Here is a 56,987-nt window from a genome sequence, read left to right as displayed (position 1 = left end):
CGAGCAGGGCTTCATCGACATCGAAACGCCGATGCTCACGAAGAGCACGCCGGAAGGCGCGCGCGACTACCTCGTGCCGTCGCGCACGAACCCGGGCCAGTTCTTCGCGCTGCCGCAGTCGCCGCAGTTGTTCAAGCAGCTGCTGATGGTCGCGAACTTCGACCGTTACTACCAGATCACCAAGTGCTTCCGCGACGAAGACCTGCGCGCCGACCGTCAGCCGGAATTCACGCAGATCGACTGCGAAACCTCGTTCCTGTCGGAACAGGAAATCCGCGATCTGTTCGAGGCGATGATCCGTCACGTGTTCAAGACGACGATCGGCGTCGAGCTCGACGAGAAATTCCCGGTCATGGAATACGCGGAAGCGATGCGCCGCTTCGGTTCGGACAAGCCGGACCTGCGCGTGACGCTCGAGTTCACCGAGTTGACCGATGCGATGCGCGGCGTCGACTTCAAGGTGTTCAGCACCCCGGCCAACACGAAGGACGGCCGTGTCGCGGCGCTGCGCGTGCCGAAGGGCAGCGAGCTGTCGCGTGGCGACATCGACAGCTACACGGAATTCGTGCGCATCTACGGCGCGAAGGGCCTCGCGTGGATCAAGGTCAATGAAGCGGCTAAGGGCCGTGACGGTCTGCAAAGCCCGATCGTCAAGAACCTGCACGACGAAGCGCTGAAGGCGATCATCGAGCGCACCGGCGCACAAGACGGCGACATCATCTTCTTCGCGGCGGATCGCGCGAAGGTCGTCAACGACAGCCTCGGCGCGCTGCGTCTGAAGATCGGTCATTCGGAATTCGGCAAGGCCAACGGTCTGGTCGAGTCCGGCTGGAAACCGCTATGGGTCGTCGACTTTCCGATGTTCGAATACGACGAGGAAGACAACCGCTACGTCGCCGCGCATCACCCGTTCACGAGCCCGAAGGACGAGCACCTCGAGTACCTCGAAACGGACCCCGCGCGCTGCCTCGCGAAGGCCTACGACATGGTGCTGAACGGCTGGGAAATCGGCGGCGGCTCGGTGCGTATCTACCGTGAGGAAGTGCAGAGCAAGGTGTTCCGCGCGCTGAAGATCAACGCGGAAGAAGCGCAGGCGAAGTTCGGCTTCCTGCTCGACGCGCTGCAATACGGCGCGCCGCCGCACGGCGGTATCGCGTTCGGTCTGGACCGCATCGTCACGATGATGGCCGGCGCCGACTCGATCCGCGACGTGATCGCGTTCCCAAAGACGCAACGCGCGCAGGATCTGCTCACGCAGGCGCCGAGCGAAGTCGACGAGCGTCAGCTGCGCGAGCTGCACATCCGTCTGCGTACGCCGGAACCGAAGGCATAAAACCGCGGCCGCTGCGCGCGGCGGGCAAGCGGTCTTGCGTGTGCCGGCCATCGGGCCGGCGGCCGCAAAAAAACCACACGAGCGAAACGAAAAGGCGCTGAGGTGATCTTCACCTCAGCGCCTTTTTCAATTTTTGCGTTACAGTGAAGCCACCGCTTTCCAGACCCTTTCGACCGTCATCCGACATGTACCGCGCGTATCGTCGCGCCCAGTTTGAGCCATGCCGAAACCGCCGAAAATTCCGCAGTCCGTCCTCGTCATCATTCATACGCCTGCGCTCGACGTGCTGCTGCTCGAGCGCGCCGATCATGCGGCGTTCTGGCAGTCGGTGACGGGTTCGAAAGACCGGCTCGACGAACCGCTCGCCGACACGGCGGTGCGCGAAGTCGGCGAGGAAACCGGCATCATGATCGGCGGCGCACTGGTGCCGCGCAGTGGGTTGTTCGACTGGCACTACTCGATCGACTACGAGATCTACCCGGAATTTCGTTACCGCTACGAAGCGGGCGTGCTCTACAACACCGAGCACTGGTTCAGCCTGCAGGTCCCCGAGTGCATCGACGTGACGCTCGCGCCGCGCGAACACACCGCGTATATGTGGCTGCCATATGAAGAGGCCGCATCGCGCTGCTTTTCGTCGTCGAATGCCGATGCGATCCTGCAGTTGCCGCGCCGGCTCGCCGCACGCCCGGTCGACCCGCAATCCGGCCCGCTGGCCGGGGAGCGTGGCCAGTGAGCGCAGGCGGCTCCGGCCGTTTCGCGCGTCTGCGGCACACGTTGCTCGGCCGTCGTTACTGGCAGCGCTACCGCTTCACCAGTAACAACGAGGTCGAGCTGCTGCGCTCCGGCGACGATTTCTTCGACGCGCTGATCGAGCGCATCGACGCGGCCGAGCACAACGTCGCGCTCGAAACCTATATCTTCTGCGACGACGAAGCCGGCCACGCGGTCAGCGAGGCGCTGCTTCGCGCTGCCGCGCGCGGCGTCAGAGTGCGCGTGATCACCGATGGCGTCGGCACCGCGCGCCTGAAGATGTTCGAGCAATGGCCGGCCGGCGGCATCGAGCATCGCATCTACAACCCGCATCTGTTCGGCCGCTTCGGCTTTTCGCGCACGCACCGCAAGCTCGCGGTGATCGACGATCAGATCGCGTATTGCGGCGGCATCAATATCGTCGACGATTACGAGAACAACGGCGAGAAGCTGCCGTACCGGCGCTGGGACTTCGCGGTCGAGCTGCGCGGGCCGGTGGTCGCCGACGTGCGCGATGCAATCGAGGTGCAGTGGCGGCGGATTCGCGTCGGCCATCGGCCGCTCGATTCGATGAAGCCCGACCTGTCGTCGCCGGACGTCAACTCGCTTGGCAGTCTGCGCCGACGCCGGCGACGCCGCAACGAGGCACTGTGGGCCGGCGGCGAGCCGTGCGTCGCATTCGTCGCGCGCGATAACCTGATCAACCGCCGCGCGATCGAAAAAGCTTATCTGGCCGCGATCGGCCAGGCGCGCCATGAAATCCTGCTCGCGAATCCGTACTTCATGCCGGGACGCAAGCTGCGTCGCGCGCTGGTGTTCGCGGCGCGGCGCGGCGTGGTCGTGAAGCTGATCATCGGGCGTAAGGAGTTCAAGGCGCTCGATTACGCCGTGCCGTTCCTGTACCACGCGCTGTTGCGCGCAGGCGTGCAGATCGCCGAGTACGAGAAGACGCTGCTGCACGGCAAGGTCGCGGTGGTCGATTCGAACTGGGGCACGGTCGGTTCGTCGAATCTCGATGCGCTCAGCCTGATGCTCAACAACGAAGCGAACGTCGTGCTCGTGAACGATCCGTCGATCCCCAAACTGCGCGACGCGATTCTCGACGCGTTCACGGACGCGCGCCCAATCGATGAAGCGCACTACGAATCGCGACCGGCGCGCGTGCGCGCGCTGAGCTGGATCGCGTACACGAGCTACCGCGTCGCGATGAAGCTGCTGACGGTGGGCGGCTACGACTAATACCGCTCGCACAAGAGCCCGCGCTTGCCGCATCATGTCGGCCATCACACGCGCGCGCCGATCGGCAACCATCGATTCAAGACAAACGCCTCTAAAAATCTGATTGATCTGATGGTCGAAAGCCGCAAAATTAGAAGCCAGTTAGAAACCGGTTTCTAATAAAGTCCTTGTTTCGCGGACGGCAAGCACTCAATAATAGTACGGCCGTTCGATTTTCAATTCGGTCACATTAGAACGGTAAAACAGCTATGCGAAAAGGCGAACAAACCCGAGCCGCGATTCTCGACGCAGCACTCGATCTGGCAGGCCGAGACGGACTGGAAGGTCTGACGATTGGGCTGCTGGCCGAGCGCATGCAGATGAGCAAGAGCGGTGTGTTCGCGCATTTCGGGTCGCGCGAGGATCTGCAGATCGAGGTCGTGCGCGAATACCACCGCCGTTTCGAAGACGAGGTGTTTTTCCCGAGCCTGCGCGAGCCGCGTGGTCTACCGCGCCTGCGCGCGATGATTTCCCGCTGGATCGAGAAACGCATTCAGGAAGTCACGACCGGCTGCATCTACATCAGCGGCGCCGTCGAATACGACGACCGCGCGGACAGCCAGGTGCGCGAGCAGTTGGTGTCGAGCGTGACGACGTGGCGTGCGGCGCTCACGCGCGCGATCTCGCAAGCGATGGAAGAAGGGCATCTGCGCGCCGATACCGACCCGCAGCTGATGCTGTTCGAACTGTATAGCGTCACGCTCGGCCTGCATCACGACGCGCGCTTTCTGCATCTGCCGGATGCGGTGCGTCTCACGTGGGCCGCGCTGGAAAAACTGATTAATTCGTATCAAAGCGAAAGCCGTTAGCGGCGTGGCCGGAATCTACCGGCAACGCGCGGCGCAGAAGGTCCGGCCACGGACCCGGCCAACGGCCTGGCTTTTTGTCAAACCAGGGAGAGAGAGTCATGGGACAGTACGCCGCGCCGCTGCGCGACATGCAGTTCGTGTTGCACGAACTGCTCAACGTCGAGGCCGAACTTCGGCAAATGCCGAAGCACGCCGAACTCGACGCCGACACGATCAGCGCGGTGCTCGAGGAAGCCGGCAAGTTCTGCTCCGAAATGCTATTCCCGCTCAACCACAGCGGCGACCAGGAAGGCTGCACGTATGCCGGCGACGGCGTCGTGACCACGCCGAAGGGCTTCAAGGAAGCCTATCGGCAATACGTCGAAGCCGGCTGGCCGGCGCTCGGTTGCGACCCGGAATTCGGCGGCCAGGGACTGCCCGCGTTCGTCAACAACGCGCTCTATGAAATGCTGAACTCGGCGAATCAGGCGTGGACGATGTATCCGGGCCTGTCGCACGGCGCGTACGAATGCCTGCACGCGCACGGCACGCCGGAACTGCAGCAGCGCTATCTGCCGAAGCTCGTCGCAGGCGTCTGGACCGGCACGATGTGTCTGACCGAGCCGCATTGCGGCACCGACCTCGGCATTCTGCGCACGAAGGCCGAACCGAACGGCGACGGCTCGTACTCGATCAGCGGCACGAAGATTTTCATTTCGAGCGGCGAGCATGACATGGCGGAGAACATCGTTCACCTCGTGCTCGCGCGTCTGCCGGATGCGCCGAAGGGCACCAAGGGGATTTCGCTGTTCATCGTGCCGAAGTTCGTGCCGAACGAAGCGGGTGAGCCCGGTGAGCGCAACGGCGTGAAGTGCGGTTCGATCGAGCACAAGATGGGCATCCACGGCAACGCGACCTGTGTGATCAATCTCGACAACGCGAAGGGCTGGATGGTCGGCGAGCCGAACAAGGGCCTGAACGCGATGTTCGTCATGATGAACGCAGCGCGTCTCGGCGTCGGCATGCAGAGCCTCGGTCTCACCGAAGTCGCATATCAGAACTCGCTCGCGTACGCGAAAGAGCGGCTGCAGATGCGTTCGCTGACCGGCCCGAAGGCGCCGGAAAAGGCCGCCGATCCGATCATCGTGCATCCGGACGTGCGCCGCATGCTGCTCACGCAGAAGGCCTACGCCGAAGCCGGCCGCGCGTTCTCGTACTGGTCGGCGCTGCAGATCGACAAGGAGCTGTCGCACGCCGACGAAGCCGAGCGCAAGGAAGCCGCCGACCTCGTCGCGCTGCTCACGCCGATCCTGAAGGCGTTCCTGTCGGACAACGCGTTCGAAGGCACCAATCACGCGATGCAGATCTACGGCGGCCACGGCTTCATCGCCGGATGGGGCATGGAGCAGTACGTGCGCGACGCGCGCATCAACATGATCTATGAAGGCACCAACGGCATCCAGTCGCTCGACCTGCTCGGCCGCAAGGTGCTCGGCGACATGGGCGCGAAGATGAAGAAGTTCGGCAAGCTCGTCGCCGGGTTCGTCGAAGCGGAAGGCATCAAGCCGGAGATGCAGGAGTTCGTGAACCCGCTCGCCGAGATCGGCGAAAAGGTGCAGAAACTGACGATGGAAATCGGCATGAAGGCGATGCAGAACCCCGACGAAGTCGGCGCTGCGGCCGTGCCGTATCTGCGCACGGTCGGCCATCTGGTGTTCTCGTACTTCTGGGCGCGCATGGCGCGCATCGCGCTGGACAAGGAGGCATCGGGCGATCCGTTCTACAAGGCGAAGCTTGCGACCGCGCGCTTCTACTTCGCGAAGCTGCTGCCCGAAACGGCGATGACGATCCGCCAGGCGCGCGCCGGTTCGAAGCCGATGATGGACGTCGAAGAAGCGTTGTTCTGACGCTCGCACATCGAGCGAGGCCACACAAATCGCGCGAAGCATGGCTGACGCTTCGCGCCATCGCACAACTCTCCGGAGAAACGACGTGAGCAATCTGATCATTCGCAAGGTAGCCGTGCTCGGCGCCGGCGTGATGGGCGCGCAGATCGCCGCGCACCTGATCAACGCCAAGGTGCCCGTGCTGCTGTTCGACCTGCCCGCCAGGGAAGGCCCGAAGAACGGGATCGCGCTGAAGGCGATCGAAAATCTGAAGAAGCTGTCGCCGGCGCCGTTCGGCGTGAAGGACGACGCGCAATACATCCAGCCCGCGAACTACGACGACGACATCGACAAGCTCGCCGAGTGCGACGTCGTGATCGAAGCGATCGCCGAACGCATGGACTGGAAGCACGACCTGTACAAGAAGGTCGCGCCGCACATCGGCCCGAACGCGATTTTCGCGACCAACACGTCGGGGCTGTCGATCACCGCACTGTCAGAAGGTTTCGCGGACGAACTGAAGGCGCGCTTTTGCGGCGTGCACTTCTTCAATCCGCCGCGCTACATGCATCTGGTCGAACTGATCCCGACCGCGACGACGCGTCCGGAAATTCTCGATCAGCTCGAAACCTTCCTGACCAGCGTGGTCGGCAAGGGCGTCGTGCGCGCGAAAGATACGCCGAACTTCATCGCGAACCGCGTCGGCGTGTTCTCGATCCTTGCGGTCATTGCCGAAGCCGCGAAGTTCGGCCTGCGTTTCGACGAAGTGGACGACCTGACCGGCGCGCGCCTCGGCCGCGCGAAGTCGGCGACGTTCCGCACCGCCGACGTGGTCGGTCTCGACACGATGGCGCACGTGATCAAGACGATGCAGGACACGCTGCCGGACGATCCGTTTCTGCCGGTCTACGAAACGCCGGCCGTGCTCGCCGAACTGGTGAAGAAGGGCGCGCTCGGCCAGAAGACCGGCGCCGGCTTCTACAGGAAGGAAGGCAAGGCGATCAAGGTGCTCGATCCGAACACGGGTGCATATATCGACGGCGGCGGGAAGGCCGACGAACTCGTCGGCCGCATTCTGAAGCGTCCGGCCGCCGAGCGTCTGAAGCTGCTGCGTGAAACGCAGCACCCGCAGGCCCAGTTCCTGTGGTCGATCTTCCGCGACGTCTATCACTACATCGCCGTCCATCTGGAATCGATCGCCGACAACGCGCGCGACGTCGATCTCGCGATCCGCTGGGGCTTCGGCTGGAACGAAGGTCCGTTCGAAGGCTGGCAGACGGCCGGCTGGAAGCAGGTCGCCGAATGGGTGCAGGAAGACATCGCGGCGGGCAAGGCGCTCGCCAACGTGCCGCTGCCGTCGTGGGTGCTCAAAGGCGCGGTTGACGAGAAGGGCGGCGTGCACACGGCTGAAGGCTCGTGGTCACCGGCCACGCAGACCTTCGTGCCGCGCTCGTCGCTCGACGTGTACCGCAAGCAGGTGTTTCGCGCGCCGCTCGTCGGCGAAACCGGCGCCGATCCGAAGACCTACGGCAAGACGCTGTTCGAGACCGATGCGGTGCGCGCATGGGTCGACGATCGCGCGGGCGAGGACGACGTGCTGATCGTGTCGTTCAAGAGCAAGATGAACACGATCGGACCGGCGGTGATCGAAGGGCTCACGCAGGCGATCGAACTGGCCGAGAAGGACTACAAGGGCCTCGTCGTGTGGCAGCCCACATCGCTGAAGCTCGGCACGCCGGGCGGTCCGTTCTCGGCGGGCGCGAACCTCGAAGAAGCGATGCCCGCGTTCATGATGGGCGGCGCGAAGGGCATCGAGCCGTTCGTGAGGAATTTCCAGCAGGGCATGCTGCGCGTCAAGTACGCGAACGTGCCGGTGATCTCGGCAATCTCTGGCATCGCGCTCGGCGGCGGCTGCGAGCTCGCACTGCACAGCGCGAAGCGCGTCGCGCACATCGAGAGCTATCTGGGTCTCGTCGAAGTCGGCGTGGGTCTCGTGCCGGCGGGCGGCGGCCTGAAGGAAGCGGCGCTGCGCGCGGCCGAAGCGGCAAGCCAGGTCGGCGCGACGAACGATCTGCTGAGGTTCCTGCAGAAGTCGTTCGAGAACGCGGCGATGGCGAAGGTGTCGGCCTCCGCGCTCGACGCCCGCGCGATGGGCTACCTGAAGCCTTCCGACACGATCGTCTTCAACGTGTTCGAACTGCTCGACGTCGCGAAGAAGGAAGCGCGCGCGCTCGCCGCGGCGGGCTACCGTGCGCCGCTGCGCGCGACCCAGGTCCCGGTCGCGGGCCGCTCGGCGATCTCGACGATCAAGGCGTCGCTCGTCAACATGCGCGACGGCCGCTTCATCAGCGAGCACGATTTCCTGATCGCGAGCCGCATCGCGGAAGCGGTGTGCGGCGGCGACGTCGAAGCGGGCAGCCTCGTCGACGAAGAATGGCTGCTGCAACTCGAGCGTCGCGCGTTCGTCGAACTGCTCGGCACGCAGAAGACGCAGGAACGGATCATGGGCATGCTGCAGACCGGCAAGCCGGTGCGCAATTAAGCGGCGACCGCCCAATGTGCATGGGACCAGAGTAAGAGCTTTGGCCAACTCTGGTCGACAAAGGAGATTCCCAAATGGCAAAGCAATTGCAAGACGCATATATCGTCGCCGCGAGCCGTACGCCGATCGGCAAGGCGCCGCGCGGCATGTTCAGGAACACACGTCCGGATGAGCTGCTGGTTCACGCGATCAGGTCGGCCGTCGCTCAGGTGCCCGGCCTCGACACCGGCGTGATCGAAGACGCGATCGTCGGTTGCGCGATTCCGGAAGCGGAGCAGGGCCTGAACGTCGCACGGATCGGCGCGCTGCTGGCAGGTCTGCCGAACACGGTCGGCGGCGTGACGGTGAACCGCTTCTGCGCGTCGGGTTTGACCGCGCTCGCGATGGCCGCGGACCGCATCCGCGTCGGCGAGGCGGATGCGATGATCGCGGGCGGCTGCGAATCGATGAGCATGGTGCCGATGATGGGCAATAAGCCGTCGCTGTCGCCGCATATCTTCGATCGCAACGAAGACGTCGGCATCGCGTACGGCATGGGCCTGACCGCGGAGAAAGTCGCCGAGCGCTGGAAGATCAGCCGCGAAGCGCAGGACGCGTTCTCGGTCGAATCGCACCGCCGCGCGATGGCCGCGCAGCAAGCCGGCGAATTCAACGACGAAATCGCCGCGTACACGATCGTCGATCGCGTGCCCGATCTCGCGACCGGCGAGATCAACGTGAAAACGCGCGACGTGTCGCTCGACGAAGGTCCGCGCGCGGACACGTCGATGGAGGGCCTCGCGAAGCTGCGCGCGGTGTTCGCGAACAAAGGCTCGGTCACGGCCGGCAACAGCTCGCAGACGTCGGACGGCGCGGGCGCGTTGATCGTCGTGTCGGAAAAAATCCTCAAGCAGTTCAACCTGACGCCGCTCGCGCGCTTCGTCAGCTTCGCAGTGCGCGGCGTGCCGCCGGAAATCATGGGCATCGGCCCGAAGGAAGCGATTCCGGCCGCGCTGAAAGCCGCGGGCCTGAAGCAGGACGACCTCGACTGGATCGAGCTGAACGAGGCGTTCGCCGCGCAGTCGCTCGCGGTGATCCAGGACCTCGGCCTCGATACGTCGAAGATCAACCCGCTCGGCGGCGCGATCGCACTGGGCCATCCGCTCGGCGCGACCGGCGCGATTCGTGCGGCGACCGTGGTGCACGGCCTGCGCCGCCGCAACTACAAGTACGGCATGGTGACGATGTGCGTCGGTACCGGCATGGGCGCGGCGGGCATCATCGAGCGTCTGTGAGCCGCTGATCGAACGGGGGATCCTTCTGTGATCCACCAGGGACCGCGCAACGGTTCGCAGGCCGCGCGGCTTGCGAACCGTTTCTACATTCAGCAGGAGCACAAGGAGATGAACGGGATGACGACGGATATTCTGGTCGAGCGCGCCGACGCGGTGCTGACCATCAGCTTCAACCGGCCCGGCAGGAAAAACGCGTTCACGGCCGCGATGTATCAGACGATGGCCGACGCGCTCGTAGACGCGCAGGCCGACGCGTCGGTGCGCGCGATCCTGATTCGCGGCAGCGCGGGCATGTTCAGCGCGGGCAACGATCTCGAGGACTTCATGAAGTCGCCGCCGGTTGGCGAAACCCCGCCGGTGTTCCAGTTCCTGCGCGCGCTATGTTCGGCGGAAAAACCGGTGGTGGCGGCGGTCGCGGGGCCGGCGGTCGGCATCGGCACGACGCTGCTGCTGCATTGCGATCTGGTCTACGCGGCCGACACCGCGAGCTTTTCGCTGCCGTTCACGCAGCTCGGGCTGTGCCCGGAAGCAGCGTCGAGCCTGTTGCTGCAGCGCGTGGCCGGCTACCAGGCGGCGGCGGAAAAACTGCTGCTCGGCGAGGCGTTCGACGCGGCCGAAGCGCACCGCATGGGCTTCGTGAATCGCGTGCTGCCGGCGGGCGAAGTCGACGCGTTCGCGGCGTCGCAGGCCGCGAAGCTGGCGGCGCTGCCGGCGTCGTCGTTGCGCGTGACGAAGAGCCTGATGAAGCGCGCGAGCCAGCAGGAACTGCAGACGCAGATGACCGAGGAAGCCGTGCATTTCGGCAAGATGCTGCTTGCGCCCGAAGCGCGCGAGGCATTCAAGGCGTTCTTCGAGAAGCGCAAGCCGGATTTCCGGCGGTTCGACTGAGGGGGGCGACGCAGGCGGGCTTCGGGTGGGTTAGCCGTGAATCGTTGCTGCGCCGCTTCAATCGCTCAAGCTTGCTGCTGCCAGGTGTCGTAATCGACGTAGCTGCCTTCGCGGCAGAAGCTCACGAGCCGCACGCCCGCCTCACGCGCGATCGCAATCGCGAGCGACGACGGCGCCGAGATCGTCGCGAGCATCGGCACGTCGACGCGCGCGGCCTTGCGCACCAGCTCGTAGCTCGCGCGGCTCGACAGAAACACGAAACCGTCGCGCGTATCGGCGCGGTCGAGCACGAGCTGGCCGATCAGCTTGTCGAGCGCGTTGTGGCGGCCGACGTCCTCGAACGCAGAGTGGATCGCGCCTTGCGCATCACACCACGCGGCCGCGTGGAGGCCGCCCGTCAAACGAGTGAGCGCCTGGTGCTCGGGCAGCGCGCGCGCGGCGCGTGCGATCGCATCGGGCGCGAGCCGCTGCAAGAAGCCAGTGTCGGGTACACGCTGCGGTTTCAGATCCAGCAGATCGATGCTTTCGATGCCGCACACGCCGCAGCCGGTGCGCCCGGCGAGCGCGCGGCGCTTTTCCTTCAAACCGGCGAACGCCTGCTGCACGACCTGCAATTGCACCTCGGCATGCGGCAGCTCGCCGTGCCCGTGCAATTCGACCTCGATGTCCTGAATGTCGCTGCCGCGCTCGACGATCCCCTCCGAAATCGCGAAGCCGACCGCGAACGCTTCGAGATCGCGCGGCGTGCACATCATCACCGCGTGCGAGATGCCGTTGAACACGAGCGCGACCGGCCACTCCTGGCCGACGTGATCGGTGGCGGTTTCAACCGCCGCGCCGCGATGGCGGCGCACTTCGAGTTGCACCGCGCCGGGTTGTTCGTCGCTGTCGAGGGCGTGGGGCTGGCCGTCCGCCCGCCCGGTTGCGCGCCCGTTTTCCTGTCCGTTCAAGCTGCTTCACTCCTGTACCATGCCGCGCGTCAAAGGGTGCGCCGGCCTCGCCGTATGCTTCGCGGCGGCCGCCGCGCGGGGCGCCGTCGCGCGAATAAGGTTCTAAAATACCTCAAGCGGCGCCCGCACGCTGTCCGCCACCGACAAGGAGCACTGACATGGGACTCAACGAAGCACCGCTTCTGTTCGACTTCGAGGTCGCGTCTTCGGAGAATTTCACTTATATCCCGATGTCGGTGCGCTTCAATCTCGACCGTTTCGGGCTGCGCATCACGCTCGCGCAGTGGCAGCAACTGCCGCTCGAAGATCGCAAGCTGCTCGCGCGTTTCCCGGTCGAAGAAGACACGCAGATCGAACCGAATTTCGATCACGCGCTGTTCGAGATGCTGCGCACGCACGCGAACGTCGAACCGGAGTGGTTTACGCCTGAGGAGTCGCCGGCCTGGCGTCAAACCGACAGCGTGCCCGACGGTGTCGCGCATCAGGCGGGGCTGGCCGGTCTCGCCGCGCCGAGCGTCGCGCGCTGGGCCGAGCTCGATCCTTTCAAGCGCTATGTGCTCGCGAAGCTGTCGCGCAAGCCCGAGGCGAGCCACGATTTCGTCCCGGCGATGAAGGAATTTGGAGCGGCCGGCTAGGCGCGGCCGGCTAGGTGCGGCCGGCCAGCCGCTCCCGGCCAGGCGCCCCCACCAACTCGCAGCCTTCCCCCCAATCCTCAGATTTTTTTCGCGCCGACCCTCAACCCGCTTCCGATCGCTGCCGATATCCAAAAGGATGGCGCGTAAAAGACTTGCATCGATGCGGCCCGACGCACCGGCAGCGAGCGCGCTCTCCTGCCCTCGGAACGATTGACGTTCGGAATCCATGAATCCTTTTCTATCGAAGCGACTGCTGATCAATATTGTGGTCGTGGTCGTCGTGGTCGTCGCGGTCGGTGCAAACGCGTTCGTCGCGTACACGCAGATTCGCGGGCAGCGCGACGCCGATGCGCGCCTCGCGCGCTCGACCAGCGTGCGCCAGAACCTCGATGCGTATCACGCCGCGCTCGATAACGCGCTCGCCGCTCTGCACCGCCTGAAAGAATCGGGCAAGCCGGTGCCGCCCGACGCGGCCGCTTCGATGACGAACACACTCGCGAGCCGCGAGCAGTCACTGCGCGACGAGCTCGCGAGCGAGCCGTACATGTCGGGGGCGCTCGCCAGCCTGAGCGCGGCGCGGCACGCGTTGCAGCACGATCTGGAGGACACGCTGCGCAACCATGCGAGTGACCTGCCCGGAGCGGCAAGCGCGCCGTCGGGGGCGGCGTCGGGCGTGGCGCACGCGGCATCGACCGAAGCACCAGGGGCGGCCCCCCTCGACGCGCCATTCGAGGCATCCCTCGACCCTGCGCCGTCGAACTCGCATCTTGCCGCCGCGCTAGAGCGTGTCGAAGCCGCGCTCGCCACGTTGCGCAGCGAGGAAAACCGCTCGTTGCAGATCTCGCTCGCGGCATCGGCGAGCGACAGCGAGCGCGCGATGTTCGTGCTGCTCGTGACGATGCTCACCGGCAGCGTGCTGCTGTTCCTCACGTTCGGCGTGCGCGAGAACAGCGCGCGCGAAAAACTGCGCAGCGCCCGCGCGCTGGTGCGCAACGACGAGCGTTTTCGCAGCCTGTTCGACGATCACACCGTGCCGATGTACATCTTCGATCGCGACACGCTGTGCTTTCTCGCCGTCAACAAGGCCGCGATCCAGCAATACGGCTACACGGAAGACGAGTTTCTCGGCATGACGATCCGCGCGATCCGCCCGAACTCGGAAATCGGCCGCCTGGAGACGCACCTGCAGCGTAGCGCCGACCTCCGCCAGAGCCACACGATGGCGGGCATCTGGCGGCATCGGCGCAAGGACGGCTCGATCCTCAGCGTCAACGTGTCCTATCACGCACTGAACTTCATGGGCCGCGACGCCTCGTTCGTGCTGGCGGACGACGTGACCGACCAGATCAACGCCGAAGCCGAAGCGCAGCGCTCGAATCAGATGCTCGAAGCGGTGATCGACAACATTCCGCAGCGCATCTTCTGGAAGGACCTGAACTCGCGCTATCTCGGCTGCAACATGGCATTCGCGCGCGACGCGGGGCTCGCGTATCCCGAGCAGGTGGTCGGCAAGAGCGACGCCGACCTGGCGTGGCGCGCGTTCGCCGACCTGTTGACCGAGCACGATCGCGAAGTCGTGAGCACCGGCGTGCCCAAGATGAACTTCGAGGTCGACTTCGTGATCGACGGCTTGCACCGCACGACAGTCACGAGCAAGCTGCCCTTCACCGACGGCGGCGGTCAGGTGATCGGCGTGCTCGGCTCGTACACCGACATCACCGAGCGCAAGCGCGCCGATCTCGCGCTGCGTCTGCAAAGCCGGGCGCTCGACGCGAGCGTCAACGCGATCCTGATCACCGCGCCGTCGCCGTCGGGCAATCTGATCGAATACGTGAATCCGGCGTTCATGCGCATCACCGGCTACGATCCCGCCGAGGTGATCGGCCACGACTGCCGCGTGCTGCAACGCGACGACCGTGACCAGGAAGGCGTCGCGTTGATCCGCGAGGCGCTCGCGGCGAATCGCGAGGTCAGCGCGGTGGTGCGCAACTATCGCAAGGACGGCGCGCTGTTCTGGAATCAGCTGTTCATCGCGCCGGTGCCGAACGCGGAAGGCGTGATCACCCATCATATCGGCGTCATCAACGACGTGACCGAGCTGATCCGCTATCAGGAGCAGCTCGAATACCAGGCCAACTACGACGGCCTTACGCGGCTGCCGAACCGCAACCTGCTGCGCGACCGGCTCGAACATGCGCTCGTCGTCGCGCAGCGGCATCATTCGGGCGTCGCGGTCGTGTTCCTCGATCTCGACGGCTTCAAGAACGTCAACGACAGCCTCGGCCATAGCGTCGGCGACCGGCTGCTCGGGGTGGTCGCCGAACGGCTCGCGCGCTGCTCGCGCACCAGCGACACGGTTGCGCGCCACGGCGGCGACGAGTTCGTGATCGTGATGACCGACACCGTCGACGAGCAATCGCTGATCACGTGGATGGAGCGCGTGCGCGCGTCGATCGCCGAGCCGGTGTGGCTCGACGGCACCGAGCTGTACGTCGGCTGCAGCATGGGCGCGAGCCTGTTCCCGCAGGACGGCGAGGATGCCGAAACGCTGATGAAGAAGGCCGACGTCGCGATGTATCGCGCGAAGGACATGGGGCGCAACACGTTCCAGTTCTATCAGCCGGAGATGAACGCGAGCGCGGGCGCGCGCCTGAATCTCGAACGACGCCTGCGCCGCGCGCTGCGCGACAACGAGTTCCTGCTGCACTATCAGCCGCAGGTCGATATCGGCAGCGGACAGATCGTCGGCATCGAGGCGCTTGTGCGCTGGCACGATCCCGAGGTCGGGCTCGTGCTGCCGTCGTCGTTCATTCCGCTCGCCGAGGAAAGCGGGCTGATCGGGCCGCTGTCGGACTGGGTGCTGCGCGAGGCGTGCCGGCAGAACAAGGCGTGGCAGGATCAGGGCTTGCCGCCGGCGCGCGTGTCGGTGAATCTGTCGGCGCGGGTGTTCCAGCAGCGTGACATCGCGAAGCTCGTGATGCAGGTGCTCGACGAGACCGGACTCGAACCGAAGTACCTCGAACTCGAGTTGACCGAAAGCACGATCATGCGCAACGCGGAAGAAGCAGTGTCGATGCTCAACGAACTGCACGGGCTCGGTATCGGTCTCGCGATCGACGACTTCGGCACCGGCTATTCGAGCCTCAGCTATCTGAAGCGCTTCCCGGTGGACCGCTTGAAGATCGACCGCTCGTTCGTGTCGGATATCGGCGTATCGGGCGACGATGAGACGATCACGTCGGCGATCATCGCGCTCGCCCATTCGCTGAAGTTGCAGGTGATCGCCGAGGGCGTGGAAACGTCGGCGCAACTCGACTTCCTGAAGGAACGCGCGTGCGACGAAATGCAGGGCTTCTATTTCGCGAAGCCGCTATCGACGGAAGCGATTTCCGAACTGCTGCACGGCGGGTTGGCGCCGGAGCTGGAGCCGGCGTGAGGGGAGCGTGACGCGGCGACGGGTGCCGCCGCGTGTCGCGTCCAACGCTGGTCACTGAGCCGGCGTGTCCATAAACACCGGCAGGCTTTCCGCGAACGCGGAAAACTTCTCGAGCCGCGGATGATCGGCCTTGCTGACCGCCTCCGGCAGCATCATGTGCGTGAACTGCCAGGCTACGGCGACGGCCACCTCCGCCGCGCTGAACTGCCGCTGCGTGTCGGGCAGCGGCCCTTCGCCCAACTCGCGTTCGAGTTCGGCATAGGCGGCGAACAGTTGCGCGTGCACGCGCTCGACCCACGGTTCATGCTGCTTCTCCTGAGGCCGCAGATTGCGCTCGTAAACGATCTGCACGCTCTTTTCGCAGGCGGCGAGCGCGAGACCCGTCAGACGCGCGGCGCGCAACGCCGCGTCGGCCTGCGTCGGGAACAGCGGGGTGGGGCCGGCGAGCGTTGCCAGATACTGCAGGATCACCGTCGAGTCCATCAGGATCGCGCCGTTGTCGGCGACGAGCGTCGGCGCCTTGACGACCGGGTTGATCTTCGCGAACTGGTCGTAGGTGCGGAAAACCGAAATCGACTCGTGTTCGAAGTCGAGCGCGAGCAGCTTCATGCAGATGGCGACGCGCCGCACGTAGGGCGAGTCGAGCATACCGATCAGTTTCATCTCGTTTCCATGAGAAGAGCGACTATGGGGCGTCCCGGGCCTCGTGCGCCGATCGGCTGGAACGGCTAGCGGGTGGCGCGGCGCGTGACGCGTGGAATCGCTAGCTTAAGCATCCTCGCCGGCTCAGTCCAGCGCGGGCAGCGCGCGCGGACGGCGGTCGCTGTCGGTGGCGACGTAGGTGAGGATCGCTTCAGTGACCTTGACGACGTCCTGCGAGAGGCTCATCCGGTGCGCGTAGACCTCGACCGACACCGTCACCGACGTATTGCCGGTCTTCACGATATCCGCGTAAAAGCTCAGCAGATCGCCGACGAACACCGGTTGCTTGAACAGGAAAGAATTAACCGCGATCGTCGCGACCCGCCCATTCGCGCGCCGGCTTGCCGGAATCGACCCGGCGATGTCGACCTGCGCCATGATCCAGCCGCCGAACACGTCGCCATGAATGTTCGCGTCCGATGGCTGCGGCATTACGCGCAGCGCGCACGGCTTGGACGGAAGTTGAAGAAGATCGGTCATCGGGACATCCTTGGGAAACGTATTCGAGTGTATTGACGCGCATTGACGCAATGGCTGGGCCAGTTCGACAGTAGGCCATGCAAAGCGCCGCCAGTCGGCTTCTGCGACAATAGAAAGATCAGGAATTGTACGGGAAAGCACCCAGCGAAGCGCGCGAGCCGCGCGCCGCTGCGAACTCCGGCAGCTCCACACTCTCCCCACGATTTATGCGCCGCGCTCCTTCGTCCGAACCCTCGCCGATTTCCACCGCACCCCGCAACGACTGGCAAACGATCCTGTCGCTGCTGCCATACCTTGCCACCTACAAATGGCGAGTCGGCTTCGCGCTCAGCTGCCTGATCGGCGCGAAGTTCGCGAACCTCGGCGTGCCGATCGTGATGAAGCGCATCGTCGACAGTCTCGCGTCGGTCCGGCATCTGACCGCGCTCGGCCGCGCGCAGGACGCGCCCGGCATCGTGCTGCTCGGCGGCGTCGGCTTGCTGGTGGTCGCGTATGCGGTGGCGCGGCTGTCCACTTCGTTTTTCACCGAGCTGCGCGAAATCCTGTTTTCGAAAGTGACGGAAAGCGCGGTGCGCCAACTCGCGCTGAAAGTATTCCGCCATCTGCACGGACTGTCGCTGCGCTTTCATCTGGAGCGGCAGACGGGCGGCATGTCGCGCGATATCGAACGCGGCACGCGCGGCATCACGCAGCTGATTTCCTATTCGCTGTACAGCATCCTGCCGACGCTCGTCGAAGTCGGTCTCGTGCTCGGCTTTTTCGTCGTCAAATACGAGGCCTATTACGCGATCGTCACGTTCGTCGCGCTCGCGGTGTACATCGCGTTCACGGTGAAGGTCACCGAGTGGCGCACGCACTTTCGCCGCACGATGAACGAGCTCGATTCGAAGGCGAATTCGCGCGCGATCGACTCGCTGCTCAACTACGAGACCGTCAAGTACTTCGGCAACGAGGAATGGGAAGCGAGCCGTTACGACGAGAACCTGAAGCGCTATCGCGCGGCGGCGATCAAGTCGCAGCGCTCGCTGTCGGCGCTGAACTTCGGGCAGCAGGCGATCATCGGCACGGGGCTCGTGTTCATCCTGTGGCGCGCGACCCAGGGCGTGATGGCCGGGCGTCTGACGCTCGGCGACCTGGTGCTGATCAACACGTTCATGCTGCAGCTGTATATTCCGTTGAATTTTCTCGGCGTGGTCTATCGCGAGCTGAAGCAGAGCCTGACCGACATGGACCGCATGTTCTCGCTGCTCGGCGCACCGCGGGAAGTGCCCGACGCGCCCAATGCGGTGGCTTTGCAAGTGAGCGGCGCGCAGGTGCGCTTTGACGACGTGAGCTTCGCGTACGAGCCCGCGCGGCAGATTCTGCACGGCGTGAGCTTCACGATCGCGGCCGGCACGACGACGGCGGTGGTCGGCCACAGCGGTTCGGGCAAGTCGACGCTCGCGCGGCTGCTGTTCCGCTTCTACGATCTCGACCGCGCGACGGGCGGCGCGATTCGCATCGACGGGCAGGATATTCGCGACGTCACGCAGGATTCGCTGCGCGCGTCGATCGGCATCGTGCCGCAGGACACGGTGCTGTTCAACGACTCGATCTACTACAACATCGCGTACGGTCGGCCGTCGGCGACGCGCGACGAAGTGATCGCGGCGGCGCGCGCCGCGCATATCCACGAGTTCATCGAGAGTCTGCCGAAGGGCTACGACACGCCGGTCGGCGAGCGCGGGCTCAAGCTGTCCGGCGGCGAAAAGCAGCGCGTCGCGATCGCGCGGACCATACTCAAGAATCCGCCGATCCTGTTGTTCGACGAAGCGACGTCCGCGCTCGATTCACGCTCCGAGCGCGCGATCCAGCATGAGCTCGACCTGATCGCGCGCGAACGCACGACGCTGATCATCGCGCACCGGCTGTCGACGGTCGTGCACGCGCAGCAGATCATCGTGATGGACAAAGGGCGCATCGTCGAGCGCGGCACGCACGCGGAGCTGTTGCGCGCGAACGGTTTGTTCGCGCAGATGTGGGCGCTGCAGCAGCGCGCCGCGCACACCACGGATGCGGTGGAAAGAGCGGAAGCAGTCGGGGCAGGTGAGAGCCCGGCGAAGTAAAGCTCAGCGCGCGCGCAGCAGCCGATCGAGCGCTTCCAGCTGCGCCTGGGTGCCGATGTTCTCCCACAAGCCTTCGTACAGCTCGCCGCTCGCGAGCCCACGCGCGATGGTCGCGCGGTAATACGGGCTCAGCGCGCGCCGCGTGCCGCGCGGCAGATCGCGGAACATGCGCGTGTCGTACAGACCGAAACTGCCGAACGTGAGGCGCGGCTGCGCGTCGAGCGACAGCACGCCGTCGACGAGACCAAAGTCGCCGTTCGGGTGAAACGCCGGATTCGGCACCATCACCAGATGCATGCCGGGCTCGGGCAGCGCCTTCAGCCGGCCGGCGTGCGCGTGCAGCGCGGCGAAGTCGTAATCGGTGTACACGTCGCCGGCCACCGCGACGAACAACTGATCCGCGCCCTCGTCGGTCAGCAGCGGCAGCGCCTGCGCGATGCCGCCCGCGGTCTCCAGCGCCTCGTGCTCGGGCGAGTAGCGCAGCTCGACCTGCCAGCGCGAACCGTCGCCGAGCGCGGCTTCGAGCTGCGCGCCGAGCCACGCATGATTGATCACGATGCTACGGATGCCGGCCCGCGCGAGCCGTTCGATCTGCCATACGATCAGCGGCTTGCCGCCCACTTCGAGCAAGGGCTTCGGGCACGCGTCGGTCAACGGACGCATGCGCTCGCCGCGGCCCGCGGCGAAAATCATCGCTTTCTTTACGGACATCGTCATCGGTCAGAAGGTGTAGCCGATTTCCTGCGCGCGGCCGTCGAGGTCGTCGAGCAGTTTCGCGAACCCGCGCAGCGGCGCGTAACGCTGCGCCACCTTGCGTGCATAGCCGATGAAGCGCGGCAGGTCGTTCATGTAATGCGCCTTGCCGTCGCGGTAGTTGATGCGGCAGAACAGGCCGAGCACCTTGATGTGCCGCTGCAGCCCCATCCATTCGAGCTGGCGGTAGAACTCGCCGAAATCGGCATCGACCGGCAGGCCGGCTTTTTTGGCGCGCTCCCAGTAGTACGCGAAGCAGTCGAGCTCGAACTCCTCGTCCCAGCTGAGGAACGCGTCGCGCAGCAGCGACACGACGTCGTACGTGATCGGCCCGTACACCGCGTCCTGGAAGTCGAGCACGCCTGGGTTCGGCTCGGCGATCATCAGATTGCGCGGCATGAAATCGCGCAGCATGAAGCTTTGCGGCTGCGCGCGCGCGCTCGCGATCAGCAGCGCGAACGTGCGATCGAGCAGCGCGCGCGTGGCGGCATCGACCTCGCGGCCAAGGTGCCGGCCGATGAACCACTCGGGCATCAGCTCCATCTCGCGGTGCAGGAACGCTTCGTCGAACGGCGGCAGCACGTCTTCGCGCGAACTGAGCTGCCAGCGGATCAGCGCGTCGAGCGCGTCGCGCATCAGCGCGCGAGCCGCGCGCGTGTCGCCCGCGGCCTGCGCGTCGGTCAGCGCGCCCAGATACGACGCGGTGCCGAGATCGGTGACGAGCATGAAGCCAGCGTCGAAGTCGACCTCGAGCACGCGCGGCACGTGCACGCCGGCGGCGGCGAGCAATTGCGCGATCTGTGCGAATTCGCGGCATTTTTCGGGCGGCGGCGCGTCGACGGCGATCAGCGTGGCCGCGCCGTTGTCTTGCGGCGCCTTACCGGCGAGCCGGAAATAACGGCGGAAACTGGCGTCGGACGAGGCCGGAACGAGGGTGTCGGGCTCGAGCGCATGGCGCGCCGCGTGGCCTTGCAGCCAGGCCTTGAGCAGGGAGAGACGGGTGTCGGTGAAATCTTGGGTGGAAGGCAGCGTCATGAAAAGCGGCGGCAAATTCTTGGGGACAACGTCTTGCCATATAATACCCCACGACTTTTTTGACGCGACTCACACGCCAGCTTTCGCGTGCTCCGTTTCACCGCCCGCCTTATCACTCGGCAAATTGGGAATCCAGACGTGCAGCCGACTCTAACGGTCGCGGTGTGCAGGCGGTGGATCGTGACGACGAAAGCTTGCGCACGGGTCGACTCGCCAAACGATACATGCCGCCCAGACAGCTTTCCGATACCACTCCTTCCTGTGCAGTAGTGCCGCGCAAAAGGCGGCTCGTCGCGGCGCTGATCGCCGTTCCGGGCCTGATGCCCGCGCTTGCGCACGCCCAGCTGGTGGGGGAAGCTGCGCAACCGCAGGCGGTCTACCCGCCGTGGGGCATGCAGCTTGCGCCGCAGCTCGAGGATCATCCGTTGCAAACGGGCCAGCGGCCGGCCACCTTCGTGCTCGGCGACCACGCGAGCGGCACGATCGACCAGGATCTGGCCGCCAAGGGCTCGGCGGAAGTGCGGCACAACACGTCCGTGATCAAGGCCGACGCCCTGCACTACGATCAGGACACGGACATGGCCGATGCGTACGGCAATGTCCACGTGATCAATACCGGCAATACCTTCATCGGACCCGAGGCGCATCTGCGCGTCGATTCGACCGAAGGCTTCATGACCGCGCCGAAGTACCACTTCACGCTGACGGGCGGCTCGGGCAGCGCGCAGCGCGTCGACCTGCTCGACGCGGAGCGCTCCGTGTTCACGAAGGGCACCTACACGGCGTGCGCGTGCACGGACAATCCGGCCTGGTACATCAAGGGCAGCGAGTTCGATTTCGACACCGGCGCGGACGAAGGCGTCGCCTACAACAGCGTGCTGTTCTTCCAGGGCGTGCCGGTGTTCGCGTCGCCGTGGCTGTCGTTCCCGCTGTCGGGCGATCGGCGCAGCGGCCTGTTGCCGCCCACGTTCTCGCTGAGCTCGACGAACGGTTTCGAGCTGTCGGTGCCGTATTACTTCAACATCGCGCCGAATCGAGATCTGACGGTCACGCCGCGTCTGATCTCGAAGCGCGGTGTGCAGTTGCAGAGCACGTTCCGCTATCTGTCGCCGACGTATTCCGGGTCGATCACCGGTGAATTTCTGCCCGACGATCGCCTGACGAAGACCAACCGCTACGCGCTGTACATCCAGCACAACCAGAATTTCGGTAACGGCTTCGGCGGCTACATCTATTACAACAAGGTTTCGGACAACACCTATCCGGAAGACCTGTCGTCGTCGGTCAACCAGTTCATGAACGGCACCCAGCTCCTGTATCAGCAGGAAGCCGGGTTGACCTACAACAACGGACCGTGGTCCGTGCTCGCGCGCGAGCAGCACTGGCAGACGCTGGAGCCGTCGGTCGCGCCGTACGGCCGCCAGCCGCAGTTGAACGTCAAGTACGCGAAGTACAACATCGGCGGCTTCGATTTCGGCGCCGAAGCCGACTACACGAACTTCCGCATCACCACCGCGGATCTGAGCGAAGGCCAGCGGGTGCTGTTCAACCCGTACCTGTCGTATTCGGTGGTGGGGCCGGGCTACTTCGTCACGCCGAAGGTGCAGTGGCACTTTGCGTCGTACAACCTGAACAACATCGGCACCGATCTGGCGAACGTGCCGGGGGCGCAGAAGAATTTCACCGAGTCGATTCCGACCTTCACGTTCGACACGGGACTGACGTTCGAGCGCTCGGTGCGCATTTTCGGCGCGGACTATATCCAGACGCTGGAGCCGCGCCTGTACTACGTGTACACGCCGTACCGCAATCAGAACAACGCGCCGCTGTTCGATACCGCCGAATCCGACTTCGGTCTCGCGGAAATCTTCACGCCGAATACGTTCGTCGGTAACGACCGGATCGCCGACGCGAACCGCCTGACCGCCGGTCTCACCACGCGCTTCATCAATCCGTCCACTGGCGACGAGCGCGCGCGCTTCGTGATCGCGCAGCAGTATTACTTCCGGGATCAGCGCGTCACGCTGACGCCGACCCAGACCAGTACCCAGGCCACGCACTCGGACCTGATCGCGGGCGCGTCGATCAAGCTGGGCGCCGGTTTCGCTTCGGAAACGGCGTTCCAATATAATGCGGACAATAACCAGCTCACGAAGACGAGTGTCGGCTTCGGGTTCAGTCCGGCGAGCGGCAAGGTCATCAACGTCGCGTACCGCTACACGCGCGCCAACACCACGCTCGACAACCAGCCGATCAATCAGGTGCTGATTTCGGGCCAATGGCCGCTGACGCACCGGATGTACGGTGTCGGCCGGTTCAACTACGACCTCGGTGGCCACCGTATCGTCGACGGCCTGGTCGGCCTGCAATACGACGCGGACTGCTGGACGCTCGGCGCCGGCATCCAGCGCTACGCGAACGGCCTGAACTCGTCGGGACAGAATCAGTCGAGCACACGGTTTCTGGCGCAGTTGACGTTCAAGGGCTTGTCGAGCGTCGACAACGGGCTGATGACCGCGTTCCGCAGCAGTGTGGCCGGCTACATGCCGTTGCCGCCACCGCCACCGCCGGAGTCGCGGTTCACCAACTACGAATGACGGTCGCCCGGTCATTCACGGCTTGCGAAAAGACGGGCGAAGCGCCCGACATCATTGGAGTATCTGTGGCAATCATGAAACAGCTTCGCTTGGCAATACTCGCGGCGGGTCTCGTCGCCGCGGCGTCCTTCGTTCCAGTCGCGTCGGTACAGGCGCAGGCATTGGCCGGCAATAGCGGCCAGACGGTGGACACCATCGCCGCAGTGGTCAACAACGGTGTCATCACGCAGCGCGAGCTCGACGAGCGGGTCGGTCTGATCGCGCACCGGCTGAACCAGCAGAACGCTCCGGTGCCGCCGACGGACCAGTTGCGCCAGCAGGTGCTCACGCAGATGGTGCTCGAGCGCATCCAGCTGCAGAAGGCCAAGGAAGACGGCATCACCATCGACGACGCGGCCGTGCAACGCACGCTCGAGCGTCTCGCGCAGGCGAACAACATGTCGCTGGCCATGTACCGCGCGCGCATCGAAGCGCAAGGCGTGCCCTGGACCACTTTCACGAGCGACGCGCGCACGGAGCTGACGCTGTCGCGTCTGCGCGAGAAGGAAGTGGACAGCAAGATCACGGTGACGGACGCCGAGGTCGCGAACTACATCGCCAGCCAGCGCGGTCCGGGCGCCGGCCAGACGAACGACCTGCACATGCAGCACATTTTCGTGAAGGCGCCGCTCAACGCCTCGGAGACCGACATCGAGGCGGCGCAGAAGAAGGCCGCGGCGCTGCTCGCCGAAGCGAAGGGCGGCGCGAATTTCGAAAAGCTCGCGAAAGCCAATTCGCAGGCGCCGGACGCGTCGAAGAACGGCGGCGATCTCGGCTTCCTCGAGCCGTCGAAGCTGCCGCCCGAGTTCGTGAAGGCCGCGTCGGCACTGCGTCCGGGTGAGATCGATCCGGATCTGATCCGCACCAACGACGGCTTCGAGATCGTGCGTCTGGTCGAGCGCCGTGCCGGCCAGGGCACCAGCGCGGACGCGCCGAAGCTCGTGCAGACGCACGTGCGCCATATTCTGCTGCGCGTCGGCGACGGTCAGTCCGAACCGCAGGCACGCCAGAAGCTGCTCGACATCCGCAACCAGATCGCCGCCGGCGGCGACTTCGCGAAGTTCGCGCGCACCTACTCGCAGGACGGCTCGGCCTCGCAAGGCGGTGACCTCGGCTGGGTCAGCCCGGGCGAGACGGTGCCCGAGTTCGAGCGCGCAATGAACTCGCTGCAGGACGGTCAGATCAGCGAACCGGTGCGCAGCGAATACGGCTACCACCTGATTCAGGTGCTCGGCCGCCGCGATGCGCAAGGCTCGATTGCGCAGCAGATGGATCTCGCGCGTCAGGCCATCGGCCAGCGCAAGGCGGAACAGGCGTATGCCGACTGGCTGCGCGAGCTGCGCGATACCGCGTACGTCGAAGTGAAGCCGGCCACGGCGAACGTGCAATAACAGAGCCAATGCGATGACGAGCGCTGCCCAGCCCACCCACCGTCCGCTGCAGATCGCGATCACGACCGGCGAACCCGCCGGCGTCGGTCCCGAGCTGACCGCGCAGGCGCTGGCCGGCGCGGCGGCGCACTGGCCTCAGGCGCAGTTCACCGTGCTCGGTGATGCGCAACTGCTCGCTGAGCGCGCGCGCGCGGTCGGCGTCGATTGGGCGGCGCTGCTCGCGCCAGGCCCGCGCGTGCGGCTCGAACATCACTCGCTCGGCGCACCAGCGCAGGCAGGCAAGCTCGACGCCGCGAACGGCCGTTATGTGCTCGATCTGCTCGATGCGGCGATCGACGGCGCGGTGGCCGGCAGGTTCGACGCGATCGTCACCGCGCCGCTGCAAAAAAGCACGATCAACGACGCCGGTGTGCCGTTTACCGGCCACACCGAATATCTGGCCGAGCGCACCCATACTCCGCGCGTCGTGATGATGCTCGCGGGCACCGGCAAGCGGCCGCTGCGCGTCGCGCTTGCGACCACGCATCTGCCGTTGAAGGACGTGTCGGCGGCTTTGACGATCGAAAGCCTCGTCGCGACGCTGCGCATCATCGATCACGACCTGCGTCACCACTTTGGTTTGCCCGCGCCGCGCATCCTCGTGACGGGGCTCAATCCGCACGCTGGCGAAAACGGCTATCTGGGTCGCGAGGAAATCGACGTGATCACGCCGGCGTTGCGGCAGGTGAACGGCGAGGGCGTCGACGCGCGTGGTCCGTATCCGGCCGACACGCTGTTCCAGCCGCGTTATCTCGACGAAGCCGACTGCGTGCTCGCGATGTTCCACGACCAGGGCCTGCCGGTGCTGAAATTCGCGACGTTCGGCGAAGGGATCAACGTGACGCTCGGCCTGCCGATCATCCGCACGTCGGTCGATCACGGCACCGCGCTCGATCTGGCCGGCACCGGCCGCGCCGACGCGGGTAGCCTGATGGCCGCGATCGACACGGCGGTGTCGATGGCGCAGCATCGTCGCGCGGGCTGAGGCGCGGGTAGCGTGGGCGGTCGCGGTGCTCGTGACGCGCCGCGTGGCGTCGTGTTTCCACCGTGACGTCTTTCATTCTCAAGCAGTTTTCTTTCTAGCGTTTCTCCGATGTCCACCAGCAGACAGCAAGGCCGGCACCAGGGCCATCTCGCGCGCAAGCGTTTCGGTCAGAACTTCCTGGTCGACATGGGCGTGATCGATTCGATCGTCGACGTGATCCGGCCGCAGCGCGGCGAGCGCATGGTCGAGATCGGGCCGGGCCTCGGCGCCCTGACCGAGCCGCTGATCGAGCGGCTCGCGACGCCTGAGACGCCGCTGCACGCGGTCGAACTCGACCGCGATCTGATCGGCCGTCTGAAGACGAAGTTCGGCAACCTGCTCGAACTGCACGCGGGCGACGCGCTCGAATTCGACTTCGGCTCGCTCGCGGCACCGGGCGACAAGGCGTCGCTGCGCATCGTCGGCAATCTGCCGTACAACATTTCGAGCCCGCTGCTGTTTCATCTTGCGACGTTCGCGGAGCGCGTGATCGATCAGCACTTCATGCTGCAGAACGAGGTGGTCGAGCGGATGGTGGCGGAGCCGGGCACGAAGGCGTTCAGTCGCCTGTCGGTGATGCTGCAGTACCGCTACGTGATCGACAAGCAACTCGACGTGCCGCCCGAGTCGTTCCAGCCGCCGCCGAAGGTCGATTCGGCGATCGTACGGATGATTCCGTACGAGCGGCACGAACTGCCGGTGGTCGACGAAAGCGTGCTCGGCGGGGTGGTGACGGCGGCGTTCTCGCAGCGTCGCAAGATGTTGCGCAACACGCTTGCCGCGCTGCGCGACACCGTCGATTTCGACGCGCTTGGCTTCGATCTGCAACGCCGCGCGGAGGACGTGCCGGTCGCCGAATACGTGAGTGTGGCGCAGGCGGTGGCGGCGCGCTCGGCCGCTGCGCCGGAATAGACTCGACGCTCGACGGCGGAGGGCGCCGCCGTCGAGCCCGCTTACCGTTTCGCCGGCGCGTTGACGAGCGCGATGCCGCTCAGCACCAGCAGCGCGGCGATCAGAAAGCGCGCGCTGAACGACTCGCCGAGCAGCAGCACGCCGAAGGTGACGCCGAACAGCGGCGTCAGAAACGAAAACACCGACAGCCTCGACGCGATGTAACGCGTCAACAGCCAGAACCACAACAGATAGCTGACGAACGCGACGATCACGGCTTGATACGCGAGGCTCGCGAGCGCGAGCGGCGTCACGCTTTCCACGCGCACCTCGCCGAGCCCCAGCGCCAGCGCGAGCAGCACCACCGCCGACACAGTCAGCTGATAGAACAGCGTCTTGCTCGCGCTCGTCCGCGCGAGCCGCGAGCCGCGCACGATCACCGTGGTCGCGGCCCACGCGATGCCGCCGAGCACGCCGAGCGCATCGCCGGCCGCGCCCGCGAGCGTCGAGCCGTGGGCCGCGCTTGCAGCCGTGCCCGCGTCCGGGTGCAGGAAGCCGTCCGCGAACGCGAGCGCCATCCCCGCGAACGCGACGCCGATGCCAAGCCACTGGATGCGCCGCATGCGTTCGCCATCGACGAACCAGTGCAGGCCGAGTGCCGTGAAACACGGCGCCGTGTACAGAAAGACCGCCATGCGCGACGCGCTCGTCAGCGTCAGGCCGAGAAAGATGCAGACGAACTCGGCCGCGAACAGCACGCCCGCGAGCAGGCCCGCGCCGAGCGTGCCGTCATCGCGAAAGAGCGGCGTGCCGCGCGAGCGTGCCCATGCCCACACGAGCAGCGCCGCGATCGTCGAGCGCAGTCCCGCCTGAAAGACCGGCGGCACCGCCGCATTGGTGGTCTTGATCGCGACTTGCTGCAGCCCCCAGATTGCGCACAGGCCGATCATCAACAGGATCGCGAAGCTATCCGGGGCGCGGCGCGCGGGCAAGGTGGTGGTCGTGCTCATGGCGGTGTGGTGAAGAGGTGGAGAGTGCGCGGCGAGCCGGTCGGTCCGGTGCGCGGCGAAAACGCCGAGCGTCAGTAGTCGGCGTTTTTTGATGGCGTCGGCACGAGACAAGATTGCCGGGCGAATTCGCCCGGCGTCAATTCGCCGGGTGCAACGTGAAGCCGGGCTGTGTTTTCATCGTTCTGGCTGACAGCGCGACTCGTGCTCGCCACCGGACGTTCAGTCGACTCGCCCCTTCTTCTGTATCAGCTCGACCTTGTACCCGTCCGGATCGGCGACGAAGGCGATGACAGTCGTGCCGTGTTTCATGGGCCCAGCTTCGCGTGTAACGACACCGCCGCGTTTCTTCACTTCTTCGCATGCCGCATAGGCGTCGGCGACTTCGAGGGCGATGTGACCGTAGCCGGTTCCGAGATCGTACTTGCTCGTGTCCCAGTTGTACGTCAGTTCGATCGCCGCGCCTTCGGATTCGTCCTCGTAACCGACGAATGCGAGGGTGAACTTCCCGTCCGGGTAGTCGTTCTTTCGAAGCAGGCGCATTCCTAGAACTTCGGTGTAGAACCGGATCGATGCGTCCAGATCACCGACTCGAAGCATGGTATGCAAGATCCGCATGAGGACTCCTTTGATAGTTTGTGGATAAATGCGTCGACCTGCGGCAATTGTAAATGATTGCCGTATAGCTTGAGCCCGAAGCCGCGCCGCCCGCCCGGCCCACTGCGGACTCGATGCGCATCGTGGAATTAGATCGGATCTATTTGAACAAAAAAGTATGGGCAATAAGGGTTTGTGTGCGGTTGCCGGTTTGATATTAGTGTCCAACACTCAGCATCAATCCGGTTTGTCAGATAGCAGTCTGATATATCGGACGATCGATGCGTGACCCGGCGATTCGTTGAGCGTGCAGACAGGCGCTGAAGCCGATTCGTCCGCTCCGGACCACTCTTCTCCGCTTAGGACCCTGCCATGAAGCTTGCCAAACGAGGCGCCCAAGCCGCCTTTCTGTTCGCTGTTGCTGGATTGCTCGCAATCACCGGCTGCACCAAGGTTGCCACGCCAGGGCAGAGCGCAGCGGCATCCCCCTCGACGCTTCAGGCCGTGCTGCAGCGAGGCACGCTGCGCGTCGGCGATTGCCTGACGTTCGCGCCGTTCGGGTTCTATAACAAGGACGGCCAACCAGACGGCTATGACGTGGACCTCGCGAAGGAACTCGCGAAGCAGATGGGCGTGAAGCTCGAGGTCGTGAATACCACGAGCGCGAACCGGATTCCGAATCTGCAGACCAGCAAAGTGGATGTCGTGTTCTGCAACTTCACGCGCAATCTGGAGCGCGCGAAGGTAATCGAATTCACGACCCCCTACGTGGTTGCCAGCGAAGCACTGCTGGTCAGAAAAAATAGTGGCGTTCAGTCGATCAAGGACATGGGCGGTCGCACGATTGCGACGGTCAAGGGCTCGACCAATGGCGATGAAGTGCGCTCGCTGAATATCCCGATCAAGATCCAGGAATACGACAGCTCGCAGGCCGCGATTCTTGCCGTCAAGCAGGGGCAGGCCGACGCGATGATCGAGGACAACAACTTTCTCGCGTATCAGGCCAAGCTCGATCCTGAACTTGCCGTCACGAACGAAGCGCTGGTCCCGCTCGAATACAACGCGTTCGGTGTCAAGGCCGGCGATCAGGAATGGCTCAACTACCTGAATCTGTTCCTCTTCAACGTCAATGCGTCGAAGCTCAACGCGCAGCTCTACAACAAGTGGTTCGGCACCGATCCGCGCTACCCGCTCAATCCGCAGTTTTGAGGAGCGGGAGATGCCGATATCTATTGAAACCCGAACGATGCGGAGGGTGAGATGAGTTACGAGTGGCTCACTCTGTGGGGCTACGTGCCCGAATTTTTGAGCGCGAGCTGGCTGACGTTGCAAGTGACCGTGCTGGCATTCGTACTGGCGCTAGTCCTCGGCTTGTTGACCGCGCTTGCCAGCGTTTCTCCGCTCGCGCCATTTCGGTTGATTGCTCGCGGCTACGTTGAAATCATCCGCAACACGCCTGTTCTCCTGCAGATTTTCATCGTTTTCTTCGGTCTGCCGTCGGCGGGTATTTCGCTCGACGCATACTGGGCGGGCGTCATTGCGCTCGGCGTCAACGTCGGTGCTTATCTATCGGAAGTGTTCCGCGCCGGCATACAGTCGGTGCCGCGCGGCCAACTCGAGGCCGCCGGCATTCTCGGTCTCGAACGCGCACAGATCTTCGTCGAGGTCGTGCTACCGCAGGCGACGCGCGCGGTCTATCCGGCCATCGTCAACTACCTGATCCAGTTGCTGCTCGGTACGTCGCTGCTGTCCGCCATTGCGTTGCCGGAGTTGACCGGCACTGCGACCGTGATCAACTCGCGGACGCTTCTCTACCTTCAGACGTTCAGCGTGACGCTCGTCGCGTATCTCGTGCTCAGTAACGTACTGTCCTGGCTTGCGGGCCAGCTCGGAGCGCGGATCTTTCATCCTCCCCTCGTCATGCCGGCGCGCACCGGTTTCGGGACCGGCTTTATGCGCCGGACGAAACGGGCCTGATTCCCGGATTGGAGTTGGATCATGTCAGTCGAATTGCTGAAAACCAGTTTCTCCATCCTGCTGCAGGGTCTGGTGACGACGCTGTTGCTTTCCATTGCGTCCATCGTGGGCAGCACGCTGATCGGCCTGTTCGCCGCCGTCTTGCGGTCGTTCGGACCGTGGGGCACAGTCCGCATTGCCAGACTCTATACGGAGCTGTTTCGCGGCACGCCGGTACTCATCACGCTGATGTTCATCTATTTCGGCGTGTCGTACTTCGGTTACGCGATCGACGTCTTCGCAGCCGGCGTCATCGGCTTGAGCGTCTATCAGGGCGCCTATATCGCCGAAATCTTCCGCTCAGGGATCGAGGCGGTACCCAAAGGTCAATGGGAGGTATCTCAGATCCTCGGCCTCACGCGGGCTCAGTCGTTCTCGTTCGTGGTGCTGCCTCAGACGGGAAAGATCGTGTTGCCGCCTCTCGTCGGTCAGTATCTGTCGCTCATCAAGGACACGTCGATCGTCAGCATGATCGGAATGTCCGAGTTGATGCATGGTGGCCAGGCCATCGTCGACCGGGTCGGAAAGCCCGTGGAAATCTACGGACTCGTCGCCCTCATTTACTTCGCCGTGTGCTTCCCGCTCTCGCAATGGGTGCGCCACCATGACCGCAGGAGATTGTCGTGAGTAACCAAAGCCAGATCAGACCCATCATTTCACTGACGGGCGTCAGCAAAGCATTCGGTTCGACTCGGGTGTTGAACGAAATCAATCTCGAGGTTCGCTCGGGCGAAGTGCTGGTGCTCATTGGCGCGTCCGGCTCGGGTAAGAGCACGGTCTTGCGAATCATGGCGGGATTGGAGACCACCGATTCCGGCGAGGTCTGGGTCAACGATGTGCCCATGCACGATCCGCGCCGAGCGCGAGAGATTCGTGGCCATGTCGGCATGGTCTTCCAGCAGTTCAATCTGTTTCCTCACAAGACCGCGCTCGGCAATGTCACGCTCGCGCTTATCAAGGCACGCCGCATGAGTCCGGACGACGCGCGCAAGCGCGCCATGGACACACTCGACCGTGTCGGGCTCGCGGACCGCGCGGCACACTATCCAAGCCAGTTGTCGGGCGGTCAGCAGCAACGCGTGGCGATTGCGCGAGCGCTCGCGGTCGAGCCCGGCATCATGTTCTTCGACGAGGCGACGTCCGCGCTGGATCCGGAACTGGTCGGCGAGGTCACCGAGGTGATGCGTGGGCTCGCGCGCGACGGCATGACGATGGTCGTCGTCACGCATGAAATGGGCTTTGCCCGCAAGACCGCCGATCGCGTGGTCTTCATGGACAAGGGCGTCATCGCCGAGCAGGGCGATCCGGAACAGATCTTCGTCAATCCCGCGAACGAACGCACGCGGCAGTTTCTGCACAGAGTTCTCGACCATTGACCTGTCGCGGCCTGAAAGTCGCTTTCGCGGGTCTGCCGCGCGATAAACTCACGTCGCTTGAAAGACAACCGGTCGGATGAACGCTTTACGGAGTGAACGCATGGCTGTAACAGAATCGTCTCGGGCGAGAGGCGTGGATCGCGTCATCGCGATGTTCCGGCAATTGCACGTCGCCCAACGCCCGCTGACCATGCGCGAATTAATCGAGGCGACCGGCGCGCCGCGTTCGAGCATTTACGAGCTGGTCGCGATTCTCGCGGAAGTGGGCTGGCTCGAGACGGCCGCGGATGGGAGCGTGTTCTTCGGGCGCGAGATGCACTACTACGGGTCCGACTATGCAACGCACAACGATCTGATTAGCCGCGCGCATCAATCCATTCTGGCATTGGTACGGAAGTACGACGAGACCACGCAGCTGTGCATGCTGGAAGGCAACAAGTACACGGTCGTGTTATCCGAGAACAGTGCCCGGCCATTCAACATCAGTTCGGACATCGGCGTGAGAGTGCCGATTCCGTGGACCGCCACGGGACGTCTGCTGCTAGGTCACCTGAATGCCGACGAGATTCGCGCGCTCATTCCGGCCGAAGATTTCATCCTCGACAACGGGGTGAATATCGAATTCGGCGAATTCCTGAACGACGTGCAGGCCGCAAAAGAACGAGGCTACTGCTGCACCGAAGGACTCTCGAACGCGTTCAGGCTTTGTATGGCAGCGCCGATTCGCGACCGTGCGGGACTGCCGATTGCGGCGCTGTGTTTCATGACCGGCCGCGACACGAGCCCGGACAGGCGCGGCGTGATGCTCGACGATCTGTTGCAGTCCGCGAAAGCGCTCTCGCCTAGATAGCGCCCGGCCTCAAAGCGTCGGCAACAGCTCCGGCGGATGCGACTTCAGTGTCTGTCGCGCCTCGCGAAATTCCGGAAAAATCGATTCGACCGTCTGCCAGAAGCGCGGACTGTGATTCATCTCGCGCAGATGCGACAGTTCGTGCGCGACGACGTAGTCGATGATCGACAGCGGAAAGTGGATGAGCCGCCAGTTCAGGCGGATTTTGCCGTCGCTCGAACAACTGCCCCAGCGTGTTGCCGCCGAAGACAAGGCATACGCGCGATAGTTGACGCCCAGCTTCTGCGCGTAGATCGCCAGACGCTCGCCGAACAGCCGCTTCGCTTCTCCTTGCAGCCAGCCCTGCACGCGATCCTTGATCTGCTGCGGGTCGGCTTGCAACGGCAGCGGCAATTGCAGCGCGCCGCGCTCGGCGCTGAACGCGAGCATGCCTTGCGGCGCGCCGAGCGTCACGCGCACCGGCTGACCGAGGTAGGGCACTTCGGCGCCGTCTTGCCAGTCGATCTTCGGCAATGCACGCTGCTCGACGCGCGTTTGCCATTCGATCAGCTTCGTAAAAATCCAACGCTGTTTTTCGGTGATCGCGGTTTCGATATCGGCGAGCGTGACCCAGCGCGGCGCGGTGATCATGAGGCCGGTGCTGTCGATCGCAAAGCCGATCGAGCGGCGCGCGGAACGCTTGAGCGCGTAATGCAGCGTGCGTGAACCGATGGCGAGACTGCGCAGCTTGCTGCCGTCCGGCGCGAGCGGCGCGACGGGCGGCCGGGCCGGCGCTGAGCCAGATGAACCCGGCGCGGAAGGTGAAGGAGACGACGACGTCGACCCCGGCTCGGCGAAGAGCGGGAGATCGAGCTGCCGGTTTTCGAGCGCCGCGGCGGGCTGCGGCGTGGGAGACTTCTGCATCGGCTTCGCTTCGCGCAATACGCCTTCGGAGTTCGAGGGCGTGGCGCGTCAGATGGGCGCGGCGGCGGAATCGTTAGCCGCCGCGCTGTAGGCAGTCGGATCGATGCGGCGCATCTCGGCTTCGATCCACTGCTCGACGCGCGTGTTCACTTCGTCGGGCGTGAGCCCCGTCGTGTCGATCGGCTTGCCAATCGACACCGTGACTATACCCGGATATTTAAGAAACGAGTTGCGCGGCCACACGCGGCCCGCGTTGTGCGCGATCGGCACGACGGGGGCACCGCTCGCGATCGCGAAGCGCGCGCCGCCGGTCTTGTACTTGCCCTGCTTGCCGGTCGGCGTGCGGGTGCCTTCCGGAAACATGATGACCCATGCGCCTTCGGCCATGCGGGCCTTGCCCTGGTTCGTGACCGATACGAACGCGTATTTGCCTTCCTTGCGGTTGATGTGAACCATCTTCAGCATGCCGAGCGCCCAGCCGAAGAATGGCACATACAAGAGCTCGCGCTTGAACACGTAGCACAGCGGGCGCGGCATGATCGCCGGAAACGCGAGCGTTTCCCACGCCGACTGATGCTTCGACAGCAGCACGGCCGGGCCGTTGGGCAGATTCTCGAAACCTTCGATGCGGTAGCGGATGCCGTTCAGGTAGCGCACCGTCCACAGCGTCAGACGACACCAGCCGGCCGCCATCCAGTAGCGGTTTTCCGCGCGCAGGAACGGAAACGCGATGAAGCACGCGGTCGCGTACGGCACCGTGAACACAACGAAATAAATCAGCAGCAGCAGGGAACGGATAAAGCGCATCGGCGTGGTCGGTGGGGGGTGGGAGCGCGGTGCGCGCGTTTATTCCTGAGCGTCGGCGAGAAAGTCGAGCGCGAACGCGCGCAGGTCGTCGTGCACGATCGTGCCTTCGGGCAAGCCGCCCGCGGCGAGGGTCTTGCGGCCCTTGCCGGTCAGCACCAGATGCACCGGGTGACCGAGCGCAGCGCCCGCCTGCAGATCGCGCAGAGAATCGCCGACCGTCGGCGTATGCGCCGGATCGACCTCGAATCGCTCGGTGATCATCTTCAGCATGCCGGGCTTCGGCTTGCGGCATTCGCAGTGATCTTCCGCCGTGTGCGGGCAGAAGAACACCGCTTCGATGCGCGCGCCGACCGCTGCCGCCATCCGGTGCATCTTCAGATGCATCGCGTTCAACGCATCCATGTCGAACAGGCCGCGGCCGATGCCCGACTGGTTCGTCGCGACTGCGACGCGATAGCCGGCGTGGTTCAGGCGTGCGATCGCTTCCAGCGAGCCGGGCAGCGCGACCCATTCGTCCGGCGACTTGATGAACGCGTCGGAGTCGACGTTGATCACACCGTCGCGGTCGAGGATCACCACTTTCTTGATCGGCATGGCGCGGTGCTCAGGCGGCGAGTCGGGAAATATCGGCGACGCAGTTCATCTGCTGATGCAGCGCGCCGAGCAGAGCCAGACGGTTCGCGCGCAACGCGGGGTCGTCGGCGTTGACCATCACGTCGTTGAAGAACGTGTCCACCGGTTCGCGCAGCGCGGCCAGCGCCGTCAGCGCGCCGGTGTAGTCGCGCACGGCCAGTTGCGATTGCACGCGCGGCGTGACCTGTTCGAGCTGCGCGTTGAGCGCCTTCTCCGCTGCCTCGGTGAGCAAGCCGGGCTGCACGCCGCCATTCGTTACGCCTTCCGACTTCTTCAGGATGTTCGAGATACGCTTGTTGGCCGCCGCGAGCGACGCCGCTTCGGCGAGTGACGCGAACTCGCGCACCGCGTCGAGGCGCGCGACGAGGTCGTCGAGCCGCGTCGGGCTCAGCGCGAGCACCGCGTCGATTTCGCTGGCCGCGTAGCCGCGTTCGCGCAGCAGGCCGCGCAGGCGGTCCATGCTGAACTCGTAGATCGCGTCGGTCGAATCGGCGACGTTCGGCACGCCGGCGAATTGCGCATAAGCGATGCGCAGCAGCTCGACGAAGTCGACGTTCAACTGTTTCTCGACCAGAATGCGCAGCACGCCGAGCGCATGACGGCGCAGCGCGAACGGGTCTTTCTCGCCGGTGGGCTGCAGGCCGATGCCCCAGATGCCGACCAGCGTTTCGAGCTTGTCGGCGAGCGCGACGACGGTGCCGGTCGCGGTGGTGGGCAAGGCGTCGCCCGAGAAGCGCGGCTGGTAGTGTTCCGAGCATGCGAGCGCGACTTCTTCCGGCTCGCCGTCGTGGCGCGCGTAGTACGTGCCCATCGTGCCTTGCAGCTCGGGGAATTCGCCGACCATGTCGGTGATCAGGTCGGCTTTCGCGAGGCGCGCGGCGCGCGTCGCGAGCGCGACGTTGGCGCCGGTCAGTGCGGCGATCGCGCCGGCCAGCCCTTCGAGCCGCTCTACGCGTTGCAGCGCCGAGCCGAGCTTGTTGTGATAAACGACGTTCGCGAGCAGTGGCACGCGATCCGCGAGCGGCTTCTTCTTGTCTTGCGTGAAGAAGAACTTCGCATCGGCGAGACGCGGACGCACCACGCGCTCATTGCCTTCGACGATCTCGACCGGCGTCGCCGTCTCGATGTTCGACACGATCAGGAAGCGCGAGCGCAGCTTGCCGTTCGCATCGGTCAGCGCGAAGTACTTCTGGTTCGTCTGCATCGTCAGGATCAGGCATTCCTGCGGCACTTGCAGGAATTCGTCCTCGAAGCGGCACTCATAGACGACCGGCCATTCGACCAGCGACGTCACTTCGTCGAGCAGCGCTTCGGGCATCACGACCTTGTCGTCACCGGCTTGCGCGAGCAGTTGCGAGCGGATCGCTTCCTTGCGCTTCGCGAAGCTCGCGATCACGCGGCCCCTGTGTTCGAGCGTTTCGGCATACGACTGCGCGTGCTGGATCTGCACGAAGCCTTCGGACAGGAAGCGGTGGCCGAGCGTGGTGTCGTCGGCGTCGATGCCGAGCACGCTGACCGGCACGACCTCTTCGCCGTGCAGCGTGGTCAGTCGATGCACCGGGCGCACGAACTGCACGCTCGAACCGTCCGGGCGCTGATACGTCATCGGCTTTGCGATCGGCAGCTTCGCGAGCGTTTCGTCGAGCGCGCCCTGCAGGCCGTCGGCGAGCGTCGCGCCCGGCGCCGCGTAGCGCAGGAAGAACGCTTCGGCTTTACCGTCCTGGGCGCGTTCGAGGTCGTTCACCGTGAAGTCGGGGAAGCCGAGCGCGGCGAGTTTCTTCGCGAGCGGCGCGGTGGGCTGGCCGTCTTTATCGAGCGCGACGGAAACGGGCAGCACTTTTTCGCGCACGTGTCTTTCCGGCGCGACCGCGCGCACGTTGTGAATCGTCACCGCGAGACGACGCGGCGTAGCAAAGCGTTCGAACGACGGCTCGCCTTCGATCAGGTCGCGCGCCGCGAGGCGCTGCGCAATACCTTCGGCGAAGGCGTCGCCGAGACGGGCGAGCGCCTTCGGCGGCAGCTCTTCGGTCAGCAGCTCGACGAGCAGGGTAGCGTGTTGAGATTGAGTCATTGGTTGAAGTTCTCGTCAGTCCTGGTCGATCTTGCGTTCGACTTTCAGCGGCGGCGCCCACGCGGGCATCGCGGCTTCCTGCTCGTCGGTGGTGAGGCCGGGCACGCCGTGCACCGGATTGCCGAGCATCGGGAAGCCGAGCTTTTCGCGCGAGTCGTAGTAGGCCTGCGCGACCACACGCGACAGCGCGCGAATCCGGCCGATGTACGCCGCGCGTTCCGTGACCGAAATCGCGCCGCGCGCGTCGAGCAGGTTGAACGTGTGGCCGGCCTTCAGCACGAACTCATAGGCGGGCAGCGCGATCTGCGCATCGATCATGCGCTTCGCTTCCGCTTCGTAGCTGTTGAAGAACGTGAACAGCAGATCGACGTTCGCGTGCTCGAAGTTGTAGGTGGACTGCTCGACCTCGTTCTGGTGATACACGTCGCCGTAGGTCAGGCGGCGCAGTTCGGGGCCGTTCGGGCCTTGTTCTTCCCACTCGGTCCAGACGAGGTCGTAGACGTTCTCGACCTTCTGCAGATACATCGCGAGGCGCTCGAGTCCGTAGGTGATTTCGCCGAGCACCGGCTTGCAGTCGAGACCGCCGACCTGCTGGAAGTACGTGAACTGCGTCACTTCCATGCCGTTCAGCCACACTTCCCAGCCCAGCCCCCATGCGCCGAGCGTCGGGTTTTCCCAGTCGTCCTCGACGAAACGCACGTCGTTCTGCTTCAGGTCGAAGCCGAGCGCTTCGAGCGAGCCGAGGTACAGGTCGAGAATGTTTTCCGGCGCGGGCTTGAGCACCACCTGATACTGGTAATAGTGCTGCAGACGGTTCGGATTCTCGCCGTAGCGGCCATCTTTCGGGCGGCGCGACGGCTGCACGTAGGCGGCGCGCCACGGCTCGGGGCCGATCGCGCGCAGGAACGTATGGACGTGGGACGTGCCCGCGCCGACTTCCATGTCGATCGGCTGGAGCAACGCGCAGCCCTGCTTGTCCCAGTAGGACTGCAAGGTCAGGATGATTTGCTGAAACGTGAGCATGAAGTGCCTTTCGGGCATGGGGCCATGCCGCGTGCGCCTAAGCGCGCGAGGGGGCCGTGGAGCGAAGTGCTAAACCCGAGATTTTAACGGAAAGGAAGGGGGGCGGCCCGTTTTGCGGGGTCGGACGGGCCGCGATGCGGTTTTTGGGCGACAGGCGACGCGGCAAGGGCCGCGCGCACGTTCAGCTCGCCGCCAGCTCCGCCTTCGGCGAAAACGAATCGCTTTGCGCGATCGGCCAGTACGTCTCGAACAGGGTATAGCGATAGTTGCCGTTGAGCAGGTCGTTCGGTTCGAGATATTTGAGCAGATCCGACATCAGCCGCACCTCATGCGAGGACACGCGCCGCACGATGTGATGCGCGCGCAACTCAGCCGGATGCCGGAGCCCGGCGGCCTGGATGATTTCCTGCAACGCGTGCAGCGTGTTGTGGTGGAAGTTGAACACGCGATCGGCCTTGTCCGGCACCACCAGCGCGCGCTGGCGCACCGGGTCCTGGGTCGCGACGCCGGTCGGGCAGCGGCCGGTATGGCAGGTCTGCGCCTGGATGCAGCCGACCGCGAACATGAAGCCGCGCGCCGCGTTGACCCAGTCCGCGCCGATCGCGAGCGTCTTCGCGATATCGAACGCGGTGATCATCTTGCCGCTCGCGCCGATGCGGATGCGTTGCCGCAGACCGATGCCGACCAGCGTGTTGTGCACGAGCAGCAGCCCCTCCTGCAACGGCACGCCGACGTGATCGGTGAATTCGAGCGGTGCCGCGCCGGTGCCGCCTTCCGCGCCGTCCACGACGATGAAGTCCGGCAGAATGCCCGTTTCCAGCATCGCCTTCGCGATGCCGAAGAATTCCCACGGATGCCCGATGCACAGCTTGAAGCCGGTCGGCTTGCCGCCCGACAGCGTGCGCAGCCGCTCGACGAATTCGAGCAGCTCGCGCGGCGTCGAGAACTCGGAGTGCGTCGCCGGCGAGATGCAGTCGCGGCCCATCGGCACGCCGCGCGTCTCGGCGATTTCGGGCGTGATCTTCGCGCCCGGCAGCACGCCGCCGTGACCGGGCTTCGCGCCTTGCGACAGCTTCACCTCGATCATCTTCACCTGCGGTTCGGCGGCCTGCTTCGCGAACTTCCCGGCGTTGAAGGTGCCGTCGTCGTTACGGCATCCAAAATAGCCAGACGCGATTTCCCAGATGATGTCGCCGCCATGTTCGCGATGATATTTCGACATCGAACCTTCGCCGGTGTCGTGCGCGAAGTTGCCTTTCTTCGCGCCGAGGTTCAGCGCCATGATCGCATTGGCCGATAGCGAGCCGAAGCTCATCGCCGATACGTTGAAGATCGACATCGAATACGGCTGCGCGCGATCGGGGCCGACGACGATGCGAAAGTCGTGACCATCGAGCGTGGTCGGCGCGAGCGAGTGGCTGATCCATTCGTGCGCGACCGCCTTCACGTCGATCCGCGTGCCGTATGGGCGGCTGTCGACATCGTTCTTCGAGCGCTGATAGACGATGCTGCGCTGCGCGCGCGAGAACGGCTTCTCGTCGGTATCGTCTTCGACGAAATACTGACGGATCTCCGGGCGGATGGATTCGAAAATGAAACGCAGGTGGCCCCACAGCGGGTAATTGCGCAGGATTGCATGGCGCTGTTGGCTCAGGTCGAACACGCCGAGCGCGACGAGCGCGGCCGGCACGATGATCCAGAACCACGACAGGCGATGCGTCGCGGCGAGCGCGGCACATACCGCGGTGAGGGCGATTGCGCACCACATGGCCAGATAGCGTCGAGAAAACATGGGGACTCCAGTGCAGTGAAGATCATTGCGGCCGCATCGTCCGCGCGGGAGCGCGGGCGGTATCGGTCGCGAAGGAAAACCGGCGGTTGCGGGTCACGCTGCGACGCGGACCGGCGAAGCCCGAAGATAAGGCCTGCGAATGGAAGCCAGGCGTCGCACGCGAAGGTGAAGTGTGTGTGAATGCGCGCCAGGCGGGGGAAACATGGTGAACGGCGCGAACCTGTCGGAATGGTACGACCCGCCGCGCCCGCCGTTATGCATCGCTCAACGCGCGCCGAGCAGAGCCGCTTTTTGCCGCGGGGTTTGCGGCTCGTCCTGCGCCTGGCCTTGCGGCTGCTTTGGCTTGTGCGCCTGCTTGCGGCGCTGCGCGCGGGTTTGCTTCGGCGCCTGATCCTGCGGCAGCTCGGCCGGTTGCCCGGTCATCGCGCGTTCGATGATGCCGCCGCCGAGGCACACGTCGCCGTCATAGAGCACCGCCGATTGGCCCGGCGTGACGGCCCATTGCGCGGCGTCGAAGCTCAGTTCGAAGAGGCCTTCGCCCGAACCGCCTCCCGCCGAGGCGTTGAACCTGCACGCCGCGTCGGCCTGGCGGTAGCGCGTCTTCGCGCCGCACGCGAAGCCGTCGGCCGGCGGCTCGCCCGCGACCCAGCTCGTGTTGCCCGCCCACAGCGTATGGCACAGCAGCCACGGATGGTCGTGTCCCTGCGCGACGTACAGCGTATTCGTCGGAATATCCTTGCCGGCGGCGAACCAGGGCTCGCCGCTGCCGTCCTTGCTGCCGCCGAGACCGATGCCCTTGCGCTGGCCGAACGTGTAGAACGCGAGGCCGATGTGCTCGCCGACGATCTTGCCGTCGGTGGTCTTCATCGGCCCTGGTTTGGTCGGCAGATAGCGGTTCAGGAAGTCGCGGAACGGCCGCTCGCCGATGAAACAGATGCCGGTCGAATCCTTCTTCTTCGCGTTCGGCAGGCCGATCTGCGCGGCGATCTCGCGGACCTTCGTCTTGGGAATTTCGCCGAGCGGGAACAGTGTTTTCGACAGCTGCGCCTGGTTCAGCCGATGCAGGAAGTACGACTGATCCTTCGTATGGTCGAGCGCCTTCAGCAGCTCGAAGCGGCCATCGTTCTCGCGCACGCGCGCGTAGTGGCCGGTCGCGATCGTTTCCGCGCCGAGCGACATCGCGTGATCGAGGAAGGCCTTGAACTTGATCTCGGCGTTGCACAGCACGTCCGGGTTCGGCGTGCGGCCAGCCGAATATTCGCGCAGGAATTCGGCGAACACGCGGTCCTTGTACTCGGCGGCGAAGTTGACCGCCTCGACGTCGATGCCGATCAGGTCCGCCACCGACACCACGTCGATCCAGTCCTGGCGCGTCGAGCAGTATTCGCTGTCGTCGTCGTCTTCCCAGTTCTTCATGAACAGGCCGACCACGTCGTAGCCCTGTTCCTTTAGCAGCCACGCGGTGACCGACGAATCGACGCCGCCCGACATGCCCACTACGACTTTGCGCTTGCTCATAAGGTACTCACTGGGTGCTGCATGACTGCATGGATCTATGGGGCCGCTCGTGACGGCCTCATTGCTTCGGCGCAACCGAATGCGTATGGACGACGTCGAGCGGGAAACGCCGGCCGGCCAGGTAATCGTCGATGCACTGCATCACGAGCGGCGTGCGATGCCGCTCGGGGCACGCGCGCAACTCATCGGCGCTCATCCACAGCGTGCGGACGATGTCGGGATCGAGCGAACTCGCCGGGTCCGGTTCGCCGCCCGCGCCGCAATAGGTGAAGCGCAGGTACGTGGTGCCCGCGCGGTCCGGCCGCTCGAAGTGGGTCATGTACATGCCGACGAGCGCCTCGGGAGCGAACGGATGCGCGGTTTCCTCGAACGTTTCGCGGACCACCGCTTCCAGCAGCGTTTCGCCCGCCTCCAGGTGGCCGGCGGGCTGGTTCAGGCGCAGGCCGGCGGCAGTGTGTTCCTCGACTAGCAGGAAGCGCCCGTCACGCTCGACGATCGCCGCGACGGTCACGTGCGGCAGCCAGGTTTCCGGTTTCATGGGTGCGCATTTTACCGGTTATGCGCGCCGGCTGCCGGGCGGCGGGCGGGCGCTGGGCCGGGCTACGGCCGGTGACCGCTGGCAGCCGGTTCGCAGCGTGTTCGAGGTGGAATCGCGACCGATCCGTAGCAGTTTGGCGGTCTGCCGCGCATTGGCATCGACCCCGATATTTGTGATGTGGCGGTTTCCGGTTAAAGTGGGGCCTGCGTTAGCCGTTGCATGTGCAAGCCGGCGAGCCTCGTCGGCGGATCTGTCGTCAAACAGGAAGTCGAGGAGAAACAACGATGCACATCGGAGTGCCAGCCGAGACGCGCGCGCATGAAACCCGCGTTGCCGCGACGCCCGAGACGGTCAAGAAGTACGTGGCGCAAGGCCACCGGGTCACGCTCCAGAGCGGCGCCGGCGCCGGCGCGAGCTTTCCCGATGATGCCTATACGGCCGTGGGCGCGGAAATCGTCGATGCCGCCACTGCATTCGGCGCAGATCTCGTCCTCAAAGTCCAATCCCCCACCGATTCCGAACTGCCGCTGCTCAAACGCGGCGCGACGCTGGTCGGCATGCTCGATCCGTTCAACGCCGACAACGCGGGCAAGCTCGCCGCGGCCGGCGTCACCGCGTTCGCGCTCGAAGCCGCGCCTCGCACCACGCGCGCGCAAAGCCTCGACGTGCTGTCGTCGCAGGCGAACATCGCCGGCTACAAGGCGGTGCTGCTCGCGGCGACGCTCTATCCGCGCTTCATGCCGATGCTGATGACCGCGGCCGGCACCGTGAAGGCCGCGCGCGTGCTGATTCTCGGCGCGGGCGTGGCTGGCCTGCAGGCGATCGCCACCGCGAAGCGCCTCGGCGCCGTGCTGGAGGCGTCCGACGTGCGCCCGGCCGTCAAGGAGCAGATCGAGTCGCTCGGCGCGAAGTTCCTCGACGTGCCTTACGAGACCGACGAGGAGCGCGAGGCCGCGCAAGGTGTGGGCGGCTATGCACGGCCGATGCCGCCGTCGTGGCTCGCGCGCCAGTCGGCGCTGGTGCACGAGCGCGCAAAGCAGGCCGACATCGTCATTTCGACCGCGCTGATTCCGGGCCGCCCCGCGCCGACGCTGCTGTCGGTCGAAACCGTGCAGGCGATGAAACCGGGCTCGGTGCTCGTCGACCTCGCGGCCGGCCGCGGCCCCGAAGTCGACGGCCGGCGCGGCGGCAATTGTCCGCTGACCGAGGCGGACCAGGTGGTGGTGCGCTATGGCGTGCAGATCGTCGGCTATACGAATCTCGCCGCGATGGTGCCCGCCGACGCGTCGTCGCTGTACGCGCGCAACGTGCTCGACTTCCTGAAGCTGATTATCGCCAAGGAAGGCACGCTGAACATCGATCTCGCGGACGACATCGTCGCGGCCACGCTGCTGGCTCGCGACGGCCAGGTCACGCGCAACGCATAGGAGGCCGAAGATGGAAGTCATCAATCACACGGTGATCAACCTGATCACCTTCGTGCTGGCGATCTACGTCGGCTATCACGTGGTCTGGAACGTCACGCCCGCGCTGCATACGCCGCTGATGGCGGTGACCAATGCGATCTCGGCGATCGTGATCGTCGGCGCGATGCTCGCGGCGGGTCTCACCGTCGGCAGCGCCGGGAAGTTCTTCGGCACGATCGCGGTGGCGCTCGCCGCCGTCAACGTGTTCGGCGGATTCCTCGTCACACGGCGAATGCTCGAGATGTTCAAGAAGAAGGAACCCAGGAAACTACCGGCTGGCGGCAAGGAGGGTACGTAAATGAGCCTGAACGTCGTCACGCTGCTGTATCTGGTCGCGTCGGTCTGCTTCATCCAGGCGCTCAAGGGGCTGTCGAATCCGAAGAGCGCGCGCGCCGGCAATACCTTCGGCATGGTCGGCATGGCGATCGCGATTCTGACGACCATCGCGCTGATCTCGAGGCAGGCCGAAGTACTCGGCTCCAATCTCGGTCTCGGGCTCGGCCTGCTGCTGTTCGGGCTCGTGATCGGTGGCGCGATCGGCGCGTTCGTCGCCGCGCGCGTCGAGATGACCAAGATGCCTGAACTGGTCGCGGCGATGCACTCGCTGATCGGTCTCGCGGCCGTGTGCATCGCGTATGGGGTGGTGTCGGAGCCGGCCGCGTTCGGCCTCGTCGATCCCGACGTGCCGATCGAGGGCTTCCTGCCGTACGGTAACCGCATCGAACTGTTCATCGGCACGTTCGTCGGCGCGATTACTTTTAGCGGCTCGGTGATCGCGTTCGGCAAGCTGTCGGGCAAGTACAAGTTCCGCTTGTTTCAGGGTGCGCCGGTCGTCTACGGCGGCCAGCATCTGATCAACCTGATGCTCGCGCTCGCGATGCTCGGCTTCGGCGTCCTCTTCTTCCTCACTCAGTCGTGGCTGCCGTTCATCATCATGACGATCATCGCGTTCGTGCTCGGCGTGCTGATCATCATTCCGATCGGCGGCGCGGACATGCCGGTGGTCGTGTCGATGCTGAACTCGTACTCGGGCTGGGCGGCGGCGGGCATCGGCTTTTCGCTGAACAATCCGATGCTGATCATCGCCGGCTCGCTGGTGGGGTCGTCGGGTGCGATCCTGTCGTACATCATGTGCCGCGCGATGAACCGCTCGTTCTTCAACGTGATCCTCGGCGGTTTCGGCAACGAGCCGGGCGCGGCCGCGGGCGGCTCAGCGGAGCAGCGTCCGGTGAAATCGGGTTCGGCCGATGACGCGTCGTTCATGATGGGCAACGCCGAGACCGTCGTGATCGTGCCGGGCTACGGGCTGGCCGTCGCGCGCGCGCAGCATGCGCTGAAGGAGCTGACCGACAAGCTGGTCGAGAAGGGCATCGAGGTGAAGTACGCGATTCACCCGGTGGCCGGCCGCATGCCGGGTCACATGAACGTGCTGCTCGCCGAGGCCGAAGTGCCGTACGACATGGTGTACGAGATGGAGGACATCAACGGCGAGTTCGGCCAGGTCGACGTGGTGCTCGTGCTCGGCGCGAACGACGTGGTGAATCCGGCCGCGAAGAACGATCCGAAGTCGCCGATCGCGGGCATGCCGATCATCGAGGCGTACAAGGCGCGCACCGTGATCGTCAACAAGCGCTCGATGGCGGCGGGCTACGCCGGGCTCGACAACGACCTGTTCTACATGGACAAGACGATGATGGTGTTCGGCGACGCGAAGAAGGTGATCGAGGATATGGTGAAGGCGGTCGACTAGATCGCTAGCGGTGAATCGGCCTCAGGATCGCGGTGGGTCACCGCGATCCTTTGCCGCGATCCTTTTCATCTGTTCGGCTTCGCGTTCAGATGCCGCAGCAGATCCGCGAGCCGCCGTCGGCGGATTTTTCGCGGACGCGAAAATTTCTCTTTCGGAACTCACAACGTAGTGACTTGTCTTCATTCCTGACATGTAGTAACGTTACTACGTTAGGTGGCGGGAGGGAATATGACGATTACGACCTTATCCAGCAGGGAACTCAATCAGGACGTGACCCGGGCGAAAAAGGCGACCAAGGACGGCCCTGTATTCATCACCGATCGCGGCAGGCCCGCCCATGTTTTGCTGAGCATCGAGGAATACTGGCTTCTCGCCGGACAGCGTCGCAACATCGTGGACGCCTTGGCCATGTCCGAGGTTGCTGACATTGAATTCGATCCGCCGCGCGTGGATATATCTATCCGGCCGGCTGAACTCTGATGTTTGTTATCGATACGAATGTCGTTTCCGAACTCCGTAAGGGGCGCAGGGCGGATGCCAACCTCGTCGCCTGGGCAAAGAGCGTCGATGCTTCGGCGCTCTTTGTTTCTGCAATCACGATCATGGAGCTGGCAAGGGGCGTTTTGCTGAAGGAGCGCAGCGACCCGAGCCAAGGCGCGTTGCTGCGCGCATGGCTCGATGAGCACGTCTTAACTGAATTTGCGGATCGCGTGCTGCCTGTCGATACGGGCGTTGCCTTACGCTGCGCGCGCTTGCATGTACCGGATCGGCGCTCGGAGCGTGATGCGCTTATCGCCGCTACGGCGATCGTTCATGGTATGACCGTGGTGACGCGAAATGTCGCTGATTTCGTAGCAACGGGCGTCTCCCTTGTGAACCCTTGGCAGGCCGCGTGATTTTTCGCGGACGCGAAAAATTTCGCGTCGGGTCAATGCCAGTAACTGGACTTACCGGAATGCGTTTTACCTGCGATAACCGCCTGGATCGCCAGGCACCCCGGCCGTAAGCCTGATGCGGCGGGCTTTCATAGGGAGCTTGACCCAATGACCATCAACGCATCTACATGGACAAGACGATGATGGTGTTCGGCGACGCGAAGAACGTGATCGAGGATATGGTGAAGCCGGTCGAGTAGCTCGTTAGCGGTAAACAGACCCTGAGATCGCGGTGCGTCGCGCCGCGATCCTTTTCATATTTTCGGCCTCGCGTTTACGTGCCGCAGCAGATCCGCGAGCCGCCTGCCTTCCTGATCCGGATACGTCTCGAGCACTTCGAGATCGCGCATCTTCTCCAGTCCGAAGTTGCGGAAATCAGCACGCAGTTCGCACCATGCGCCGAGCGTCCAGCGCGCGCCCCAGTACGCGAGCGCGAGCGGCCAGACGCGGCGCTCGGTGTCGGCGCCGTTCGCGTCGGTGTACGCGAAGCGCACCACCTGGCGCGCATCGATCGCGCGATGCAGCGAGTCGAGCTGCGTCGAAAAATCCCCCTTGATGTGAAACGACGGCGCGAAGATCGCGAGCCGTTCGAGCGTCGCGCGCTTGTCGGCGGGCATCGCCGATGCGATTTTGGCCAGCGCGCCCCGCGCGCCGCTCGCGAAGCCCGCGCCACCCCATGATTCGAGCATGCGCGCGCCGGCGGCGAGCGCGGCGAGTTCGTCGGCGGTGAAGGTCAGCGGCGGCAGACTTGCCGAGCGCGACAGCCGATAACCGATGCCCGCTTCGCCTTCGATCGGCACCCCTGACAATTGCAGATCGCGCACGTCGCGATAGACCGTGCGCGGCGAGATATTCAGCCAGTCGGCCAGTTGCTGCGCGGTGGTCAGGCGCCGGCCGCGCAGCAGCTCGGCGATCTGGAACAGGCGGTCGGCGCGGCGCGTCATCGTGGGCGTCGGGTAGAGGAGGAAGGGGGCGGTCCCGCGATGATAGCGCCGCATGGCGGCCTTCGGTCGGGGCGCGGCGGCTTCCGGTGCGCGCCTAGCCGTTGGTGCGCGAATGCAGGCCGAGGCGGTTGCCTTCGGTATCGGTGAAGAACGCGATATAGCCGATGTCCTGCGGCAGCTTGATCACCGGGCCGTCGGTCTTGCCGCCTGCCCGTTCGATGCGCGCAAGCGCCGCGTCGACGGTGGGCAGCGCGTTCAGGTAGACGGTGACGCCGTCGACGCCGGGTGTCATCGACGGATTGTGGACGATCGCGCCGCCAGTCGCGGGCTCCTCGTAGCTGAACACGGCGATCGGCTGGCCGCCGATCTCCTGTCGATTCAACGGGGCGTCGAGCGCGGCTTCGTAAAAGCGCACCGCGCGATCGAAATCGACCGACGGGATTTCGAACCAGGCAACGAGTTTGGGCAATGCGGACATGACACTCTCCTTCGGTTGGCAGTAGGCCGTTCAAGCGCCGGATGGCGTGAGAAGGAGTGTGCGGGGGTGCTGCTGACAGCGTGGTGGCAGTAGGGTGCGAAGACGCGACCGCTTCACCCCACCAGCAACTGAAACACGCCGACCACGTCGCTCATGCGCGTGGCCTGCTTTTCGAGCGACGCGATGACGGCAGGGCGACGACAGCGCGCCGCCCCGCTAGAAACAGCCTCAAGCCGCCGGCGTATCGCCCTGCGGACGCTGCCGCACGCTGCCCGCGATCAGATCGAAGCGGAACAGCCGGCATTCGAGCGCACCGTTGAACAGCGGCGTCTTCGTCGATTCGCGCAGCCGCAGTTGCCCCGGAAGCTTGCGATCCGACGTCAGGATGAACGCATGCCATCCGGCAAAGCGCTGCTTCAACGCATTGCCGAGCAACTGGAAAAACTCGCTGTCCGGCGCTTCTTCCTGAATGCGGCGGAAGCCGTCGTCGTCGCGATTGCCGCGGCCTTCGCGAAGCTCGCCGCGCGCATTGCGGCCGCGCACTTCGATCCGCTCGCCATACGGCGGATTCGCGACGAGGATGCCCGGCGCCGAGCCAGGCGGCGTCATGTCGCGCGCATCGAGCTGCTTGAGCGAAATGGGCGGCAAGCCGGCGCGCTCGAAGTTCGCGCGCGCTTTTTCGAGCATGTCGCCGGAGATGTCGCTTCCGAAAATCTCCAGATCCGCGCCGCGCGAGCCGCGCGCCGCGTTTTTCGCCTCGAGCGCGGCGCCCTTCAGCGCTTGCCAGCTCCGCGCGTCGAACTGTTTGAGCTTCTCGAAGCCGAAGCGCCGCTCGACGCCCGGCGCGATGTTCAACGCGACCTGCGCCGCTTCCGCGAGGAACGTGCCGCTGCCGCACATCGGATCGTAGAGCGGCGTGCCGGCCTGCCAGCCAGTCAGACGCAAAATGCCAGCCGCGAGGTTTTCGCGCAGCGGCGCCGCGCCCTTGTCGAGACGCCAGCCGCGCTTGAATAGCGGATCGCCGGAAGTGTCGAGGTACAGCGTGCAGTCGGTCGCGCTCAGGAACGCGAACACGCGCACGTCGGGCATCGCGGTGTCGACGCTCGGCCGCGCGCCGCTTTTTTCGCGCAGACGATCGCAGATCGCGTCCTTCACGCGCAGCGTCGTGAACTCGAGACTGCGCAGCGGCGACTTGATCGCGGTGACGTCGACGCGCAGCGTCTCGTGCGCGGAGAACCACTGCTCCCAGCGCTGCTCGAGCGCGAGCGCGTAGATGTCCTGCTCGCCGCGGTAGGGCCGCTCCGCGATTTTCAGCAGCACGCGGCTCGCGAGACGCGAGTGCAGATTGGCAGCCATGCCGGCGGCCCAGCCGCCGCGAAAATGCACGCCGCCCGGTACCTGGGCGCCGGCCGTGAAGGCGGCGCCATTCAGATGTTTGGCGGCAATTTCGGCGAGTTCGGCCGCGAGCGGAGCTTCGAGCCCGCGCGGGCAAGGAAGGAAGAAATCGAAGGACATTGAGGTTGCCGCAAGGCGTTGGATAAGGCGCTATTGTACGCGGTCGAGATCGGCGGGCCGGCGCGATTGGCGCGCCGGGCCTGTCAGGCGCCGGCTCCCGCGGCCGTTCCCGCCGAAGGACAGGGCGGCACGGCCGGCGCCGCGGCCGGTCTGGCCGAAGACGAAGGCCGGCCCGTCGTGTTCGTGGAAGCGACGGCCGTTGCCGCCATCGCGCGCACGCCCATCGCGATCTGCGTCGACACTTCCGCGAGCGCGCGCCGATGTCCATCGACGAGCGCGTCGTACCCGCCGCCAACCGTCTCGCTGACCACGCTGCGACAGGTCATCACCGCATTGCTGCGCACGGCCCGCACGCTCCACACCGCATCGATCAACGCATGCGAGCCGGGCCACGACTCGAAACGCTGCACGTTCATGGCGATCCGGTACACGGCCGCGTCGTCGGGGTGCGCGGTGCCGAACGTATCGATGGTGCCGAGCTGCTGCGTCAGATTCGTCGACAGCGCGCGGCGGATTTCATCGCCGGGCAGCGACGCCCAACGCTCCTGTTCGAGCAACTGCACCTGAGTCGGCCCGGTCTGCACGACCAGCTGATTTCTCGCCACCTGCGGCGGCACGTTGACCGGCGCGACTTCGATCAGCCAGGCAGGCGCGGCGCTCGTGCGCGCGACGGCCGGCGCGGCGCCATTCGCGGCGGTGCTTGCGCTATCCGCGCCGCCCAGCGTATAGAAACGGCTCGACGGCGACGAGCACGCGGCGATGGCGAGAGCCGCAGCCAGTGCGGTGCCGTACGCGACGCCGCGTACGGCACCGCGCACGAGCGCGCGCGGCGGACGGGGGAGCCGGGCAAACATCATGGTTTATCTCCTGATTTACCGCGCAACAGCGATTCGGGATGACGCTCGAGGTAGTCCGACAGCGCGTTCAGCGACTGCAACGTGCGCGTCAGTTCCTGCAACGCCTGATGAACGTCGGACTGCATCGGCGAATCCTGCTGCAAGGTTGCCTGGGCCGAACTGAAGGTCTGCTTCGCGGCCGTCAGCGTGTCGCGCGCCTGCGGCACGACTTCCTTGTCGAGACGCGAGAACAGTTGGTCGGCGTTCTTCAGCGCGGTGTTCAGATTCGCGCCGATCTGGTCGAACGGCACCTTGTCGAGCTTCTTCGCGATGTCGGCGACCTGCAGCTGCAATTCGTCGAGCGTGTTCGGAATGGTCGGCAGCTCGAGCGGATCGGTCGTCACGTCGACCTTGGCCGGCGGCGCTTTCGGGAAGATATCGAGCGCCACGTACAGCTGGCTCGTGATCAGGTTGCCGGTGCGCAACTGGCCGCGCAGGCCGTGCCTGACGAGTTCCTGCATCAGGTTCTCGCCGGCGAGCGTGCCCGGCTGCGGCGAGCTCTCGCGAAAGCGCTTGCCGAGGCGGTCCGGGTACAGGTTCATCGTGACCGGCATCGTGAAGCTCTGCGTCTTCGGATCGTAGTCGATGCCGATATTGGTCACCTGGCCGAGCACGATGCCGCGGAAATCGACCGGTGCGCCGATCGACAGCCCGCGCAGCGACTGGTTGAAGTTCATCACGACGCGCAAGGGCACGCCGTCTGGTTCGCGCATCGCGTCCGCTTCGTCCGAGCCGAGGCGGAAGGTCTGGTTGTTCGGCGCCTGCGGGCCCATGTTCTGGCCGGGCGGCGACTGGAACGACAGACCGCCGACGATCACCGTCGCGAGCGACTGCGTATTCAGCTTGAAGCCGCTCGAATCGAGCCGCAGATCGACGCCGCTCGCATGCCACCAGCGCGTGTTGGTGCCGACGTACTGGTCGAACGGCGCCGACACGAACACCCGCATCGTCACGCCGGTGCCGTCCCTGTCGAGCGAGAAGCCGACCACCTGACCGACCTGCACGCGCCGGTAGAAGATCGGCGAGCCGATGTCGATCGAGCCGAGCGAATCGCCGTGCAGCGTGTATTGGTGGCCTTTCTGGTCGCCGGTGATGGGCGGCGGCGTTTCGAGGCCGACGAAGTTGCTCTCGCTTTCGGTCGAGCGGCCCGCGTCGGCGCCGATGTACGAGCCCGACAGCAGCGTCGTCAGACCCGACACGCCGCTCGCGCCGACGCGCGGACGCACCACCCAGAAGCGCGAGTCCTTGACCGCGAACTTTCCGCCTTCCTTGGTCAACTGCACCTGCACGAGCACGTGCGACAGATCCGGCGACAGCGTGATCGTCTTCACCGCACCCACGTCGACGTCCTTGTACTTGACCTTGGTCTTGCCCGGCTCGAGCCCTTCCGCGCTGACGAAGCTGATCGTGATCACGGGCCCGCGCTCGGTCACCGACCTGATCACGAGCGCGATGCCGATCAGCGCGGCAATCAGCGGAATCACCCAGACGAGCGACGGCAGCCAGCGGCTGCGTGGCTCGATCTCGGGGTCGGGCAGTTGAAGCGGCAGTCTGGGTCCGTTCGAATCGTTGCGCGGCGCATCATCGGAGGCGGGCGTCGGTCCTTGCGGGCTAGTCATGGTCGAGATCCTGAGGTGTTGGGGTACGGCTTTCCACGGGGTCCCAGATGAGGCGTGGATCGAATTGCATGGAGGCCAGCATCGTCAGGATCACCACCGAGCCGAACGCGATCGCGCCCGGCCCGGCCGTGATCACGGCCAGCGATTTGAAACGCACGAGCGCCACGGTGAGCGTGACGACGAACACGTCGAGCATCGACCAGCGGCCGATTCGCTCGACCATCCGGTACAGCGTCGTGCGCTGTTGCGGACGCCAGCGCGAGCGGCGCTGCGCGGTGACGGTGAGCAGCACGAGCACCGAGAGCTTCAGCATCGGCACCAGGATGCTGGCGATGAACACGATCATCGCGAGCGGCCAGTCGCCGGAGGTCCAGAAATAGACGACGCCGCTCATGATGGTGTCGTCCTCGGAGCCGAGCAGCGACGACGTATGCATCACCGGCAGCAGATTCGCCGGGATATACAGCAGCGCCGCGGCGATCAGCAGTGCCCATGTGCGCATCAGGCTGTCGGGGTTGCGCGAGTGCAGATGCGCGCCGCAGCGGCCGCAGTGCTGCGGCGTGACCGAGCGGATGCGCGGTTCGACGCGCCCGCACGAATGGCAGGACAGCAGGCCCGCGCGTTTCGCGGTGACGTATTTCATCGCGGGCTCATCCTTCGCGCGGCGTGGGCGGCAAGCCGGGCGGGGTGCCGTCCGCCGTGCTGTTGGTTGTGCCACCCGCGCTGCCGCTGGTCGAGCCCGCGAGCGCGGACGGCGCCGGCGGACCGGCGAGCGAGCCGACCGCGACCGCCGCGCTGTCGGCCGACGTGCGTGGCAACGGCCGATCGCCGCTCGCGTCGATCTCGTCGGCGACATCCCACAGCACGCGCGGATCGAATGTGACGACGACCGCGAACATCAGCGTCAGCGCGCCGAACGCGAACAGCGCCGCCTCGGGAATCACGCGCGCGAGGCTCACCATCTTCACGATCGTGATCAGCACGCCGAGCATGAACACTTCGATCATGCCCCACGGCCGCACGAACTGGATCGCGCGCAGCACGCGATTGAAGTGCGCGGGCACGTAGCCGGCGCGTAGCGGCACCAGCACGTACAGCAGCGCGACGAGTTCGGTGAACGGAAAGAGGATCGTCGAGCAGAACACCATCACGGCGACGATCTCCATGTCCTCGCCCCACAGCGCGACGAGCGCGCCGAACAGCGTAGTCTGTGACGTGATGCCGTTGGTTTCGAGTTCGACGATCGGAAAGCCCTGCGCGATCACGAACGTGATCAGCGCGGCGAGCGTCAGTGCGCAGATCGCGTCCAGCTTGCGCGAGACGCCGCGATAGAGCGTCGCGCCGCAGCGCGGACAACGCGCGGCGACGCGCCCGACAAGCCGTGGCTTGCGGAACAGCGTATCGCATTCATGGCACGCGATCAGGTTGTCATGTTCCATGCGGCAGATGGGCTAACGACGTAGTGGCGGCGTGTAAGGCCTGCTCGTTACGAGGGGTCGGGCGGCGGTGAGCAGCAATAGTACCAAACGCGGCCTCGCGGCCGAGGCGAGCCGCGCGCGGGGCGTGGCGCCGTCCCCGCCGCGCGCTGGTCCGGGCCTGAGATGGCGTCGCTTCGGGGCTTTCGGTCCCCGAATCGTTCAACGCAAGGGCGGTGGCGCGACGCCTTGGGGCCATTGCACCGCAAAATTCGGGCCTGTTCCGCCGACGCGCTCCAGCCAGCTTTTCGCGCTTGGGGTAGGATGGCGCCCGTGGCATGCCCGGCGGCCTTTTGTGGCGATGATGTCCGCCGCATCGGCCGCGCACGCCGCGCCGATGCGCGGCGGCGATCGCGGAATAGCTGGCCGCGGCGCGCCGTTAACTTCTAACAGCCTGCGTTGATCTGTCATGACACTCAATCCATCGTTCGGTACCCGGGAGTCGTACACGCGGACCGCCATCGCGTTTCACTGGCTGATCGCACTGCTGATCGTCTGCGGCTTTGCGCTCGGCTGGGTGATGACCGACATCCCGGGCTTCACGCCCACCAAGCTGCGCTATTTCTCGTGGCACAAATGGATCGGCGTGACCGTGTTCGCGCTCGCGATCGTGCGCATCCTGTGGCGCGCGACCCACGCCTCGCCGCCGATGCCGCGCCGCATGCCCACCTGGCAGCGTGGCGCCGCGCATCTCACACATCTGTTGCTGTACGTGCTGATGATCGTGATTCCCGTGTCCGGCTATCTGTATAGCTCGGCGGCGAACGTGCCGGTCGTCTACCTCGGGCTGATTCCGCTGCCGCGAATCATCGCGCCCGATCCGCACCTGAAGGAAGTGCTGAAGAACCTGCACATCGCGTTGAATTACACGTTGCTCGTGCTGGTCGCGCTACACACCGCGGCGGCGCTCAAGCATCAATGGCTCGATCGCGACGGCCTGCTGTCGCGCATGCTCCCTTTCCTCAAATAAGGACAACCATGAAGGGTTCGTTTTATCGCTACATGCTGGCCGCGTTCGCAGCGGCGTCGCTGAGCGCCGCAGGCGCGGCGCTCGCGCAGGTCGACGTCGCGAAGAGTTCGGTGACGGCTACCTCGAAGCAGATGAACGTGCCGGTCGAAGGCAAGTTCAACAAGTTCACGGCGCAGGTCAGCTTCGATCCGGCCAAACCGACGGCCGGCAGCGCGCAGTTCAACATCGACGTCGCCAGCTACGATCTCGGCGACGAGAGCTACAACGAGCAGGTGCGCGGCAAGGAATGGTTCGACGCGAAGACCTTTCCGAGCGCGACGTTCGTGTCGAGCGCGATCGCGCCGGCCGGCGGCAATCAGTTCAAGGTGACCGGTAAGCTGACCATCAAGGGCAAGTCGGAGACGGTCGTGGTGCCGGTCACGGTCGGCCAGCAGGGCGCGATGCAGACCTTCGACGGCGCGCTGCCGATCAAGCGCTCGCAGTTCGACATCGGCACCGGCGAATGGAAGGACACATCGGTCATCGCCGACGAGGTCGTGATCAAGTTTCATATCGTCGCCGCGCGCAAGTAACGCGCACGGCGTGCGCGAGGTCCGCCGCGCCACGTGGGGCGCGGCCGCTTTCCCACCGCAGGTTGCACCGCGATTTTCAACGCAAAACAGGAGCACGAATTGAAAACGTCCATGTTGATCGCTGTTGGCGCGCTGGCTTCGTCGCTGTCGCTCGGCGCCTTCGCCGCCGATACCTATCTGCTTGATCCGATGCATACGTTTCCGAGCTTCGAGGCCGACCACTTTGGCGGTCTGTCGATCTGGCGCGGCAAATTCACGAAGACCACGGGAACGGTGACGCTCGATCGCGCGGCCAAAACCGGCACCATCGACGTCACCGTCGATCCCGCTTCGGTGCAGACCGGCAACCCGAAGCTCGACGATCACCTGAAGGCCGCCGAGTTCTTCGACGTCGAGAAGTATCCGACCGTCACCTACAAGGGCACCGAGATCAAGTTCGACGGCGACAAGCCCGTCGAGGTGATCGGCACGCTGACGATTCGCGGCATCACGAAGCCGGTGAATCTGAAGATCGATTCGTTCAAGTGCATGCAGCACCCGGTCCTCAAGCGCGAAATCTGCGGCGTCGAGGCGAGCACCGAATTCAATCGCGCCGATTACGGCATGGAGTTCGGCGCGAAGTACGGCTTCAGCATGCAGACGCGCCTGCATATCCAGTCGGAAGGTATCAAGCAGCAGTAAGCGCGCCGGCAGCTTCGCGGCCGGCGCCGCGCGCGGGCCGCTGTTGCGATTCGATCCGCGCTGCGCCGCAATACGAAAACCGCTTCGGTCGTTCACCGACGAAGCGGTTTTTTGTCGCCCGTTGCGAACGCCTCGGCCATGGTGGCGCGCCTCGGCCATTTGTCGCTCGCATCGCTTTTATTTTTTCAGTTAAATAGAGCGCAAGCAGTCATGCCGGTGCTGCGCGTTGCCGGGATGGCCTGGGCGGACGTTATGCGTTCGTGTCGATAAATATTTCGCGCAGTACAGGAGATCTGGATGAATGCAACGACAGCAGCAAGCGTCGCGGGAAGCCGGCAGAATTCGTGGCGCGCGGTGGTGGCCGCCTCGATCGGCAACGCGCTCGAATGGTTCGATCTCGTGGTGTACGGCTTTTTCGCCGTGACCATCTCGAAGCTGTTTTTTCCGGCCGGCAACGAGACCGTATCGCTGCTGCTCACGCTCGGCACGTTCGGCGTGTCATTCTTCATGCGGCCGCTCGGCGCGATCGTGATCGGCGCGTACTCGGACCGCGCCGGGCGCAAGGGGGCGCTCACGCTTTCCATCCTGCTGATGATGAGCGGCACGCTGATCATCGCGATTTTGCCGACCTACCAGAGCATCGGTCTCGCCGCGCCGCTGATCCTCGTGCTCGCGCGGCTGATGCAAGGCTTCTCGGCCGGCGGCGAATTCGGCAGCGCGACTGCGTTTCTCGCCGAGCACGTGCCGGGCCGGCGCGGCTTCTACGCGAGCTGGCAGATGGCGAGCCAGGGTCTGACGACGCTGCTCGCGGCCGGTTTCGGCGCGCTGCTGACCGGCCAGCTGTCGCCGCAACAGATGGCATCGTGGGGCTGGCGCGTGCCGTTCTTTTTCGGTCTGCTGATCGGGCCCGTTGCGTTCTACATCCGCACCAGGCTCGACGAGACGCCCGAATTCCTCGCCGCCGAAACGACGCAGACGCCGCTGCGCGATACGTTCGCGACGCAGAAGCTGCGGCTCGTGATCGCGATGGGCGTGGTGATCCTCGGGACCGTGTCCGCGTATCTGATGCTGTTCATGCCGACCTATGGCGTGCGGCAACTGGGGCTCGCGCCGTCGGTCGCGTTCTCGGCGATCGCGGTGACGGGTCTGATCCAGATGGTGTTCTCGCCGGTGGCCGGGCATTGGTCGGACCTGCATGGACGCACACGCATCATGCTGGGCGCGGCCGTGCTGCTGTTCGTGCTCGTCTATCCGGCGTTCGCGTTCCTGATCGCGCATCCGAGCTTCGGCACGCTGATCGTGTGGCAGATCGTGTTCGGTTTTCTCGTCAGCGGCTACTTCGGCGCGACGCCGGGACTGCTGTCGGAGATATTCCCGGTGCAGACGCGCACGACCGGCATGTCGCTCGCGTATAACATCGCGGTGACGATCTTCGGCGGCTTCGGGCCGTTCATCATCGCGTGGCTGATCAGCGCGACCGGTTCGAAGGCAGCGCCGAGCTACTACGTGATGTTTGCCGCGTTGCTGAGCATCGCGGCGCTGATCGGCGCACGGCGCAAGCTGGGGTTCCGCTAGGAACGAGGCGGTAACGACGGCGTACGTAAACGCAAAAGGCCGGTTCGACAGAACCGGCTTTTTTTTATTGTGCGCCGAGCATGCGCAACAGCTTGGGGGTGTGAGTCCCCTGTCCAACCTGATGGTGGTGAAGGACTAGCGAAACGCAAGGGCGTCGTCGT

General features: G+C 64.9%; 51 protein-coding genes (1 of these 51 running past the window's edge). 29 read left to right on the top strand and 22 right to left on the bottom strand.

From position 1 onward, the window contains the following. The 8 genes from aspS to HDG37_RS33620 all read left to right on the top strand — a co-directional run. Window positions 1-1,333, top strand: the 3' portion of a protein-coding gene (gene aspS / locus HDG37_RS33655; protein WP_184055189.1) for an aspartate--tRNA ligase. 467 nt of this gene lie to the left of the window's left edge; only the last 1,333 of its 1,800 coding nucleotides appear in the window; its start codon lies beyond the left edge, outside the window; its stop codon occupies window positions 1,331-1,333. A gap of 220 nt (window positions 1,334-1,553) precedes the next feature. Further along, entirely contained in the window at window positions 1,554-2,069 is a 516-nt protein-coding gene (gene nudB, locus HDG37_RS33650; protein ID WP_090803007.1) for a dihydroneopterin triphosphate diphosphatase, read from the top strand. Then, window positions 2,066-3,325, top strand: a complete 1,260-nt coding sequence (gene clsB / locus HDG37_RS33645) for a cardiolipin synthase ClsB (protein ID WP_184055188.1) — start codon at window positions 2,066-2,068, stop codon at window positions 3,323-3,325. Before nudB ends, clsB begins: the two co-directional genes overlap by 4 nt. 248 nt (window positions 3,326-3,573) lie before the next feature. Next, window positions 3,574-4,173 (top strand): TetR/AcrR family transcriptional regulator, encoded by a 600-nt coding sequence (locus HDG37_RS33640; protein WP_184027146.1) that lies wholly within the window; start codon window positions 3,574-3,576, stop codon window positions 4,171-4,173. A gap of 98 nt (window positions 4,174-4,271) precedes the next feature. Then, complete coding sequence (locus HDG37_RS33635) at window positions 4,272-6,059, top strand: acyl-CoA dehydrogenase C-terminal domain-containing protein (protein ID WP_184055185.1); 1,788 nt, start codon at window positions 4,272-4,274, stop codon at window positions 6,057-6,059. 85 nt (window positions 6,060-6,144) lie between these two features. Next, window positions 6,145-8,580 (top strand): 3-hydroxyacyl-CoA dehydrogenase/enoyl-CoA hydratase family protein, encoded by a 2,436-nt coding sequence (locus tag HDG37_RS33630; RefSeq protein WP_184055183.1) that lies wholly within the window; start codon window positions 6,145-6,147, stop codon window positions 8,578-8,580. A 74-nt stretch (window positions 8,581-8,654) separates the two neighbouring features. Beyond that, window positions 8,655-9,854, top strand: coding sequence for an acetyl-CoA C-acyltransferase (locus tag HDG37_RS33625; RefSeq protein WP_184055181.1), 1,200 nt, complete (start codon window positions 8,655-8,657; stop codon window positions 9,852-9,854). Window positions 9,855-9,971: 117 nt separating this feature from the next. After that, complete coding sequence (locus HDG37_RS33620) at window positions 9,972-10,742, top strand: enoyl-CoA hydratase (RefSeq protein ID WP_184055210.1); 771 nt, start codon at window positions 9,972-9,974, stop codon at window positions 10,740-10,742. Window positions 10,743-10,807: 65 nt separating this feature from the next. On the opposite strand, the gene fdhD is transcribed toward HDG37_RS33620, so the two are convergent. After that, a complete protein-coding gene (gene fdhD, locus HDG37_RS33615) occupies window positions 10,808-11,692 on the bottom strand; it encodes a formate dehydrogenase accessory sulfurtransferase FdhD (protein WP_184055179.1) in 885 nt (294 codons plus the stop codon). Window positions 11,693-11,850: 158 nt separating this feature from the next. Between fdhD and HDG37_RS33610 the strand changes: the two genes are divergently transcribed. Both HDG37_RS33610 and HDG37_RS33605 read left to right on the top strand, forming a co-directional pair. Beyond that, window positions 11,851-12,327 carry a nitrate reductase associated protein gene (locus tag HDG37_RS33610; protein WP_018419410.1) on the top strand — a complete coding sequence of 159 codons (477 nt, stop codon included), beginning with the start codon at window positions 11,851-11,853 and terminating at the stop codon, window positions 12,325-12,327. Window positions 12,328-12,553: 226 nt separating this feature from the next. After that, window positions 12,554-15,763 (top strand): EAL domain-containing protein, encoded by a 3,210-nt coding sequence (locus tag HDG37_RS33605; protein WP_184055177.1) that lies wholly within the window; start codon window positions 12,554-12,556, stop codon window positions 15,761-15,763. A 51-nt stretch (window positions 15,764-15,814) separates the two neighbouring features. Here HDG37_RS33605 and HDG37_RS33600 read toward each other — a convergent pair whose 3' ends face one another. Continuing rightward, window positions 15,815-16,426 (bottom strand): glutathione S-transferase family protein, encoded by a 612-nt coding sequence (locus HDG37_RS33600; protein WP_184055175.1) that lies wholly within the window; start codon window positions 16,424-16,426, stop codon window positions 15,815-15,817. Between the two features lie 123 nt (window positions 16,427-16,549). Further along, a complete protein-coding gene (locus tag HDG37_RS33595; protein ID WP_184055173.1) occupies window positions 16,550-16,945 on the bottom strand; it encodes an acyl-CoA thioesterase in 396 nt (131 codons plus the stop codon). A 206-nt stretch (window positions 16,946-17,151) separates the two neighbouring features. Here HDG37_RS33595 and HDG37_RS33590 point away from each other — a divergent pair, with 206 nt between their 5' ends. Next, a complete protein-coding gene (locus HDG37_RS33590) occupies window positions 17,152-19,050 on the top strand; it encodes an ABC transporter ATP-binding protein/permease (RefSeq protein ID WP_184055171.1) in 1,899 nt (632 codons plus the stop codon). 3 nt (window positions 19,051-19,053) lie between these two features. Here HDG37_RS33590 and murU read toward each other — a convergent pair whose 3' ends face one another. Both murU and HDG37_RS33580 read right to left on the bottom strand, forming a co-directional pair. After that, a complete protein-coding gene (gene murU / locus HDG37_RS33585) occupies window positions 19,054-19,767 on the bottom strand; it encodes an N-acetylmuramate alpha-1-phosphate uridylyltransferase MurU (protein WP_184055169.1) in 714 nt (237 codons plus the stop codon). Window positions 19,768-19,770: 3 nt separating this feature from the next. After that, window positions 19,771-20,838: an aminoglycoside phosphotransferase family protein gene (locus HDG37_RS33580; protein WP_184055167.1), complete on the bottom strand. Its 1,068-nt coding sequence runs from the start codon at window positions 20,836-20,838 to the stop codon at window positions 19,771-19,773. Between the two features lie 224 nt (window positions 20,839-21,062). On the opposite strand from HDG37_RS33580, the gene HDG37_RS33575 reads away from it, so the two are divergent. The 4 genes from HDG37_RS33575 to rsmA all read left to right on the top strand — a co-directional run bounded on the left by HDG37_RS33575 (window position 21,063) and on the right by rsmA (window position 26,840). Then, window positions 21,063-23,435, top strand: a complete 2,373-nt coding sequence (locus HDG37_RS33575; RefSeq protein ID WP_184055165.1) for an LPS-assembly protein LptD — start codon at window positions 21,063-21,065, stop codon at window positions 23,433-23,435. Between the two features lie 65 nt (window positions 23,436-23,500). Next, on the top strand, window positions 23,501-24,865 hold the full coding sequence (locus tag HDG37_RS33570; protein WP_184055163.1) for a peptidylprolyl isomerase: 1,365 nt from the start codon (window positions 23,501-23,503) through the stop codon (window positions 24,863-24,865). A gap of 13 nt (window positions 24,866-24,878) precedes the next feature. Further along, window positions 24,879-25,889 carry a 4-hydroxythreonine-4-phosphate dehydrogenase PdxA gene (pdxA, locus tag HDG37_RS33565; protein ID WP_184034617.1) on the top strand — a complete coding sequence of 337 codons (1,011 nt, stop codon included), beginning with the start codon at window positions 24,879-24,881 and terminating at the stop codon, window positions 25,887-25,889. Between the two features lie 108 nt (window positions 25,890-25,997). Further along, window positions 25,998-26,840 carry a 16S rRNA (adenine(1518)-N(6)/adenine(1519)-N(6))-dimethyltransferase RsmA gene (gene rsmA / locus HDG37_RS33560; RefSeq protein ID WP_184034614.1) on the top strand — a complete coding sequence of 281 codons (843 nt, stop codon included), beginning with the start codon at window positions 25,998-26,000 and terminating at the stop codon, window positions 26,838-26,840. A gap of 41 nt (window positions 26,841-26,881) precedes the next feature. On the opposite strand, the gene HDG37_RS33555 is transcribed toward rsmA, so the two are convergent. Together HDG37_RS33555 and gloA are read right to left on the bottom strand one after the other, a co-directional pair. Further along, a complete protein-coding gene (locus HDG37_RS33555; protein WP_184055161.1) occupies window positions 26,882-27,829 on the bottom strand; it encodes a DMT family transporter in 948 nt (315 codons plus the stop codon). Between the two features lie 219 nt (window positions 27,830-28,048). Next, entirely contained in the window at window positions 28,049-28,444 is a 396-nt protein-coding gene (gene gloA / locus HDG37_RS33550; RefSeq protein ID WP_184055159.1) for a lactoylglutathione lyase, read from the bottom strand. A gap of 351 nt (window positions 28,445-28,795) precedes the next feature. Here gloA and HDG37_RS33545 point away from each other — a divergent pair, with 351 nt between their 5' ends. The 5 genes from HDG37_RS33545 (at window position 28,796) to HDG37_RS33525 (ending at window position 32,665) form a co-directional block, all read left to right on the top strand. Then, window positions 28,796-29,632 carry a transporter substrate-binding domain-containing protein gene (locus HDG37_RS33545; protein WP_184034601.1) on the top strand — a complete coding sequence of 279 codons (837 nt, stop codon included), beginning with the start codon at window positions 28,796-28,798 and terminating at the stop codon, window positions 29,630-29,632. Window positions 29,633-29,683: 51 nt separating this feature from the next. Next, window positions 29,684-30,400, top strand: coding sequence for an amino acid ABC transporter permease (locus tag HDG37_RS33540; protein WP_018419424.1), 717 nt, complete (start codon window positions 29,684-29,686; stop codon window positions 30,398-30,400). Window positions 30,401-30,421: 21 nt separating this feature from the next. Then, on the top strand, window positions 30,422-31,066 hold the full coding sequence (locus HDG37_RS33535; protein WP_184055157.1) for an amino acid ABC transporter permease: 645 nt from the start codon (window positions 30,422-30,424) through the stop codon (window positions 31,064-31,066). Further along, window positions 31,063-31,815, top strand: coding sequence for an amino acid ABC transporter ATP-binding protein (locus HDG37_RS33530; RefSeq protein WP_311541738.1), 753 nt, complete (start codon window positions 31,063-31,065; stop codon window positions 31,813-31,815). Before HDG37_RS33535 ends, HDG37_RS33530 begins: the two co-directional genes overlap by 4 nt. A 100-nt stretch (window positions 31,816-31,915) precedes the next feature. Then, window positions 31,916-32,665, top strand: a complete 750-nt coding sequence (locus tag HDG37_RS33525) for an IclR family transcriptional regulator (RefSeq protein WP_184055154.1) — start codon at window positions 31,916-31,918, stop codon at window positions 32,663-32,665. A gap of 9 nt (window positions 32,666-32,674) precedes the next feature. On the opposite strand, the gene HDG37_RS33520 is transcribed toward HDG37_RS33525, so the two are convergent. The 8 genes from HDG37_RS33520 to HDG37_RS33485 all read right to left on the bottom strand — a co-directional run bounded on the left by HDG37_RS33520 (window position 32,675) and on the right by HDG37_RS33485 (window position 41,950). Next, a complete protein-coding gene (locus HDG37_RS33520) occupies window positions 32,675-33,568 on the bottom strand; it encodes a M48 family metallopeptidase (protein WP_184055152.1) in 894 nt (297 codons plus the stop codon). Between the two features lie 48 nt (window positions 33,569-33,616). Then, window positions 33,617-34,375 carry a 1-acyl-sn-glycerol-3-phosphate acyltransferase gene (locus HDG37_RS33515; RefSeq protein WP_090803045.1) on the bottom strand — a complete coding sequence of 253 codons (759 nt, stop codon included), beginning with the start codon at window positions 34,373-34,375 and terminating at the stop codon, window positions 33,617-33,619. A gap of 39 nt (window positions 34,376-34,414) precedes the next feature. After that, a complete protein-coding gene (gmhB, locus tag HDG37_RS33510) occupies window positions 34,415-34,969 on the bottom strand; it encodes a D-glycero-beta-D-manno-heptose 1,7-bisphosphate 7-phosphatase (RefSeq protein ID WP_090803046.1) in 555 nt (184 codons plus the stop codon). Between the two features lie 10 nt (window positions 34,970-34,979). Further along, complete coding sequence (glyS, locus tag HDG37_RS33505) at window positions 34,980-37,079, bottom strand: glycine--tRNA ligase subunit beta (protein ID WP_184055150.1); 2,100 nt, start codon at window positions 37,077-37,079, stop codon at window positions 34,980-34,982. Between the two features lie 15 nt (window positions 37,080-37,094). After that, window positions 37,095-38,102: a glycine--tRNA ligase subunit alpha gene (gene glyQ / locus HDG37_RS33500; RefSeq protein WP_184055208.1), complete on the bottom strand. Its 1,008-nt coding sequence runs from the start codon at window positions 38,100-38,102 to the stop codon at window positions 37,095-37,097. Window positions 38,103-38,283: 181 nt separating this feature from the next. Next, window positions 38,284-39,894 carry an FMN-binding glutamate synthase family protein gene (locus tag HDG37_RS33495; RefSeq protein ID WP_184055148.1) on the bottom strand — a complete coding sequence of 537 codons (1,611 nt, stop codon included), beginning with the start codon at window positions 39,892-39,894 and terminating at the stop codon, window positions 38,284-38,286. A gap of 264 nt (window positions 39,895-40,158) precedes the next feature. Next, window positions 40,159-41,412: a tRNA 2-thiouridine(34) synthase MnmA gene (mnmA, locus tag HDG37_RS33490; protein WP_184055146.1), complete on the bottom strand. Its 1,254-nt coding sequence runs from the start codon at window positions 41,410-41,412 to the stop codon at window positions 40,159-40,161. Window positions 41,413-41,470: 58 nt separating this feature from the next. Continuing rightward, window positions 41,471-41,950: an NUDIX hydrolase gene (locus HDG37_RS33485; protein WP_184055144.1), complete on the bottom strand. Its 480-nt coding sequence runs from the start codon at window positions 41,948-41,950 to the stop codon at window positions 41,471-41,473. Window positions 41,951-42,234: 284 nt separating this feature from the next. On the opposite strand from HDG37_RS33485, the gene HDG37_RS33480 reads away from it, so the two are divergent. The 5 genes from HDG37_RS33480 to HDG37_RS33460 all read left to right on the top strand — a co-directional run bounded on the left by HDG37_RS33480 (window position 42,235) and on the right by HDG37_RS33460 (window position 46,062). Next, window positions 42,235-43,377 (top strand): Re/Si-specific NAD(P)(+) transhydrogenase subunit alpha, encoded by a 1,143-nt coding sequence (locus HDG37_RS33480; protein ID WP_090803055.1) that lies wholly within the window; start codon window positions 42,235-42,237, stop codon window positions 43,375-43,377. A gap of 10 nt (window positions 43,378-43,387) precedes the next feature. Further along, the gene (locus HDG37_RS33475) at window positions 43,388-43,714 is read left to right on the top strand and encodes an NAD(P) transhydrogenase subunit alpha (protein ID WP_184034569.1); all 327 of its coding nucleotides are present in this window, start codon (window positions 43,388-43,390) and stop codon (window positions 43,712-43,714) included. Next, entirely contained in the window at window positions 43,715-45,166 is a 1,452-nt protein-coding gene (locus HDG37_RS33470) for an NAD(P)(+) transhydrogenase (Re/Si-specific) subunit beta (protein WP_184055142.1), read from the top strand. Between the two features lie 228 nt (window positions 45,167-45,394). Next, window positions 45,395-45,646 carry a type II toxin-antitoxin system prevent-host-death family antitoxin gene (locus HDG37_RS33465; protein WP_184055140.1) on the top strand — a complete coding sequence of 84 codons (252 nt, stop codon included), beginning with the start codon at window positions 45,395-45,397 and terminating at the stop codon, window positions 45,644-45,646. Further along, on the top strand, window positions 45,643-46,062 hold the full coding sequence (locus tag HDG37_RS33460; protein WP_184055206.1) for a type II toxin-antitoxin system VapC family toxin: 420 nt from the start codon (window positions 45,643-45,645) through the stop codon (window positions 46,060-46,062). Before HDG37_RS33465 ends, HDG37_RS33460 begins: the two co-directional genes overlap by 4 nt. Window positions 46,063-46,355: 293 nt before the next feature. Here the strand turns inward: HDG37_RS33460 and HDG37_RS33455 are convergent, their stop codons facing one another. The 7 genes from HDG37_RS33455 to HDG37_RS33425 all read right to left on the bottom strand — a co-directional run bounded on the left by HDG37_RS33455 (window position 46,356) and on the right by HDG37_RS33425 (window position 52,992). Further along, window positions 46,356-47,099 (bottom strand): YafY family protein, encoded by a 744-nt coding sequence (locus HDG37_RS33455; protein WP_184055138.1) that lies wholly within the window; start codon window positions 47,097-47,099, stop codon window positions 46,356-46,358. A 40-nt stretch (window positions 47,100-47,139) separates the two neighbouring features. Then, window positions 47,140-47,523, bottom strand: coding sequence for a VOC family protein (locus HDG37_RS33450; protein ID WP_184034560.1), 384 nt, complete (start codon window positions 47,521-47,523; stop codon window positions 47,140-47,142). Between the two features lie 228 nt (window positions 47,524-47,751). Next, window positions 47,752-49,038 (bottom strand): class I SAM-dependent RNA methyltransferase, encoded by a 1,287-nt coding sequence (locus HDG37_RS33445; protein WP_184055136.1) that lies wholly within the window; start codon window positions 49,036-49,038, stop codon window positions 47,752-47,754. An 83-nt stretch (window positions 49,039-49,121) separates the two neighbouring features. Beyond that, on the bottom strand, window positions 49,122-49,895 hold the full coding sequence (locus HDG37_RS33440; protein WP_184034554.1) for a membrane integrity-associated transporter subunit PqiC: 774 nt from the start codon (window positions 49,893-49,895) through the stop codon (window positions 49,122-49,124). Then, window positions 49,892-51,553: an intermembrane transport protein PqiB gene (locus tag HDG37_RS33435; RefSeq protein WP_184055134.1), complete on the bottom strand. Its 1,662-nt coding sequence runs from the start codon at window positions 51,551-51,553 to the stop codon at window positions 49,892-49,894. Before HDG37_RS33435 ends, HDG37_RS33440 begins: the two co-directional genes overlap by 4 nt. Continuing rightward, window positions 51,546-52,196, bottom strand: coding sequence for a paraquat-inducible protein A (locus HDG37_RS33430; RefSeq protein WP_184034548.1), 651 nt, complete (start codon window positions 52,194-52,196; stop codon window positions 51,546-51,548). The genes HDG37_RS33435 and HDG37_RS33430 overlap by 8 nt, the downstream gene beginning before the upstream one ends. 7 nt (window positions 52,197-52,203) lie before the next feature. Continuing rightward, the gene (locus HDG37_RS33425; protein WP_184055132.1) at window positions 52,204-52,992 is read right to left on the bottom strand and encodes a paraquat-inducible protein A; all 789 of its coding nucleotides are present in this window, start codon (window positions 52,990-52,992) and stop codon (window positions 52,204-52,206) included. A gap of 445 nt (window positions 52,993-53,437) precedes the next feature. Here HDG37_RS33425 and HDG37_RS33420 point away from each other — a divergent pair, with 445 nt between their 5' ends. The 4 genes from HDG37_RS33420 to HDG37_RS33405 all read left to right on the top strand — a co-directional run bounded on the left by HDG37_RS33420 (window position 53,438) and on the right by HDG37_RS33405 (window position 56,826). After that, window positions 53,438-53,998 carry a cytochrome b gene (locus HDG37_RS33420; RefSeq protein ID WP_184034542.1) on the top strand — a complete coding sequence of 187 codons (561 nt, stop codon included), beginning with the start codon at window positions 53,438-53,440 and terminating at the stop codon, window positions 53,996-53,998. Between the two features lie 8 nt (window positions 53,999-54,006). After that, window positions 54,007-54,570 (top strand): YceI family protein, encoded by a 564-nt coding sequence (locus HDG37_RS33415; RefSeq protein ID WP_184055130.1) that lies wholly within the window; start codon window positions 54,007-54,009, stop codon window positions 54,568-54,570. 111 nt (window positions 54,571-54,681) lie between these two features. After that, window positions 54,682-55,251 carry a YceI family protein gene (locus tag HDG37_RS33410; protein ID WP_184055128.1) on the top strand — a complete coding sequence of 190 codons (570 nt, stop codon included), beginning with the start codon at window positions 54,682-54,684 and terminating at the stop codon, window positions 55,249-55,251. Between the two features lie 297 nt (window positions 55,252-55,548). Continuing rightward, on the top strand, window positions 55,549-56,826 hold the full coding sequence (locus tag HDG37_RS33405; RefSeq protein ID WP_184055126.1) for an MFS transporter: 1,278 nt from the start codon (window positions 55,549-55,551) through the stop codon (window positions 56,824-56,826). Window positions 56,827-56,987 lie beyond the last annotated feature (161 nt).

It is taken from the genome of Paraburkholderia sp. MM5384-R2, assembly GCF_014201025.1.
In the GTDB taxonomy this organism is placed as follows: Bacteria; Pseudomonadota; Gammaproteobacteria; order Burkholderiales; family Burkholderiaceae; genus Paraburkholderia; species Paraburkholderia tuberum.
This window is presented reverse-complemented; position numbering and strand designations above follow the sequence as displayed.

Excerpts from the sequence above, each read along its gene's own strand:
- nudB (WP_090803007.1), top strand. The coding sequence starts at position 1,554 with ATGCCGAAACCGCCGAAAATTCCGCAGTCCGTCCTCGTCATCATTCAT.
- HDG37_RS33640 (WP_184027146.1), top strand. The coding sequence starts at position 3,574 with ATGCGAAAAGGCGAACAAACCCGAGCCGCGATTCTCGACGCAGCACTC.
- HDG37_RS33635 (WP_184055185.1), top strand. The coding sequence starts at position 4,272 with ATGGGACAGTACGCCGCGCCGCTGCGCGACATGCAGTTCGTGTTGCAC.
- HDG37_RS33625 (WP_184055181.1), top strand. The coding sequence starts at position 8,655 with ATGGCAAAGCAATTGCAAGACGCATATATCGTCGCCGCGAGCCGTACG.
- HDG37_RS33620 (WP_184055210.1), top strand. The coding sequence starts at position 9,972 with ATGACGACGGATATTCTGGTCGAGCGCGCCGACGCGGTGCTGACCATC.
- HDG37_RS33610 (WP_018419410.1), top strand. The coding sequence starts at position 11,851 with ATGGGACTCAACGAAGCACCGCTTCTGTTCGACTTCGAGGTCGCGTCT.
- HDG37_RS33605 (WP_184055177.1), top strand. The coding sequence starts at position 12,554 with ATGAATCCTTTTCTATCGAAGCGACTGCTGATCAATATTGTGGTCGTG.
- HDG37_RS33600 (WP_184055175.1), bottom strand. The coding sequence starts at position 16,426 with ATGAAACTGATCGGTATGCTCGACTCGCCCTACGTGCGGCGCGTCGCC.
- HDG37_RS33595 (WP_184055173.1), bottom strand. The coding sequence starts at position 16,945 with ATGACCGATCTTCTTCAACTTCCGTCCAAGCCGTGCGCGCTGCGCGTA.
- HDG37_RS33590 (WP_184055171.1), top strand. The coding sequence starts at position 17,152 with ATGCGCCGCGCTCCTTCGTCCGAACCCTCGCCGATTTCCACCGCACCC.
- murU (WP_184055169.1), bottom strand. The coding sequence starts at position 19,767 with ATGACGATGTCCGTAAAGAAAGCGATGATTTTCGCCGCGGGCCGCGGC.
- HDG37_RS33580 (WP_184055167.1), bottom strand. The coding sequence starts at position 20,838 with ATGACGCTGCCTTCCACCCAAGATTTCACCGACACCCGTCTCTCCCTG.
- HDG37_RS33575 (WP_184055165.1), top strand. The coding sequence starts at position 21,063 with ATGCCGCCCAGACAGCTTTCCGATACCACTCCTTCCTGTGCAGTAGTG.
- pdxA (WP_184034617.1), top strand. The coding sequence starts at position 24,879 with ATGACGAGCGCTGCCCAGCCCACCCACCGTCCGCTGCAGATCGCGATC.
- rsmA (WP_184034614.1), top strand. The coding sequence starts at position 25,998 with ATGTCCACCAGCAGACAGCAAGGCCGGCACCAGGGCCATCTCGCGCGC.
- HDG37_RS33555 (WP_184055161.1), bottom strand. The coding sequence starts at position 27,829 with ATGAGCACGACCACCACCTTGCCCGCGCGCCGCGCCCCGGATAGCTTC.
- gloA (WP_184055159.1), bottom strand. The coding sequence starts at position 28,444 with ATGCGGATCTTGCATACCATGCTTCGAGTCGGTGATCTGGACGCATCG.
- HDG37_RS33545 (WP_184034601.1), top strand. The coding sequence starts at position 28,796 with ATGAAGCTTGCCAAACGAGGCGCCCAAGCCGCCTTTCTGTTCGCTGTT.
- HDG37_RS33540 (WP_018419424.1), top strand. The coding sequence starts at position 29,684 with ATGAGTTACGAGTGGCTCACTCTGTGGGGCTACGTGCCCGAATTTTTG.
- HDG37_RS33535 (WP_184055157.1), top strand. The coding sequence starts at position 30,422 with ATGTCAGTCGAATTGCTGAAAACCAGTTTCTCCATCCTGCTGCAGGGT.
- HDG37_RS33525 (WP_184055154.1), top strand. The coding sequence starts at position 31,916 with ATGGCTGTAACAGAATCGTCTCGGGCGAGAGGCGTGGATCGCGTCATC.
- HDG37_RS33520 (WP_184055152.1), bottom strand. The coding sequence starts at position 33,568 with ATGCAGAAGTCTCCCACGCCGCAGCCCGCCGCGGCGCTCGAAAACCGG.
- HDG37_RS33515 (WP_090803045.1), bottom strand. The coding sequence starts at position 34,375 with ATGCGCTTTATCCGTTCCCTGCTGCTGCTGATTTATTTCGTTGTGTTC.
- gmhB (WP_090803046.1), bottom strand. The coding sequence starts at position 34,969 with ATGCCGATCAAGAAAGTGGTGATCCTCGACCGCGACGGTGTGATCAAC.
- glyS (WP_184055150.1), bottom strand. The coding sequence starts at position 37,079 with ATGACTCAATCTCAACACGCTACCCTGCTCGTCGAGCTGCTGACCGAA.
- glyQ (WP_184055208.1), bottom strand. The coding sequence starts at position 38,102 with ATGCTCACGTTTCAGCAAATCATCCTGACCTTGCAGTCCTACTGGGAC.
- HDG37_RS33495 (WP_184055148.1), bottom strand. The coding sequence starts at position 39,894 with ATGTTTTCTCGACGCTATCTGGCCATGTGGTGCGCAATCGCCCTCACC.
- mnmA (WP_184055146.1), bottom strand. The coding sequence starts at position 41,412 with ATGAGCAAGCGCAAAGTCGTAGTGGGCATGTCGGGCGGCGTCGATTCG.
- HDG37_RS33485 (WP_184055144.1), bottom strand. The coding sequence starts at position 41,950 with ATGAAACCGGAAACCTGGCTGCCGCACGTGACCGTCGCGGCGATCGTC.
- HDG37_RS33480 (WP_090803055.1), top strand. The coding sequence starts at position 42,235 with ATGCACATCGGAGTGCCAGCCGAGACGCGCGCGCATGAAACCCGCGTT.
- HDG37_RS33475 (WP_184034569.1), top strand. The coding sequence starts at position 43,388 with ATGGAAGTCATCAATCACACGGTGATCAACCTGATCACCTTCGTGCTG.
- HDG37_RS33470 (WP_184055142.1), top strand. The coding sequence starts at position 43,715 with ATGAGCCTGAACGTCGTCACGCTGCTGTATCTGGTCGCGTCGGTCTGC.
- HDG37_RS33465 (WP_184055140.1), top strand. The coding sequence starts at position 45,395 with ATGACGATTACGACCTTATCCAGCAGGGAACTCAATCAGGACGTGACC.
- HDG37_RS33455 (WP_184055138.1), bottom strand. The coding sequence starts at position 47,099 with ATGCGGCGCTATCATCGCGGGACCGCCCCCTTCCTCCTCTACCCGACG.
- HDG37_RS33450 (WP_184034560.1), bottom strand. The coding sequence starts at position 47,523 with ATGTCCGCATTGCCCAAACTCGTTGCCTGGTTCGAAATCCCGTCGGTC.
- HDG37_RS33445 (WP_184055136.1), bottom strand. The coding sequence starts at position 49,038 with ATGTCCTTCGATTTCTTCCTTCCTTGCCCGCGCGGGCTCGAAGCTCCG.
- HDG37_RS33440 (WP_184034554.1), bottom strand. The coding sequence starts at position 49,895 with ATGATGTTTGCCCGGCTCCCCCGTCCGCCGCGCGCGCTCGTGCGCGGT.
- HDG37_RS33435 (WP_184055134.1), bottom strand. The coding sequence starts at position 51,553 with ATGACTAGCCCGCAAGGACCGACGCCCGCCTCCGATGATGCGCCGCGC.
- HDG37_RS33430 (WP_184034548.1), bottom strand. The coding sequence starts at position 52,196 with ATGAAATACGTCACCGCGAAACGCGCGGGCCTGCTGTCCTGCCATTCG.
- HDG37_RS33425 (WP_184055132.1), bottom strand. The coding sequence starts at position 52,992 with ATGGAACATGACAACCTGATCGCGTGCCATGAATGCGATACGCTGTTC.
- HDG37_RS33420 (WP_184034542.1), top strand. The coding sequence starts at position 53,438 with ATGACACTCAATCCATCGTTCGGTACCCGGGAGTCGTACACGCGGACC.
- HDG37_RS33415 (WP_184055130.1), top strand. The coding sequence starts at position 54,007 with ATGAAGGGTTCGTTTTATCGCTACATGCTGGCCGCGTTCGCAGCGGCG.
- HDG37_RS33410 (WP_184055128.1), top strand. The coding sequence starts at position 54,682 with ATGTTGATCGCTGTTGGCGCGCTGGCTTCGTCGCTGTCGCTCGGCGCC.
- HDG37_RS33405 (WP_184055126.1), top strand. The coding sequence starts at position 55,549 with ATGAATGCAACGACAGCAGCAAGCGTCGCGGGAAGCCGGCAGAATTCG.